49 protein-coding genes and 1 pseudogene (1 of these 50 cut by a window edge) are annotated in these 56,875 nt (G+C 73.7%); 24 read left to right on the plus strand and 26 right to left on the minus strand.

The window, feature by feature from the left end:
* Positions 1-466: 466 nt before the first annotated feature.
* From AQJ58_RS07390 to AQJ58_RS07410, 5 genes are all read right to left on the minus strand, one after another.
* Entirely contained in the window at positions 467-3,364 is a 2,898-nt protein-coding gene (locus AQJ58_RS07390; RefSeq protein ID WP_067246316.1) for a DEAD/DEAH box helicase, read from the minus strand.
* Between the two features lie 89 nt (positions 3,365-3,453).
* The gene (locus AQJ58_RS07395) at positions 3,454-4,047 is read right to left on the minus strand and encodes a sugar kinase (RefSeq protein WP_067246319.1); all 594 of its coding nucleotides are present in this window, start codon (positions 4,045-4,047) and stop codon (positions 3,454-3,456) included.
* Positions 4,044-4,238 (minus strand): hypothetical protein, encoded by a 195-nt coding sequence (locus AQJ58_RS43255; protein ID WP_067246322.1) that lies wholly within the window; start codon positions 4,236-4,238, stop codon positions 4,044-4,046. Before AQJ58_RS43255 ends, AQJ58_RS07395 begins: the two co-directional genes overlap by 4 nt.
* Positions 4,235-5,383: an ROK family glucokinase gene (locus tag AQJ58_RS07405; protein WP_067246325.1), complete on the minus strand. Its 1,149-nt coding sequence runs from the start codon at positions 5,381-5,383 to the stop codon at positions 4,235-4,237. Before AQJ58_RS07405 ends, AQJ58_RS43255 begins: the two co-directional genes overlap by 4 nt.
* A 155-nt stretch (positions 5,384-5,538) precedes the next feature.
* Positions 5,539-6,276, minus strand: a complete 738-nt coding sequence (locus tag AQJ58_RS07410; protein WP_199844557.1) for a GntR family transcriptional regulator — start codon at positions 6,274-6,276, stop codon at positions 5,539-5,541.
* Between the two features lie 129 nt (positions 6,277-6,405).
* On the opposite strand from AQJ58_RS07410, the gene AQJ58_RS07415 reads away from it, so the two are divergent.
* On the plus strand, positions 6,406-7,410 hold the full coding sequence (locus AQJ58_RS07415; protein ID WP_067246332.1) for a Gfo/Idh/MocA family protein: 1,005 nt from the start codon (positions 6,406-6,408) through the stop codon (positions 7,408-7,410).
* Positions 7,411-7,491: 81 nt separating this feature from the next.
* On the opposite strand, the gene AQJ58_RS07420 is transcribed toward AQJ58_RS07415, so the two are convergent.
* Entirely contained in the window at positions 7,492-8,175 is a 684-nt protein-coding gene (locus tag AQJ58_RS07420) for a response regulator (RefSeq protein ID WP_067247679.1), read from the minus strand.
* An 88-nt stretch (positions 8,176-8,263) separates the two neighbouring features.
* Positions 8,264-9,547: a sensor histidine kinase gene (locus AQJ58_RS07425; protein WP_107121987.1), complete on the minus strand. Its 1,284-nt coding sequence runs from the start codon at positions 9,545-9,547 to the stop codon at positions 8,264-8,266.
* Between the two features lie 179 nt (positions 9,548-9,726).
* On the opposite strand from AQJ58_RS07425, the gene AQJ58_RS07430 reads away from it, so the two are divergent.
* Positions 9,727-9,927: a hypothetical protein gene (locus AQJ58_RS07430; RefSeq protein WP_067246335.1), complete on the plus strand. Its 201-nt coding sequence runs from the start codon at positions 9,727-9,729 to the stop codon at positions 9,925-9,927.
* Positions 9,928-9,978: 51 nt separating this feature from the next.
* Here AQJ58_RS07430 and AQJ58_RS07435 read toward each other — a convergent pair whose 3' ends face one another.
* The gene (locus AQJ58_RS07435; RefSeq protein WP_067246338.1) at positions 9,979-10,800 is read right to left on the minus strand and encodes an MHYT domain-containing protein; all 822 of its coding nucleotides are present in this window, start codon (positions 10,798-10,800) and stop codon (positions 9,979-9,981) included.
* Between the two features lie 585 nt (positions 10,801-11,385).
* Between AQJ58_RS07435 and lanKC the strand changes: the two genes are divergently transcribed.
* From lanKC to AQJ58_RS07450, 4 genes are all read left to right on the plus strand, one after another.
* Positions 11,386-13,941 (plus strand): class III lanthionine synthetase LanKC, encoded by a 2,556-nt coding sequence (lanKC, locus tag AQJ58_RS07440; RefSeq protein WP_234359984.1) that lies wholly within the window; start codon positions 11,386-11,388, stop codon positions 13,939-13,941.
* Between the two features lie 101 nt (positions 13,942-14,042).
* The gene (locus AQJ58_RS42360; RefSeq protein WP_107121988.1) at positions 14,043-14,168 is read left to right on the plus strand and encodes a SapB/AmfS family lanthipeptide; all 126 of its coding nucleotides are present in this window, start codon (positions 14,043-14,045) and stop codon (positions 14,166-14,168) included.
* Positions 14,169-14,321: 153 nt separating this feature from the next.
* Positions 14,322-16,019 (plus strand): ABC transporter ATP-binding protein, encoded by a 1,698-nt coding sequence (locus AQJ58_RS07445; RefSeq protein ID WP_234359985.1) that lies wholly within the window; start codon positions 14,322-14,324, stop codon positions 16,017-16,019.
* 105 nt (positions 16,020-16,124) lie between these two features.
* Entirely contained in the window at positions 16,125-18,053 is a 1,929-nt protein-coding gene (locus AQJ58_RS07450; protein WP_067246340.1) for an ATP-binding cassette domain-containing protein, read from the plus strand.
* On the opposite strand, the gene AQJ58_RS07455 is transcribed toward AQJ58_RS07450, so the two are convergent.
* From AQJ58_RS07455 to allB, 4 genes are all read right to left on the minus strand, one after another.
* Positions 17,989-18,678 carry an SDR family oxidoreductase gene (locus tag AQJ58_RS07455; RefSeq protein ID WP_067246343.1) on the minus strand — a complete coding sequence of 230 codons (690 nt, stop codon included), beginning with the start codon at positions 18,676-18,678 and terminating at the stop codon, positions 17,989-17,991. The genes AQJ58_RS07450 and AQJ58_RS07455 overlap by 65 nt on opposite strands.
* A 447-nt stretch (positions 18,679-19,125) precedes the next feature.
* The gene (locus AQJ58_RS07460; RefSeq protein WP_199844543.1) at positions 19,126-19,944 is read right to left on the minus strand and encodes an AIM24 family protein; all 819 of its coding nucleotides are present in this window, start codon (positions 19,942-19,944) and stop codon (positions 19,126-19,128) included.
* 95 nt (positions 19,945-20,039) lie between these two features.
* A complete protein-coding gene (gene alc / locus AQJ58_RS07465; RefSeq protein ID WP_067246347.1) occupies positions 20,040-21,164 on the minus strand; it encodes an allantoicase in 1,125 nt (374 codons plus the stop codon).
* Between the two features lie 37 nt (positions 21,165-21,201).
* Positions 21,202-22,542 (minus strand): allantoinase AllB, encoded by a 1,341-nt coding sequence (gene allB / locus AQJ58_RS07470; RefSeq protein WP_067246350.1) that lies wholly within the window; start codon positions 22,540-22,542, stop codon positions 21,202-21,204.
* A 250-nt stretch (positions 22,543-22,792) separates the two neighbouring features.
* On the opposite strand from allB, the gene AQJ58_RS07475 reads away from it, so the two are divergent.
* Positions 22,793-23,590, plus strand: a complete 798-nt coding sequence (locus tag AQJ58_RS07475) for an IclR family transcriptional regulator (RefSeq protein WP_067246353.1) — start codon at positions 22,793-22,795, stop codon at positions 23,588-23,590.
* A gap of 39 nt (positions 23,591-23,629) precedes the next feature.
* Here the strand turns inward: AQJ58_RS07475 and AQJ58_RS07480 are convergent, their stop codons facing one another.
* Positions 23,630-23,917, minus strand: coding sequence for a DUF5955 family protein (locus AQJ58_RS07480; protein ID WP_067247688.1), 288 nt, complete (start codon positions 23,915-23,917; stop codon positions 23,630-23,632).
* A 207-nt stretch (positions 23,918-24,124) separates the two neighbouring features.
* On the opposite strand from AQJ58_RS07480, the gene AQJ58_RS07485 reads away from it, so the two are divergent.
* Positions 24,125-24,772, plus strand: coding sequence for a nucleotidyltransferase family protein (locus AQJ58_RS07485; RefSeq protein WP_067246356.1), 648 nt, complete (start codon positions 24,125-24,127; stop codon positions 24,770-24,772).
* Between the two features lie 63 nt (positions 24,773-24,835).
* Positions 24,836-26,461: a malate synthase A gene (gene aceB, locus AQJ58_RS07490; RefSeq protein WP_067246359.1), complete on the plus strand. Its 1,626-nt coding sequence runs from the start codon at positions 24,836-24,838 to the stop codon at positions 26,459-26,461.
* Positions 26,462-26,464: 3 nt separating this feature from the next.
* On the opposite strand, the gene AQJ58_RS07495 is transcribed toward aceB, so the two are convergent.
* From AQJ58_RS07495 to AQJ58_RS07505, 3 genes are read right to left on the minus strand one after another with little or no spacing between them, the layout of a single operon-like run.
* A complete protein-coding gene (locus AQJ58_RS07495) occupies positions 26,465-26,746 on the minus strand; it encodes an Rdx family protein (RefSeq protein ID WP_067246362.1) in 282 nt (93 codons plus the stop codon).
* Positions 26,743-27,657 carry a HipA family kinase gene (locus AQJ58_RS07500; protein WP_067246365.1) on the minus strand — a complete coding sequence of 305 codons (915 nt, stop codon included), beginning with the start codon at positions 27,655-27,657 and terminating at the stop codon, positions 26,743-26,745. The genes AQJ58_RS07495 and AQJ58_RS07500 overlap by 4 nt, the downstream gene beginning before the upstream one ends.
* 21 nt (positions 27,658-27,678) lie before the next feature.
* Entirely contained in the window at positions 27,679-29,208 is a 1,530-nt protein-coding gene (locus AQJ58_RS07505; RefSeq protein ID WP_079078754.1) for an IucA/IucC family protein, read from the minus strand.
* Between the two features lie 103 nt (positions 29,209-29,311).
* Between AQJ58_RS07505 and AQJ58_RS07510 the strand changes: the two genes are divergently transcribed.
* The 3 genes from AQJ58_RS07510 (at position 29,312) to AQJ58_RS07520 (ending at position 33,007) form a co-directional block, all read left to right on the plus strand.
* Positions 29,312-30,841, plus strand: a complete 1,530-nt coding sequence (locus AQJ58_RS07510) for an IucA/IucC family protein (RefSeq protein WP_067246368.1) — start codon at positions 29,312-29,314, stop codon at positions 30,839-30,841.
* Between the two features lie 79 nt (positions 30,842-30,920).
* A complete protein-coding gene (locus tag AQJ58_RS07515; RefSeq protein ID WP_067246370.1) occupies positions 30,921-32,183 on the plus strand; it encodes a VWA domain-containing protein in 1,263 nt (420 codons plus the stop codon).
* A 14-nt stretch (positions 32,184-32,197) separates the two neighbouring features.
* On the plus strand, positions 32,198-33,007 hold the full coding sequence (locus AQJ58_RS07520; RefSeq protein WP_067247694.1) for a hypothetical protein: 810 nt from the start codon (positions 32,198-32,200) through the stop codon (positions 33,005-33,007).
* Positions 33,008-33,106: 99 nt separating this feature from the next.
* On the opposite strand, the gene AQJ58_RS07525 is transcribed toward AQJ58_RS07520, so the two are convergent.
* A complete protein-coding gene (locus AQJ58_RS07525) occupies positions 33,107-33,748 on the minus strand; it encodes a winged helix-turn-helix transcriptional regulator (RefSeq protein WP_067246373.1) in 642 nt (213 codons plus the stop codon).
* A gap of 87 nt (positions 33,749-33,835) precedes the next feature.
* Here AQJ58_RS07525 and AQJ58_RS07530 point away from each other — a divergent pair, with 87 nt between their 5' ends.
* The 3 genes from AQJ58_RS07530 (at position 33,836) to AQJ58_RS07540 (ending at position 36,415) form a co-directional block, all read left to right on the plus strand.
* Entirely contained in the window at positions 33,836-35,044 is a 1,209-nt protein-coding gene (locus AQJ58_RS07530) for a pyridoxal phosphate-dependent aminotransferase (protein WP_067246376.1), read from the plus strand.
* Between the two features lie 76 nt (positions 35,045-35,120).
* Complete coding sequence (locus AQJ58_RS07535) at positions 35,121-35,714, plus strand: histidine phosphatase family protein (RefSeq protein ID WP_067246378.1); 594 nt, start codon at positions 35,121-35,123, stop codon at positions 35,712-35,714.
* 50 nt (positions 35,715-35,764) lie between these two features.
* Positions 35,765-36,415 carry a hypothetical protein gene (locus AQJ58_RS07540; RefSeq protein ID WP_067246381.1) on the plus strand — a complete coding sequence of 217 codons (651 nt, stop codon included), beginning with the start codon at positions 35,765-35,767 and terminating at the stop codon, positions 36,413-36,415.
* A gap of 81 nt (positions 36,416-36,496) precedes the next feature.
* Here AQJ58_RS07540 and AQJ58_RS07545 read toward each other — a convergent pair whose 3' ends face one another.
* The 6 genes from AQJ58_RS07545 to AQJ58_RS07570 all read right to left on the minus strand — a co-directional run bounded on the left by AQJ58_RS07545 (position 36,497) and on the right by AQJ58_RS07570 (position 40,435).
* The gene (locus AQJ58_RS07545; protein ID WP_067246383.1) at positions 36,497-37,879 is read right to left on the minus strand and encodes an 8-oxoguanine deaminase; all 1,383 of its coding nucleotides are present in this window, start codon (positions 37,877-37,879) and stop codon (positions 36,497-36,499) included.
* 11 nt (positions 37,880-37,890) lie between these two features.
* Positions 37,891-38,784 carry a factor-independent urate hydroxylase gene (gene pucL, locus AQJ58_RS07550; RefSeq protein WP_067246386.1) on the minus strand — a complete coding sequence of 298 codons (894 nt, stop codon included), beginning with the start codon at positions 38,782-38,784 and terminating at the stop codon, positions 37,891-37,893.
* Positions 38,785-38,788: 4 nt separating this feature from the next.
* Entirely contained in the window at positions 38,789-39,190 is a 402-nt protein-coding gene (gene uraH / locus AQJ58_RS07555; RefSeq protein WP_067246389.1) for a hydroxyisourate hydrolase, read from the minus strand.
* 6 nt (positions 39,191-39,196) lie between these two features.
* Positions 39,197-39,706, minus strand: coding sequence for a 2-oxo-4-hydroxy-4-carboxy-5-ureidoimidazoline decarboxylase (uraD, locus tag AQJ58_RS07560; protein WP_067246391.1), 510 nt, complete (start codon positions 39,704-39,706; stop codon positions 39,197-39,199).
* Between the two features lie 100 nt (positions 39,707-39,806).
* Positions 39,807-40,175, minus strand: coding sequence for a helix-turn-helix domain-containing protein (locus tag AQJ58_RS07565; RefSeq protein ID WP_067246393.1), 369 nt, complete (start codon positions 40,173-40,175; stop codon positions 39,807-39,809).
* Positions 40,172-40,435: a hypothetical protein gene (locus AQJ58_RS07570; RefSeq protein WP_079078755.1), complete on the minus strand. Its 264-nt coding sequence runs from the start codon at positions 40,433-40,435 to the stop codon at positions 40,172-40,174. The genes AQJ58_RS07565 and AQJ58_RS07570 overlap by 4 nt, the downstream gene beginning before the upstream one ends.
* A gap of 107 nt (positions 40,436-40,542) precedes the next feature.
* On the opposite strand from AQJ58_RS07570, the pseudogene AQJ58_RS44285 reads away from it, so the two are divergent.
* From AQJ58_RS44285 to AQJ58_RS07585, 3 genes and pseudogenes are all read left to right on the plus strand, one after another.
* Positions 40,543-41,074: pseudogene (locus AQJ58_RS44285) on the plus strand (hydroxypyruvate isomerase); the annotation flags it as partial.
* Between the two features lie 59 nt (positions 41,075-41,133).
* Entirely contained in the window at positions 41,134-41,373 is a 240-nt protein-coding gene (locus AQJ58_RS07580; RefSeq protein WP_067246401.1) for a hypothetical protein, read from the plus strand.
* 88 nt (positions 41,374-41,461) lie between these two features.
* Positions 41,462-42,208: a hypothetical protein gene (locus AQJ58_RS07585; RefSeq protein ID WP_079078756.1), complete on the plus strand. Its 747-nt coding sequence runs from the start codon at positions 41,462-41,464 to the stop codon at positions 42,206-42,208.
* A gap of 19 nt (positions 42,209-42,227) precedes the next feature.
* Here the strand turns inward: AQJ58_RS07585 and AQJ58_RS07590 are convergent, their stop codons facing one another.
* Together AQJ58_RS07590 and AQJ58_RS07595 are read right to left on the minus strand one after the other, a co-directional pair.
* Entirely contained in the window at positions 42,228-43,814 is a 1,587-nt protein-coding gene (locus AQJ58_RS07590) for an AMP-binding protein (protein WP_067246405.1), read from the minus strand.
* On the minus strand, positions 43,811-45,481 hold the full coding sequence (locus AQJ58_RS07595) for an AMP-binding protein (protein WP_067246408.1): 1,671 nt from the start codon (positions 45,479-45,481) through the stop codon (positions 43,811-43,813). Before AQJ58_RS07595 ends, AQJ58_RS07590 begins: the two co-directional genes overlap by 4 nt.
* A 150-nt stretch (positions 45,482-45,631) precedes the next feature.
* On the opposite strand from AQJ58_RS07595, the gene AQJ58_RS07600 reads away from it, so the two are divergent.
* The 3 genes from AQJ58_RS07600 to AQJ58_RS07610 all read left to right on the plus strand — a co-directional run bounded on the left by AQJ58_RS07600 (position 45,632) and on the right by AQJ58_RS07610 (position 50,602).
* A complete protein-coding gene (locus AQJ58_RS07600; RefSeq protein WP_067246411.1) occupies positions 45,632-46,471 on the plus strand; it encodes a helix-turn-helix transcriptional regulator in 840 nt (279 codons plus the stop codon).
* A gap of 274 nt (positions 46,472-46,745) precedes the next feature.
* Entirely contained in the window at positions 46,746-49,565 is a 2,820-nt protein-coding gene (locus AQJ58_RS07605; protein ID WP_067246415.1) for an ATP-binding protein, read from the plus strand.
* Between the two features lie 245 nt (positions 49,566-49,810).
* Complete coding sequence (locus tag AQJ58_RS07610; protein WP_067246418.1) at positions 49,811-50,602, plus strand: S1 family peptidase; 792 nt, start codon at positions 49,811-49,813, stop codon at positions 50,600-50,602.
* A 131-nt stretch (positions 50,603-50,733) separates the two neighbouring features.
* Here the strand turns inward: AQJ58_RS07610 and AQJ58_RS07615 are convergent, their stop codons facing one another.
* The gene (locus AQJ58_RS07615; RefSeq protein ID WP_067246421.1) at positions 50,734-51,831 is read right to left on the minus strand and encodes a winged helix DNA-binding domain-containing protein; all 1,098 of its coding nucleotides are present in this window, start codon (positions 51,829-51,831) and stop codon (positions 50,734-50,736) included.
* 1,863 nt (positions 51,832-53,694) lie between these two features.
* Here AQJ58_RS07615 and AQJ58_RS07620 point away from each other — a divergent pair.
* The 3 genes from AQJ58_RS07620 to AQJ58_RS07630 all read left to right on the plus strand — a co-directional run.
* Positions 53,695-55,173, plus strand: a complete 1,479-nt coding sequence (locus tag AQJ58_RS07620; protein WP_067246424.1) for a sugar transferase — start codon at positions 53,695-53,697, stop codon at positions 55,171-55,173.
* Between the two features lie 73 nt (positions 55,174-55,246).
* Entirely contained in the window at positions 55,247-56,563 is a 1,317-nt protein-coding gene (locus AQJ58_RS07625; RefSeq protein WP_067246426.1) for a nucleotide sugar dehydrogenase, read from the plus strand.
* Positions 56,553-56,875: the beginning of a glycosyltransferase family 4 protein gene (locus AQJ58_RS07630; RefSeq protein ID WP_067246429.1), read on the plus strand. It continues 949 nt past the right edge of the window; only the first 323 of its 1,272 coding nucleotides appear in the window; the start codon lies at positions 56,553-56,555; its stop codon lies beyond the right edge, outside the window. Before AQJ58_RS07625 ends, AQJ58_RS07630 begins: the two co-directional genes overlap by 11 nt.

Below are 56,875 nucleotides of genomic sequence, written 5' to 3' on the forward strand. Positions count from 1 at the left end.
CCACCCGGGGCAGCACCACCACCCGGGGCAGCACCACCACCCGGGGCAGCACCACCACCCGGGGCAGTGCCGCCTACGGAGGAGTCCGTAGCCGAGGCAGGGCCACCGCCCGAGGCGGGACCACCCACGAGGGGGTCGGTGACCGGGACGGGATTGCCGCCGGGGGCACGAGTGCCTACGGAGGAGTCGGCGCCCGGGGCAAGACCGGCGCCCGGGCCAGAGCCGCCCACGACGGAGTCCGCAGCCGAGACACGACCGCCGCCCGACTGGGGACCGCCCGCGACGGAATCGGCCTCCACGGCAGGGCCACCGCCGAGGACACGACCGCCCACGGAGGGATCGGAGCCCCGGTCCCGTTCCCGCGCCGCCCGCAGGGCGCGCCGTGCGGCGTCGGCCGGGCGTTCGGCCGCCGTGTCGTCCGCTCCGGACGCCGCCGCCGGCTCCCCGTGCTCCTCCCGCTCACTCATCACGCCTCCCTCCGCAGTCGCACCAGGTCGGTCAGTTCGCTGTGGGTCAGTTCGGTGAGGGCGGCCTCGCCGGAGCCGAGGACGGCGTCGGCCAGGGCGCGCTTGGAGGCGAGCATCTCGGCGATACGGTCCTCGACCGTGCCCTCGGTGATGAGGCGGTGGACCTGGACCGGCTGCGTCTGGCCGATGCGGTACGCGCGGTCGGTGGCCTGTTCCTCCACCGCGGGGTTCCACCAGCGGTCGAAGTGCACGACATGGCCCGCGCGCGTGAGGTTCAGGCCGGTGCCCGCGGCCTTGAGGGAGAGGACGAGGACGGGGGTGGCGCCGGCCTGGAAGCGGTCCACCATGTGCTCGCGCTCCGGGACCGGTGTGCCGCCGTGGAGCAGCTCCACCGGGATCGCCCGGTCGGCGAGGTGGGCGGTGATCAGCCGGGCCATGCCCACGTACTGCGTGAAGACCAGCACCGAGCCGTCCTCGGCGAGGACCGTGTCCAGCAGCTCGTCGAGGAGGGCGAGCTTGCCGGAGCGGGCGGCGAGCCGTTCACCGACGGAGGCGGTCTCCTCCTTCAGGTACAGCGCGGGGTGGTCGCAGATCTGCTTGAGCGCGCCCAGCAGCTTGAGCACCAGGCCCCGGCGCGCGATCCCCTGCGCGGTCTCGATGGCGAGCAACGACTCGCGCACCACCGCCTCGTACAGGGAGGCCTGTTCACGGGTGAGCGGCACCGGGCGGTCGGTCTCGGTCTTGGGCGGCAGCTCGGGGACGATCCCGGGGTCGGACTTCTTGCGGCGCAGGAGGAACGGGCGGACCAGGCGGGCCAGGCGCTCCACCGCCTGCGCGTCCTCGCCGTTCTCCACGGCGCGCGCGTGCCGGGCGCGGAAGGACTTCAGGGGTCCGAGCAGGCCGGGCGTCGTCCAGTCCAGCAGGGCCCACAGCTCGGAGAGGTTGTTCTCGACGGGGGTGCCGGTGAGGGCGACGCGCGCGGGGGACGGGATCGTGCGCAGGGCCTTCGCCGTCGCCGAGTAGGGGTTCTTCACGTGCTGGGCCTCGTCCGCGACGACCATGCCCCACGGCTGGGCGGCCAGTGTGGCGGCGGTGGAGCGCATGGTGCCGTACGTGGTGAGGACGAAACCGCCCGTCAGGCCGGCGAGGGAGCGGCCCTGGCCGTGGAAGCGGCGGACGGGAACGCCCGGGGCGAAGCGGGTGATCTCGCGCTGCCAGTTGCCCAGGAGGGAGGCGGGACAGACCACGAGGGTGGGCTCGGCGCGGTCCCGCTTGAGGTGCAGGGCGATCAGGGTGATCGTCTTGCCGAGGCCCATGTCGTCGGCGAGGCAGCCGCCGAGGCCGAGGGAGGTCATGAGGTCCAGCCAGGCCAGGCCGCGGAGCTGGTAGTCGCGGAGGGTGGCGTGCAGTCCGGGGGGCGGGTCCGCCGGGTGCACCCCGGCGGTGAGGCGGTCGCGCAGGGCCGCTAGGGCGCCCACCGGGACCGCCTCGACGCTCTCGCCGTCGACCTCGGCGGTGCCGGTGAGGGCGGCGGACAGGGCGTCCACCGGGTCCAGCAGGCCCAGTTCGCGTCGGCGGGCCTTGCGGACCAGCGCCGGGTCGACCAGTACCCACTGGTCGCGCAGCCGCACCACCGGGCGGTGCGCCTCGGCCAGCGCGTCCATCTCGGCCTCGCTGAGCGGGTCGCCGCCGAGCGCCAGCTGCCAGCGGAACTGGAGCAGTTCCTCGCTGTCGAAGAAGCCGGTGCCGTCGGTCGCCGAGCCCGGCGCGGGCCGGACCACCGCGGTGGCGCTGAGGTCCTGCGCCAGGTCGCGTGGCCAGTGCACGGCCACCCCGGCCGCCGCGAGCCGGGTCGCCGCCACGCCGAGCAGATCGCTCAACTCGTCCTCGGACAGGGCCAGTACGTCCGGCGTGTCCTGTTCGGCGAGCCGGGCCAGCGGCGGCCACACCCGCGCCGCGCGCCGCACGGCGAGGGCCGCGTCCACGCGCGCGCGGGGTCCGAAGGACGGGTCCGCCTCGCCCGCCCACAGGGCCGCCGCGTCGGTCACCAGGGTGGGGTCGGCGAGGCTGTGCACCTGGACGATCGCGGCGCCGGCGGCGCGCCCCCGGCGGCCGTCCTCCGACGTGTCGAACATGTCGTACGCGGACAGGTCGAGGCGGAGCGAGACGCGCACGCCCGCGTCCATGCCGGCGGCGACCTCGGCCGCCCAGTCGTGCGCTCCGGGCAGCCGCTGGGGGCGGCGGTCGGCGAAGGCTCTCCCGGCGGCGGCCGGCGCGGCCGGGGTGCGGGGCAGGGTGTCGGCGACGGCGTCCAGGAAGGCGCGCAGCAGCGCTTCCGGCTGCGGCAGCCGGAGCGGTCCGGGGCCGGGCAGGGGGACGGCGTGTCCCTCGTGGGGCAGGGCGGCGGCGATCGCGCGCAGATGCGCGACGTCCTCCGGGTCGAGCGGGCCGGCCCGCCAGGCGTCATGGCCGCCGGGGGTCAGACCGGGGAGCAGCCGGCCCCGGGCGGTGAGCCGCAGCGCGTGCAGCGCGGCCGCGCCCCAGCAGGCGGTGGCGGGGTGGGCGGCGGGGTCGCGGCGGGCGTGCACCAGCAGCGGGAGCGCCCGGTCCAGGGGCAGGGTCAGGGCGGGGACCTGTGTGCGGCGGACGGTGGAGCCGTGCGGGCGGACGACGGTCAGCTCGGTCCTCTCGGCCACCTCGGCCGTCCCGGCCCCCTCGGCCGACCCGGCCGTCTCGCCCCCTGCCCCGCCGCCCGGGCCGTCCGGGCCGTCCGTGGGTGGCGTGGGGTCCCAGAAGACCACGCGGCCCTCGCGCGGCAGCGGGGCGGGCAGGAAGACCGCGGCGAGGCGCACCGGGACGCCCGCCCGGTCCGCCGGAGACCTGTCGCCCCTACCCATGTGTCCACCTCCCGCCCGCGTCCCGGATCACTCGTCTTCGACTCTACGGGCGGGGTCTGACAATCGGTCCCGGCGACCGGCCCCGGGGCCTAAGGGACCGTGCGCGAGACGACGTACACGAAGGGGTAGACGGGGTTGCCGTAGTTCACGACGACGTCCAGGGTGGGCGTGGGGTTCTTCTTCTGGACGACCATGCCGTAGAACTGGCCCGTGCGGGCGCCCGGTCCCTTGAACCGCCAGCCCGTGATGCCCTGGTCGCGGGCGCTGATGGTGATGGCGCCCCGCTCGAGGGCGGTCCGGTCGGCGCCGATCTGGCGGAGGAACTGGTCGAGACCGGCGTGCGTGGTCTGGAACTGCACATAGAGCCGGCTGGTCTTCCAGTTGTTCGTCTCGTAGTAGGCGACCTGGTTGGACGGGTGCGGGACCGGCACCTGGTAGAGGCGGCGCTGGACCTTGGAGGGCCAGCCGGCGGTCAGGCCGGTCGCCGAGTACTTCGCCTCCTTGTCCTTGCCGCTGTCCCGGCTCTGGTTGGCGGAGATCACCAGGTACCCGGCCGGGACGCCGATGAGCAGCACGATGATCAGCAGGGTGAGCGCCCGGCGCCGGATCACATGGCGGCGGTCCTCCGGCGGCCGGGGCGGCTCGTCGGGAGGCGCCGCCTGGCGCGGCAGCGAGGCGGTCATGCGGTGTCCCTGGTGGTGCGGGTGGTGCCGGTGGCGCGACCACTACGGGCGGTGCCGGTGGTGCCGGCAGTACCGGTGGCGCGGGCGGTACGGGTGGTGCCGGCGGTACGGGTGGTGCCGGCGGTACGGGTGGTGCGGGCCCCGCGGCCGGGTCCGGCCGCGGGGGTCGTACAGGGTGGTGCCTCGGTCATGCCGTGTCCCGGGTGCGGCGGGCGGCGTCCGTGAACCGTTCGAAGCGCTCGTAGCGCTCGACGCGGCGCCGCTTGGCGCGCCGGAAGCGGCGGGCGACCAGGCGCGCGAGGTCCGCGGCGCCGACCATGCCGGCCTCGGGGCCGAGCTGGGCGCGGACGATCCGGGCCTCGGGGCGGTAGCCGCGCCCGGTGAGCTGGCGCTTGAAGGCGTCGCGCGCGGGGCCGATGAGCAGCTCGTCGGCGGCCGACACACCGCCGCCGATCACGAAGCAGGAGGGGTCGAGCGCGGCGGCCAGGTTGGCGATGCCGACGCCGAGCCACTGGCCGATGTCCTGGAGCAGCTCGATGCACATCGCGTCGCCCTCGCGGGCCAGCTCCGTGATCATGGGGCCGCTGATGTCGCCGATCTGCCCCTTGACGTGCTCGATGATCCCGTACGCCACCGGGGAGTCGGCGGCGGCCAGCTCCTTGGCCTCCCTGACCAGGGCGTTCCCGGAGCTGTACTGCTCCCAGCAGCCGCGGTTGCCGCACGGGCAGCGGTGGCCGCCGGGCACGACCTGCATATGCCCGAACTCCCCCGCGACGCCGTACTTGCCCCGCTTGACCTGGCCGTCCTCCAGGATCGCGCCGCCGATGCCGGTGCCCAGCGTGATCATGACGAGGTGGTCCTCGCCGCGGCCCGCGCCGAAGCGCCACTCCGCCCAGGCGGCGGTGTTGGCGTCGTTGTCGACGAGGACGGGGACCGAGAGGCGGCCGGAGAGGCGGTCGCGCAGCGGCTCGTTGCGCCAGGACAGGTGGGGGGCGAACAGGACGCGGTTGCGGTCGGCGTCGACCCAGCCGGCCGCGCCGATGCCGACGGCGTGCACGTCGTGCCGGTCGGAGAGGTCGAGGACCAGTTCGACGATGGTGTCCTCGACGACCTTGGGGCTCTTCGACTTGTCCGGGGTCTCGGTGCGGACCTTCTCCAGGATGTTGCCGTCGGCGTCGACGACGCCCGCCATCACCTTGGTGCCGCCGATGTCGATGCCCACCGTGGGCACGCGGGGCGCCGTCAGGTGCGAGCGGCGCTCCCTGGTGCCCACTGTCCGCAGTGCGGGGGCACGCCTGGAGCCGATGGGGGCGCTGAAGTTGCCGTAGGTGCTCATCGTCGCCGATTCTGCCTCACCCTCCGGGAGAGTGCCGAGCCGGGCGGAAAGGGGGCTGGTGTGCGTCGCGGGGTGCGGGTACGTCGTGGCCGGTCGCGCCGTTGTCCGCCCCTGCGGCTCGACCGTGCGGCCCGGTGCCGCCGGGACGAGCGGACTCAGGAGCGTACGAGCAGCTGGAACTCGAAGGAGTAGCGGCTCGGGCGGTAGATGTGGTCGCCGAACTCGACCGCGCGGCCCGTGTCGTCGAACGTGGTGCGCTGCATGGTGAGGAGGGGGGCGCCGGGCTCCTCGGCGAGGCGTTCGGCCTCGGCGGGGGTGGCGGCGCGGGCGCCGATGGACTGGCGGGCGCTGTGCAGGGTGATCCCGGCGGCCCGCATCAGGCGGTAGAGGCCGGTGGCCTCCAGCTGGCCGGTGTCCAGGTCGAGCAGGCCGCCGGGGATGTGGTTGCAGAGGTACGCCATCGGCTCGCCGTGCGCGAGCCGTAGCCGTTCCACCCGGTGCACCTCGCTGCCCTCGCCGACCGCGAGCGCGGCGGCCACCTCGGCGGAGGCGGGCACGACGGTGTTGACCAGGACGGACGTGGCGGGGCGCTGGCCGGCCGCCTCCAGGTCGTCGTAGAGGCTGCTGAGTTCCAGGGGGCGCTTGACCTGGCTGTGCACGACCTGGGTGCCGACGCCGCGGCGGCGCACCAGCAGGCCCTTGTCGACGAGCGACTGGATGGCCTGGCGCACGGTCGGGCGGGACAGGCCGAGGCGCGCGGCGAGCTCGATCTCGTTGCCCAGGAGACTGCCGGGGGTGAGCGATCCGTGCTCGATCGCGGCCTCCAGCTGCTGGGACAGCTGGAAGTACAACGGCACCGGAGAGCTTCGGTCCACTCGGAGTTCGAGCTGCACGGTCGGGTCCACTTCTGGTTTCGGCACCCGCCGAGCGTAGCCCCGGGCGCTGATGACGGGAAGTTGTGTAGTTCGGTTGTCCGGACATACGGATTGACATCGTGTGGCCTGCGAGGTCACTTTGTTTTCATGCGCATCGGGGTCATCGGGACGGGCCGCATCGGCACGATTCATGCGAACACACTCAGCCGTCACCGCGAGGTCGGATCCCTGATCCTGACGGACGCGGACCCCGCGCGGGCGCAGGAGCTCGCGCTGCGGCTGGGCGAGACGGCCGCCCCCGGGGTGGACGAGATCTTCCGCTGGGGCGTGGACGCGGTCGTGATCACGACGGCCACCTCGGCGCACGCCGAACTGATCGGCCGGGCGGCACGCTCCGGGCTCCCGGTCTTCTGCGAGAAGCCCATCGCGCTGGACCTGGCCGGGACCTTACAGGCGATCGGCGAGGTCGAGGCCGCGGGAACGGTCCTCCAGATGGGGTTCCAGCGCCGCTTCGACACGGGCTACGCGGGCGCCCGGGAGGCCGTGCGGTCCGGTCGGCTCGGGCGGCTGCACACCGTGCGGGCGCTGACCTCGGACCAGGCGCCGCCGCCCGCGGAGTGGCTGCCGCTGTCCGGCGGGATCTACCGGGACGCCCTGATCCACGACTTCGACTGTCTGCGCTGGGTGACCGGGCGCGAGGTGCGCGAGGTGTACGCCACCGGGTCCGACGCCGGTCCCGCGATGTTCCGGGCGGCGGGAGACGTCGACACTGCCGCGGCACTGCTCACCCTCGACGACGGCACGCTCGCCACCGCCACGGCGACCCGGCTGAACGGCGCCGGCTACGACGTCCGGATGGAGCTCGCCGGGGAGCGCGACCAGATCGTGGTCGGTCTGGACGACCGTACGCCGATCGCCTCCACCGAACCCACCGGTCCCCCGGCCGCGGACAAGCCCTGGGGCGGTTTCCTGGAGCGCTTCGCGCCCGCGTACGAGGCGGAGCTCATCGCCTTCGTGGAGGTGCTGCGCGGCGGGCGGGCCAACCCGTGCGACGGGCGGGAGGCGTTGCAGGCGTTCCGGATCGCGGAGGCCTGTGACGTCTCGCGCCGGGAGCGCCGAGCGGTGTCCCTGGCGGAGATCCCGGGAGCCTGACCCGGACCACGGAGCCTGACCCGGACCACGGAGCCTGATCCGGACCACGGAGCCTGATCCCGACGACAGGAACGCCCGTGCTCACTGCACCTGGTGTCCGTCCTCGCCGTCCAGGAGGCCCGCGTCGTACGCCAGGAGGGCGATCTGCACGCGGTTGTTGAGGCCGAGCCGGGCCAGGATGCGGGAGACGTGGGCCTTGACGGTGGCCACGCTCATGAAGAGCGCCGCGGCGATCTCGGCGTTGGACAGACCCCGGCCGACCGCCACGGCGACCTCCCGCTCGCGCTCGGCGAGGGCGGTGAGCCGCTCCCGCGCGCGGGTGCGCCGGGTGTCGGCGGTGGAGCCGGCCGCGTGATCCATGAGCTGGCGGGTGACGGTCGGCGAGAGCACCGGATCGCCGCCCGCGACCCGGCGCACCGCGTCCAGGATCTCGGCGGGCGGGGTGTCCTTGAGGACGAAACCGGCGGCTCCCGCGCGCAGGGCGCGCAGCACCTGCTCGTCGGCGTGGAAGGTGGTGAGGACCACGACCTGCGGGGCGTCCGGGCGGCGGCGCAGCCGTTCCGTGGCGGTCAGGCCGTCCACGGCGGGCATGCGGATGTCCATCAGGACGACGTCGGGGCGGACACGGTCGACCAGCGTCTCGGCCTGTCCGCCGTCGGCGGCCTCGCCGACGATCTCGATGTCGTCGGCGCCGCCCAGCATGAGGCGCAGACCGGCGCGCACCAGGGGATCGTCGTCGACGAGGAGCAGTCGGATCGCAGTCATGGCCTTACACAACCACGGTTCGCGAGGGGGACGACGACGCGTGCGGTCGCGGGGTTCGCCCGGCCGGCGCGTGCGGTCGCGGGGGCCGTCACCGGACCGCCTGCGGCCACGGCAGCCAGCCGCGCACCTCGAAGCCGCCGTCGTCGCGGGGCCCGTGCGCCAGCCGTCCGCCGGCCAGGGTCGCGCGTTCGGTCAGCCCGATCAGGCCCTGGCCGGATCCGGGGACGGGCGGGACGTCGCCGTCGGGAGCGGCGTTGCGTACGAGGACGGTGAGGCCTTCGCCCGGGCCGCCCTCGACGGTGACCTCGGTCTCCGCGCCCGGCGCGTGCTTGCGGGCGTTGGTGAGGCACTCCTGGGCGATGCGGTAGGCGGTGCGGCCGACGGAGGCGGGTACGGCGGCGGGCTCGGTGACGCGCTGGTCGAGGGTGACCTTCAGACCGGCCTCGCGGGACTCGGCGACGAGGGCGTCCAGGGCGGCCAGCGTGGGTTGGGGGCGTCCGCCGTCGTCGGACTCCCCGGCCCGCAGGACGCCGATGATCTCGCGCAGGTCCTGGAGGGCCTCGTGGGCGCTCTCCCGGATGACGCCGGCGGCCCGCGCGATCTCCTCGCGGGGCGCGTCCGGGCGGAACTCCAGCGCGCCGGCGTGGACGCTCAGCAGGGTCAGCCGGTGGGCGAGCACGTCGTGCATCTCGCGGGCGATGGCCTCACGCGCCAGCCGCTGCGCCTGCTCGGCCCGCAGCCGTGCCTCCGTCTCGGCGCGCCGGGCCCGGTCGCGCAGGCTCAGCATGAGCTGTCGTTTGGACCGGACGAACATGCCCCAGCCGATGACCGCGCCGGTGAGGATGCCGGTGAACACCACGGCCCCCGGGTAGGGCAGGTCGGGGTCGGGGCGCAGCCAGAAGAACAGCGGGACCAGTGCGAGGTCGGCGCCGCCGACGAAGGCCACGTACCGGAAGGGGCGGTGCACCGCGAGGGTGAACAGGGCGACCATGCAGGCGCCGCCCGCGGTGTTGGAGAGGAAGCCGACGGGGACCATCGCCACGGCGAGGCCGAGCGGCCGGCGGCGGCGGATCCAGAGCGCGGCGCAGGACAGCACACCGAGGAGCTGGTCGGTGACGAGCAGGGCGCGCGGCATGTCCTCCTCGCTGCCGAGGCTCTGAGCGGCGAGCACGCCGACGACGACCGCCAGCAGGAAGCAGGTGAAGTCCACGACCCAGTCGCGCGCGGTGCGCCGGGGCGGCCGTCCGGACCGCTCGGCGTCCGGGTCGAGCTCGGCGACCAGCGCGGAGGGCAGCAGCCAGGGGCGGCGTACGAGCCGCGGCGCGGTGTGGAGCGCGTCGGGTGTCCGTGCCGCGCCGTCCTGTCCCCTCATGGCCGACCAATCTACGCAGCGAGGAGGGCCGATACCTCCCTCTCGGCGCGGACTTGGACGAAGGTCGCGCCCTCGTCTACTTTCGGCCCGCGCCGCCCGGCCGCCGCGCGCCTTCCGCCCCGGCCGCCCCGCCCCACGGCCGATGCGCACGACGGCCCCGCGCGGTGAGGCTCGTCGCCATGAAGGAGTTCCTGGAGGTACTCGGTTTTCTCGCCCTGGTGCAGGGGGTCCTGGGCCTGGTGCACGAGTTCACCCACTGGCGGGTGGGACTCGTGCAGCGGGTCGGCTTCCTGGACGGGTACGAGGTGTACGTGAGCGGGGCGCTGGTGGTGCTGGCGGTCACGCTGTTCGCGGCCGCGGAGAGCCGGGGGCGGGACTGACCGGCCGCAGGGGCGGGACCGACCGGCCGCGCGGGCCGGTCAGCCGCGCGCCTACCAGGAGCCGTACTGCCGCGACGGCTGCGCGGAGTGGTCGCCGGCTGCCTGGTACGGGGCCGCGGGCGTCGCGGGGTGGAAGTCGTCGTCGCCGAGCATCATGTCGGGGTCGAACATGACGATGACCGCGGCGATCAGCAGGACCGCGAGGGGGCCGGCGAGCATGACGAGGAGGAAGGACAGGAGGCTGGTGGAGGACTGGGCGACGGCGGACGTGCCAGTGAGGTGGACGGAGACCGCGGCCATGCCGGTGTAGTGCATGCCCGTCACGGCCACGCCCATGACCAGGGCCGCGCCCAGGCTGGACCAGAGCTTGTGGATGGAGACCGCCGCCCAGAGGGCCGCGGTGGCGGCGCCGATGGCGATCGCCACGGACAGTCCCACCGTCACGGCGTCGTAGTGCAGGGTGCCGTTGGTGTGGATGGCGCCCATGCCGAGGTAGTGCATGGCGGCGACGCCGAGGCCGGTGACCGTGCCCGCCGTCGCCAGGTTCAGCGGGGAGCCGCCCCGGTAGCCGACGAGGAACACGCCGAGGGCGACGACGACGATCGCGACGACGAGGCTGAGGAGCGTCTTCGTCGTGTCGTAGCCGACCAGGGCACCCTGGACGCTGAAGCCGATCATGGCGATGAAGTGCATGGTCCAGATGCCGCAGCCGATGGCGACGGCGCCCAGCGCCAGCCAGGCGGCCCGGCGGTCCGGGCGGCGCAGCGACCTCGTGGTGCACCGCAGCCCGAGCGCCGCGCCCAGACAGGCCATCAGATACGCGGAGACCGGGGTCACCGCGCCGTAGTAGAAGTTGGAGACGGTCGCGGTCATCGAGGATCCCTTCACGTGCGTTTCGGCTCGGCCGGCGGCCCTGACCCGGGCGCACGGCAGTCCTGATAGGGGATGCAGGACACGGGGGATCCGGTCGATCAGATCAAGCCACCTGGCCGAGTTGTGCATGATTCAACCACACAAAGCACACACGTCCTCCACATTGCGCATCTGTTCGCCGAATCGATACTTCGGCTTCTGTCACCCGAAACGATGCCCAAATCGCCCATTCAGGACGGATGGACGGGCCGAGGGTGGGCGACCGGGTGAGGCACCGGCGGACGCGCACCCACGAGGCACGCACCCACCTTCGCTCACCCGACCACATTTCTGGAAACCCGGATATCTGGTTTTATTCACGCGCCACAAGGTCGAACTGATATGCGGGTGCAATTGGTCGCGCTTTTCCGGGGGCGGGTGGGCCTCGCGCGCTCGACGAGAGCGCTGTATGCGCCCTGCCTGCGCGAGCCGGCCTTACGTTACCTTCACTTCGTGGACGCAAACCGGCCACAGTATCACCGCCCTCGGGAGGTGAAACGGTCCGGCGTTGCCACTGCATCCGTCCGGGAATGTCGAATCACTGCGATGGGGGGCCTTATGGACATGCGCTACGAGGCGTTTTCGTATGCCGATCCGGTGTTCTACGACTCACCTGTCCGCTGGGCGACGGTGGAGGAGTTCGACGCCGTCGGGGAGCCGTTACCGGCCGGCTGGGCCGGCCACGCACGGGACGTGTGGGTGGGGCGGCAGCTCGCGGACGCCGAACTCCCCGACCAGGGCTGGAAGATCCATGTCTCGGCATGCATGGACAACGCGGAGCACATCCTGTCCGTGGTCTCCGCCTACTGCTTCGAGAACCGCGTGGCGTTCAAGTTCCTGCGCAGCCCGGCGCTGGTGCAGACCCAGAACGCGAAGTACGCCTCCCGGGGTTCGAGCGGGAAGTTCATGACGCTGTACCCGGTCGACGAACCGGCGCTGGAGCGATGTCTTCACGACCTCGACGCGGCCCTCGCGGGACAGCGGGGACCGTACATCCTGAGCGATCTGCGCTGGCGCGAGGGACCCCTGTACCTGCGCTACGGCGGGTTCACCGAGCAGTTCTGCCGCTCGGAGACCGGCGAGCTGGTCCTGGCGCTGCGCGAACCCTCGGGCCGGCTGCGGCCGGACGTGCGGCGCGCCGTGTTCGAGGTGCCCGACTGGGCTCCCGTGCCGGGTGTCCTGGCCGAGGCGCTGGCCGACCGGGCGAGAGCGAGCACGGCCGAGTTCGGCTACTCGGTGGAACGGGCCCTGCACTTCTCCAACGGCGGGGGCATCTACATCGCCCGGCCCGCCGGCGGGGGCGAGGAGGTGGTCCTCAAGGAGGCCCGCCCGCACGCCGGGCTCGACCAGCGCGGGGACGACGCCGTGCTCCGGCTCGGCAGGGAACGGGACATCCTCCACCGGCTGGACGGGGTGTCCGCCGTACCCGCCGCCCTCGACTACTTCACCGCCTGGGAACACCACTTCCTGGTCCAGGAGTACGTGGAGGGCGAGCCGCTGAACCGGTGGTTCGGGCGACGCTATCCCCTGGTCCACCCCGATCCCGACCAGACGGACGTCGACCGCTACAGAGCGGAGGCGCTCCAGGTCCTGGAGGGCATCGAGGAAGGCCTGCGCGCCATCCACGACCGCGGGGTCGTCTTCGGGGACCTCCATCCGCGCAACCTGATCGTCCGTCCCGACGGACGGGTCTGCTTCATCGACTTCGAACTCGCCTCCCCCGTCGACGCGTTCGTCAGACCCGGACTCGGCGCCGCCGGCTTCGCCGCCCCCGCCGACCTGCACGGGTTCGCGATCGACCGCCACGCCCTCGACGCCCTGCGGCTGTGGATCTTCATGCCGCTGATGCAGCTGACGTCGCTGGACACGGGCAAACGGGCGCAGCTGGCCGCCGCCGCGGCGGACCGCTTCGGACTGCCCGCCCCCGCCCCGGCCCCACCGCCCTCCGGGCCACCCCCTTCCCCCTGCGGGCCACCGGAGCGCGAGGCGCTCACCGCCCTCTTCAGCGGCGACCGCACCTCATGGCCCGCCCTGCGCGACTCGATGGCGGCGGCCATCACGGCCAGCGCCACCCCGGAACGCACCGACCGGCTCTTCCCGGGCGACCCGAACCAGTTCACCCACGACGGTCTCGGGCTCGCGTACGGCGCCTCGGGCGTGCTGTGGGCCCTGCACTGCACCGGCGCTCCCGTCGCCGGCGACCACGTCCAGTGGCTCCTGGACGCCGTCGCCCGCGAACCCTGCCGCCCCGGTCTCTACACCGGCTCGCACGGTGTCGCCCTGGCGCTCGACCGCCTCGGCCACGCCCGGCAGGCGCACAACCTCCTCGACCGGCTGCTGAAGGACCCGCCGGACGGCCAGGGCAGCGATCTCGCCGGCGGACTGCCCGGCATCGGACTCACCCTGCTGCACTTCGCCGGCACCACCGGGGACGCCTCCCTGCACGCCGCCGCGGCCGACACCGCCGCACGCCTCGCCGACCGCCTGCGGGCACCCTCCGGCGAGGGCGGACCACCGACCGCCGCGCGCAGCGGGCTGATGCACGGCAGCACCGGAGCCGCCCTGCTCTTCCTGCGCCTGTACGACACCACCGGCGACCGTGACCTGCTCGACCTCGCGGAGCTGGCGCTCGGCCGCGACCTGGACCGCTGTGTCCTCGGCGAGGACGGCACCCTCCAGGTCGACGACGGCAGCAGGGTGCTGCCGTACCTGGAATCGGGCAGCGCGGGTATCGCCGCCGTCCTCCACGACCAACTGCGCCACCGCCCGGATCCGGCCCTGCGGCAGAGCCTGGAACGCATCCGCGGCGCGGCCGAGCCCGAGTTCATCGTCCAGCCCGGACTGTTCAACGGGCGGGCCGGACTGATCTGGCTGCTGTGCCTGCTCCAGGACGACAGCGGGGTCCACGACCGGGTGATCCAGCGTCACATCCGACGCCTGGTGTGGCATCTGATCCCCTATCAGGGACATGTGGCCTTCCCCGGCGAGCAGCTCCTGCGGCTGTCGATGGACCTGGCCACCGGCTCCGCCGGCATCCTGCTCGCCCTCGGATCGGCCCTCGCCGACACCCCGGCGCTGCCCTTCTGGCAGCGGGCGGCCTGACACCCCTGCGGTGTCCCCCTCTGCGAACCACCGTTCGCAGCCCAGAGTTTCCGGCGACCGCCGGGAAGCAGAAGCACCACCCGAAGTGACAGGAGTACACCATGTCCATCCTCAGCCTGCAGGCCCTGGAGACCACCGAAGAGACCACCGAGTACATGTCGGTGATCAGCTCCCTCTCCGCGGTGAACTGCACCAACAGCACCGTCAGCACCCTGCTGTGCCTGTAGTCGGCACCCCCGGGGCCGGTGCGCCCCACCACCGGACGGCCGGGTGACCGGACGGCCGGATGAACAGAGCCGGCCCGGGCTGAGCTAGAGCCCGGGCCGGCGCTCATGTGCCACCCGTTCGGACCGTCCGTCCCTCTCCCGCAGGAGCCTTGTATGCGGCACGGCCTCACCACCACCGTACTCCGACTGTGGTGGCCCACCGCGCTCGCGCTGTCCGTGGCGGCCGGCTCGCTGGCCGCGCTGCTCCTGCCCGCCGCCGTGTCACGGGCCGTGGACCGGGCCCTCGCCGGTGGCGGCGGCGCGGGGGTCGTCCCGCTGGCCTCGGTCGTCGGACTCCTGACGGTGGCGGAGGCCGTCGCGCAGTACGCGGGACCGCGCGCCACCGCCGAGACGACGGCCCGGCTGCGCACCGCCCTGGTGCGGCACGTCATGGCCGGCGGTCCCCACCCCGCACGGCAGACGGCGACCGGCGACCTGGTGGCCCGGCTCACCGCCGGCACCGCGGAGGCCGGGCTCGCCGGTCAGGCGATCGTCTACGCGGTCGCCCAGCTCGCCATGGCGACCGGTGCCGTGGTGGCCCTCGGACTGCTCGCCCCCGAACTGGCCGCCGCCTTCCTGGTGACCGCTCCGGCCGGCTGGCTGCTGCTGCGCCGGCAGCTGCGGCGCACCGTGCGGCGCGGTACGGGCTATCAGAGCGCGCAGGCCGCCGTGGCCGCCCGGCTGCTGGACGCCCTCGCGGGCAGCCGCACCATCGCCGCCGCCGGAACCGTCGAGCAGGAGATCGAGCGCGTGCTGCGACCGGTGGCCGAACTCTCGCGGCACGGCCGGGCGTTGTGGGACAGCCAGCGCCGGGTCGCCTGGTCCACCGGTCTGCTCGCGCCCGCGACCCAGATCACCGTCCTCGCCGTCGCCGGGCACGAACTGTCCACCGGGGCGCTCAGCACGGGCGAGTTGATCGCCGCGCTCGGCTACACCGCCCTGGGTCTCGGCGGGTTCGGCACGGCACAGAGCCTGCTGGACCTCGCCCGCGCCCGGGCGGGACAGGCCCGGGTGTCCGAGGTGCTCGACACCCCCCGGGGGCCGGTGGGGCTGCGCGCCCTGCCGCCGGGTCCGGGACGGGTGGAGATCCGCGAGGTCACGGTACGGCGGTCCGGGCGGGCGGTCCTGGACCGGCTGGAGCTGGTCCTCCCGGCGGGCACCTGCACCGCGCTGGTGGGGAGTTCGGGGTCGGGCCGCTCGCTGCTGGCCGCGGTCGCCGGCGGACTGCTGGTCCCGGACGGGGGCCTGGTGCTGCTGGACGGCGTACCGCTGGACGAGATCCGTCCCGCGGACCTGCGGGCCGCCGTCTCGTACGCCTTCGGCGACCCCGCGCTGACCGGGGTCACCGTCCTCGACGCCCTGACGGCCGCGGCGGAGCCGGTCGGTGCCGCCGACGCCCGCCGGGCCGCGCGCGCGGCGCAGGCGGACACCTTCGTGCGCCGGCTGCCCGCCGGTTACGACACCCCTCTCGCCGACGCGCCCCTGTCCGGGGGACAACGGCAGCGGGTGGGGCTCGCGCGCGCCCTGGCCCGCGACTGCCGGCTGCTCGTCCTCGACGACGCCACATCCAGCCTCGACACCGCCACCGAGGCCGCGGTGCTGCACGCCGTGGACGCCTCCCACGGGGACCGCACCCGGCTGATCGTGACCCACCGGACGTCCACGGCGGCCCGGGCGGACGCGGTGGCCTGGCTGGACGCAGGACGTATCCGGGCCCTCGCCCCCCACCACGTGCTGTGGCGGACACCGGCCTACCGCCGCATCTTCACCGGCACGGGGGACTCCGACGGGCCGGGGGACTCCGGCGACTGAGGCCCGTACGGCCGGCCGCCGACCGGACCCGACCGACCGGACCGGACCCGTCCGGACCGCAGCGGACCGGGCCCGACCGGACCACGGACGAAAGGACAGCGACGCATGATCCACGGCACCGCCGGCGGCGCCCCCCGCCCGCACCCTCACCCGCGCCCGGGCCCCGACGGGGACCCGGGCTCTCGTACGACGGTCCCGGCGACGCCCACCGCCGGCGCCGCCGCGCTGCACCTGGTGCGCACCACCCTCGCCCACAGCCGGGCCGCGGCGCTCCGGCTGGCCTGGTGGACGCTGGTCTCGGCGACGCCCGCCCTCGTCTCCGGCAAGGCGCTCGCCCTCGCCGTCGACGAGGGCTTCCTCGCCCACCGCCCCCGCACGGCGGCCCTGGGCCTGGCGGTGTTCGCCCTGTGCACGGTGGGCGGGGCCTGGGCGAGCCGGCAGACCTACCCCTGGCTGGCCGAGATCGTCGAGCCGCTGCGGGACCGGCTGCTCGGCGAGGTCGTCACCGGCACGCTGCGCCGCGCGGTGGGGCGCGGCGCCCGGCGGGACGGCGCCGACGCCGTCGCGGTGGCGCAGCTGACCCGGCAGGTGGAGGCGGTCCGTGACGCGCTCGCCGGACAGCTCATGCTGGTCTGGCAGTTCGTGCTGACGGTCGGGGCCGTGGTGGTGGGCACCGCCTTCATCGCCCCGGCCGCCGTACCGCTCGTGGCCGTGCCGCTGGTGCTGGCGCTGGGCGTGTTCGCCGTCCTGGCCCCGGCGACCGTCCGGCGCCAGCACGCGGCGTTCCAGTCCGAGGAGGCGCTCGCACGGGAGACCGTCGCCACGGTCGGGGCGCTGCGCGACATCGTCGCGACCGGCACCCACGACCGGGCGGAGCAGGAGGTGCTGGACGCGGTGCGGGCCCAGTTGCGCGCCTCCCGGAAGCTCGCGACCGTGGCGGCGGTGCGCCGGGTGATCGTGGCGCTGGGGGCGCACAGCCCGCTGCTGCTGGTGGTGCTCGCCGCGCCGGGCCTGGTGGAGCGCGGTACGACCCCGGGCGATGTGGTGGGCGTGCTCAGCTATGTCCTGTCCACGCTCGAACCCGCCGTCCGGCTGCTGGTGCAGGGCGTCGGCGCCTCCTGGCTGCGGCTGTCGGTGGCGGCGGAGCGGCTCGCGGGGGCGGCGCGCCATCCCGCACCCCCCGAGGACCCCGACCCCGCGCTGCGGCCCGCCGACGGATCGGTCGTGCTGTCGGACGTCACCTTCGCCTACGGCCCGGACGCCGATCCGGTGGTCGACGGCCTCGACCTGTCCCTCGCGCACGGCGACCACCTGGCCGTGGTCGGGCCCTCCGGCGTGGGGAAGTCCACCACGGCCGACCTCCTCACCGGGATCCTCCCGCCCGACCGGGGGCGGGTCGTCCTCGGGGGCGTGCCGCTCGACCGGGTCGCCCGGGCCGACCTGAGCAGGGCCCGGGCGCTGCTCCCGCAGAACCCCTATGTCTTCGCGGGGACGTTGCGCGAGAACCTCTGCCAACTGGCCCCCGGCGCCCCGGAGGAGGCCGTCGCCCGCACCGTGGAGGAACTCGGCCTGGACCGGGTCGTGCGGCGGCTGGGCGGGCTCGACGGCCGGCTGGACCCGGCCGGGCTGTCCTCGGGCGAGCGGCAGCTCGTCGCGCTGGCGCGGGTCCATCTCTCGCCCGCCGCGCTGGTGGTGCTCGACGAGGCGACACGGCACCTGGACGCCGGGGCGGAGCGGCGGGTGGAGGAGGCGTTCCGGCGGCGGCCCGGCACGGTCGTCACCCTCGCGCACCGGCTGGCCCTCGCCCGCCGCGCGGACAAGGTGCTCCTGCTGGACGGGCGGCGGGCCTGGGTCGGCACGCATGACGCGCTGCTGGCCCAAGTCCCTTTCTACGCCGATCTGGTGGGCATCTGGAACACCGGTACGGCCGGACCCGGCGACGACGGGCCCGGCACGGGCGGGAACCGGCTCAGCAGCCCGGACGCAGCATCAGATCGCTCATCGTCGCGTCCTTCGGCAGACCGAGCGCCGTGACGACGGCGGCGGCCACGGACGCCGGGCGCATATGGGCCTGCGGTTGGTAGGGCAGTCCGAACTGCTGGTGCAGCCGGACCTGCATCGGGGTGTCGGTCTCGCCCGGGTAGACGGTGGTGACCCGGACGCCGTGCTCGTGCTCCTCCGCTCTCAGGGTCTCGGCCAGCGCCTTCAGGCCGAACTTGGACGCCGCGTAGGCGCCGAGGCGCGGGGGCGCGTGCACGCCCGCTCCCGAGTTCATGAAGACGACCTGCCCGCGGGCCGCCCGCAGCGCGGGCAGCAGCAGCCGGGTGAGCTCCGCCGGAGCGACGAGGTTGACGGCGAGCGTGCGCTCCCAGACCTCCGCGCCGACCTCACCGACCCGCCCCGACTCGGCCACACCGGCCACGTGCAGCAGCCCGTCCAGCCGGGGCGGCAGCTCTTGCTTCTCCAGCCGGGTGGGCAGCGCACCCGGCTCGGCCAGGTCCGCCACCACGGTCCGGCTGCGGGGAAACCGCGCCCGCAGCGTCCCGGCCCTCGTCTCGTCCCGGGCCAGCAGCCACAACTCGTGGCCGCGCTCGGCGACATGGGCGGCCAGGGCCGCTCCGATGCCGGAACCGGCACCTGTGATCAGAAACACTCCCATAACCTGATACTTACCCAATATGGCGTTCTTTTCCCCTACGGGGAGGGCGAGTTCGGGCAGAGCGGGGGCACGGTGCGGGCGGACATGCCTCGCCCCGCGGCCGTGGTGCGTGGGGGGCCGCGGGGCGAAGGGGGACGGGATCAGCGTCGGGTCGGGACCCGGCTGCCCGGCTGCTCGGCTGCTCGGCTGTTCCTCGCGCCGTTCCTCGGGCCGGTCCGTGGGGGGACTCGGCAGTCGTGGTCGATCAGGTCGAGCGTGGCGGGTGATGCGTGGGGGGAATCCCTTGGCTTCATGATGACGCGCGTAGACGCTGACATGTCAATGACAACGCTGCGGAATCTCCCGTCCCGTCCCATGAGTTTTCCGCGAATTAACGGCCGCCGCCGTGCGCGGAGCCGTCCCGGGGCGGGGCGCGGCGTCCGCACTCGGCTCGCGTGCGTCCCGCGCTCAGCCCGCGTTCGTCGAGAAGAGCCCGCCCGTCGGACCCTGCTTGTCGCCGCCCTGGGCCTTCTTCAGGGCGTTGGCGAGGCTCTCGATGGTGAGGGACTGCAGGATGACGCGGCCGTTGCCCTCCAGGGTGGCCAGGGAGAGGCCCTCGCCGCCGAAGACCGCGTTCATGAGGCCCTGGCGGTTGAGGCCGCCGACGCGCTGGACGCCGTACTGGATTCCCTCCTCGAAGGCGACCACACAGCCGGTGTCGACCTCGATGCGGCCGCCGAAATCGGCCGGGTTCAGGTCGATGAAGTTGCCCGCGCCGGCGATGATCACCGTGCCGTGTCCGGTGAACTTCTCCAGGACGAAGCCCTCGCCGCCCTTCGTGCCGGTGCGGCCGCCCTGGAAGGCGATGCCGAACTCGACGGTGGACTCCGCGGCGACGAAGGCGTCCTTCTCGGCGAACCACGCGCGCGTGCCGTTCAGCTCCAGGGCGCGCATCTCGCCCGGGAGGACGCCCGCGAAACCGACCGTGCCCTCGCCGCCCTGGGCGGTGAAGTACTGGAACGCCAGGGACTCCCCCGCGAGGGCGCGCTGGCCGACCTGCATGGCGGTGCCCATGGCCTGGCGGAGCATGCCGCCCATGCCGCCGCCGCTGCCGCCGTTCTGCGGCGGCGCGCCGCTCCCGGAGGGGCCGCCCAGGCGGGTCTCCATGGTCACGTTCGTGGTCTTGAACAGGAACTTTCCGGCTTCGCAGTAGACGGTCTGGCCGGGAGCGAGGTTGACGACCGCCATCTGCATGGCGTTGCCGACGATGTCTTGCTGAAGGGTCACGGAGAGAGAACGTGGGAGGCGGAGGGAAGAGTTCCGCTCCGCAGGTACGAGGTGAGGTCGGCGCGGCGTCCGGGCGGTCGCGGCTGCGCGGGACGTCAGCCGTTCAGTTCGCGGTGGCGGGCCTCCAGGCGGCTGGCGCCCTTCTGCGTGAGGGTGCCGTGGAGGCGGAGGCGGGAGATGCCCCCGTCGGGGTAGATGTCCACGCGCGCGTGGGTGGCGACGGTGGGGGCGGGGAGGGGGAAGCGGTGGTTCGTGTCGGGCTGGAGTCGGGTGCGGGGGAGGATCTCGGTCCAGTCGCCGTCGTCGCCGTCGGCACCGTCGCGCACGGAGACCGACGCCCAGCCGGCGCTGTTGCCCTTCAGATACGCCGTGTCGATCTCCACGGCGCGGATCACGGACTGGGCGACCAGCCGGTAGCGGATCCAGTCGTTGCCCTGGTCGCGCCGTCGGCGGGTCTCCCAGCCGTCGTCCATCTGGCGGGAGCGGCCGGGGCGGATGGTGTTCGAGGGGGGTGAGTAGAAGCGGTTCGAGGCGTCCTCGGCCCGGCCGCCGTTCTCCAGGGCGACGACGTCGAAGGTGCCGAGCAGCGCGAGCCACGCGGGGTCCGGGACGACCTCGCCGTACACCCGCAGGCGCGCGATGCCGCCGTCGGGGTGCTGGTTGACGCGCAGGTGGGTGAAGCGCTGTTCGACGGAGACGGCGAAGCCGTTCGCCGCGTGGCCGCCGACGGGGGTGCGCGGGACCAGGGGCGTCCATTTCACGTCGTCGCCGAGGAGGTCCTGCGGGGACGGGGTGCCGGGGAGGGACGTGCCCTCGACGGAGACGGCCTGCGGGTAGTTGCCGCGGAAGTGGGCGGTGTCGACGACGATCCCGCGGATCACCCCGGGCGCGCCGAGGCGGACCAGCGCCCAGTCGTGGTCGTCGGCCGCGGGCCAGGGGTGGGCGGCGGACACCCCGCGCCGGCGCCGGGTCTCCCAGCCGTCCATGATCTTGCCCTTGTGGCCGAAGCGCTCGGGGTCGAACTCGGCGCGGTGGGGCAGCAGCAGGTTCTCGCGCTCCGCGAAGAACTCGTCGTTCGCGGCGACGACGGCGGCGCCGAGCTGCCGGTCGGCGAGGTCGGCGAGGTGGGTGAAGGGGAAGTCGGCGGTGCGGTAGTCCGCGTACGGGTCGCCGCCGCCGTAGGGGTGCGCGTCGCCGGTGAAGGTCGGTATCGCTGCCACGGGGTGTGCCTTTCGGGATCGGCCGGTGCGGATGCGCTCAGGGGGTGCGGGTGAGCAGGGTGCCCTTCGGCGCGGTGAACTCGCCGTCGGCGACGATGCGTTCACCCCGCAGCCAGGTCGAGCGCACGACGCCGTACAGGGTCCGGCCGGCGTACGCGGTGACACGGTTGCGGTGCTGGAGGGCGGCCGGGTCGACGGTGAAGCTCGCGTCGGGGGCGAGGACGGCGAAGTCGGCGTCACGGCCCGCCTCGATGGCCCCCTTGCGGGCGTCCAGGCCGACGAGCCGCGCGGTGTTCGCCGACATCCAGCGGACGACGTCCTCCAGGCCGTGCCCGCGTCGGCGGGCTTCGGTCCAGACCGCCGCGAGGCTGAGCTGGAGGCCGGAGATGCCGCCCCAGGCCGTCGCGAAGTCGCCGGTCTTCAGGTCGGCCGTCGACGGGGAGTGGTCCGTGACCACGCAGTCGACGGTCCCGTCGGCGAGGGCCTGCCAGAGCAGGTCCTGGTTGGCGGCCTCGCGGATGGGCGGGCAGCACTTGAACTCGCTGGCGCCGTCCGGGACCTCCTCGGCGGTGAGGGTGAGGTAGTGGGGGCAGGTCTCGGCCGTGATGCGGACCCCCTCCGCCTTGGCGGCCGCGATCAGCGGCAGCGCGTCGCTGGAGGACAGGTGCAGCACGTGCACACGTGCGTGGAGGCGTTTCGCCCGGTCGATCAGCGCGGCGACGGCGGTGTCCTCGGCGGCGCGGGGGCGGCTGGCCAGGAAGTCGGCGTAGCGCGGGCCGCCCTGCTGCGGGGCGGCGTCGAGGTGGTGCGGGTCCTCGGCGTGGACGATGAGCAGGCCGCCGAAGCCGGCGATCTCGGTCAGGGAGCGGGTCAGTGCGTCCAGGTCCAGGTGGGGGAACTCGTCCACGCCGGACGGGGACAGGAACGCCTTGAAGCCGAAGACACCGGCGTCGTGCAGGGGGCGCAGGTCCTTGACGTTGTCGGGCAGGGCGCCGCCCCAGAAGCCGATGTCGATGTGCGCCTTGTCGGCGGCGACCTCCCGCTTGACGCGCAGGTGGTCGACGGTCGTGGTGGGCGGCAGGGAGTTGAGGGGCATGTCGACGAGGGTGGTGATGCCGCCGGCCGCCGCCGCGCGGGTGGCGGTCCAGAAGCCCTCCCAGTGCGTACGGCCGGGGTCGTTGACGTGCACATGGGTGTCGACCAGGCCGGGCAGCAGGACGTCGTCGCCGAGGTCCTCCAGGCGGGCCCCCGCGGGGAGCGGGGCGTCGTACGGCAGCACGGCCGTGATCGTCCCGCCGGAGACGGCGACCGAGGCGGCGCGCGTCCCTTCGGGGGTGATGACGCGCGTCGAGCGCAGCACCAGTTCAGCGTCGGACACCCGGACCCCTCTCTGCCGCCGTTTACTTCCGCGTAACGGAATTCAACGTTCTGTTGAAGGAGTCTTCCCCGCCGCCTCGCGAGCGTCAAGGGCGCCCCACCTCCAGGGTGCCCCCACCGCCGCCACTCCGGATGTTTCCATGAAGCGGAAAGAGAATTCCAACGATCAGAACGTAGCTATGCACGACCGGGGAGTCAACCGACCGCCGGGTAGGCTTCAGCTCCTCCCGCCAGTGTCGAAAGGACGCGCCGTGCCGACGTCGAGCGCCAGCACCTCCGATTCCGCCCGGTCCGCCGGCGGCGGGGTCCAGTCCCTCGAGCGCGCCTTCGACCTGCTGGAGCGGATGGCGGACGCGGGCGGCGAGGTCGGGCTGAGCGAGCTGTCGGTGAGCAGCGGGCTGCCGCTGCCCACCATCCACCGGCTGATGCGCACGCTCGTCGCCTGCGGGTACGTCCGTCAGCAGCCCAACCGCCGGTACGCGCTCGGCCCGCGGCTGATCCGGCTCGGCGAGTCGGCGTCGCGGCTGCTCGGCACCTGGGCGCGCCCCTATCTGGCCCGTCTGGTCGAGGAGACCGGGGAGACGGCGAACATGGCGCTGCTCGACGGGGACGAGATCGTGTACGTGGCCCAGGTGCCGTCGAAGCACTCGATGCGGATGTTCACCGAGGTGGGGCGGCGGGTGCTGCCGCACTCCACGGGGGTGGGCAAGGCCCTGCTCGCGGGGTTCCCGGACGCCGAGGTGCGCGCGCTGCTCGCCCGGACAGGCATGCCGGCCGCGACCGAGAAGACGATCACCACACCGGAGGCCTTCCTCGCGGCCCTGGCGGACGTGCGCCGGGCGGGCTACGCGGTCGACGACAACGAGCAGGAGATCGGCGTCCGCTGTCTCGCGGTGTCCGTGCCCGACTCCCCCACCGCGGCGGCCGTCTCCATCTCCGGCCCTGCGGGCCGCGTCACGGACGCGGCGACGCAGCACATCGTCCCGGTGCTCCAGCAGGTGGCCGCGGACCTCTCGCACGCCCTGACGAACCCTGGCCCGGCGGTCTAGAACTGCGGCTCCCCGGGTGTCCGTCCCGCCGGGAGACGCTCAGCCGCGCGGCGGCTCGGCGAACAGGTCGACCGCCCTGCGGACCTGGGTGAGGCCCTGGCGGAGGGCGCTGACCGAGCCGATGGCACCGGCGATCAGCAGCAGGGAGCGGCGCAGGCGCGGTATCTCGGGGGTGCCGCCGGCGGCCATGGCGGCCAGGGCGGCGAGCTCCTCCTCCGCGATGTCCCGGTCCCGGAAGTCCGCCGGGTGCGCGGCGAGCTCCCGGCGCAGCCGGGACACGGCGGAGCGCAGCTCCCCCACCCGCGGATCCTTGTCGCTGCCCGTCACAGGCTTCTGCTCCACGCTCCGCAACGCTGTCCTCCCCCTCGCACCCCGTTGTACGTGTGCACGTCCGGCGCCGGGTGCCGATCGGGCCCCGGACGCCGCGGGCGCCCAGTTAACGCCACCTCGGGCCATGGGCGCCAGTCCGCTGCGTCACCGATGTGCTGCGCAGCGTGATCCGCGCGCCCCGGCCGCGTGCGGTATGCAGGAGCCATGACGTACGACGTGGAAGAGGTCGCCGGGCTGGTGCTGGCGGCGGGGGGCGGGCGGCGGCTCGGCGGGCGCCCGAAGGCACTGCTGTCGCACCGGGGACGGCCGCTGGTGGAGCACGCGGCGGAGGTGCTGCGGGCGGCCGGCTGCACGCGGGTGCACGTGGTCCTCGGGGCCGCCGCCGCGGCCGTACGGGAGCGGGCGCGGCTGGCGGGGTGCGTGCTGGTGGAGAACCTGCGGTGGGAGGAGGGCATGGGCACGTCGCTGCGGGCCGGCCTGGACTCGCTCGCGGGGACGGGGGCGCGGGCGGCGCTGGTGTCCCTCGTCGACCAGCCCGGCATCGGGGTGGAGGCGACGGCCCGGGTGCTCGCCGCGTACGAGGGAGAGGGGTCGCTGGCCGCGGCGGCCTACGACGGCGTACGCGGTCATCCCGTGCTGTTCGGGGCGGCGCACTGGGCGGGCGTGACACGGGGCGCGCGGGGCGACCAGGGGGCGCGCGCGTATCTGACCGCGCACGCGGCCGAGGTGGTCCTCGTCGAGTGCGGTGACACAGGACTGCCGTACGACATCGACACCCCCGGGGATCTGGCCCGGCTGGGCCCCGATCCGGAGGCGCCCCGAGATCAACAAACCATTGAACTTCCACGATGAGGAAACTAGTATCCACTTTTACCAGGGCACCCGGTGCCACGCTCGCTGAAGGAAGTGACCTCCATGTCCGCACCAGCGCCGTCCCCGCTGGCCATCGTTGACGCCGAGCCCCTGCCGCGGCAGGAGGAGGTCCTCACCCGGGCCGCCCTCGCCTTCGTGGCCGAGCTGCACCGGCGGTTCACCCCGCGCCGCGACGAACTCCTCGCAAGCCGCGCGGAGCGCCGCGCCGAGATCGCCCGCACCTCCACGCTCGACTTCCTGCCGGAGACCGCAGCGATCCGCGCCGACGACTCCTGGCGCGTGGCGCCCTGCCCGCCGGCCCTGGAGGACCGCCGGGTCGAGATCACCGGCCCCACCGACCGCAAGATGACCGTCAACGCCCTCAACTCGGGGGCGCGGATCTGGCTCGCGGACTTCGAGGACGCCTCCGCGCCCACCTGGGAGAACGTGATCCTGGGCCAGGTCAACATGGCCGACGCCTACACCCGTGCCATCGAGTTCACGGACCCCGCGAGCGGCAAGTCGTACGCCCTGCGGCCGGCCGAGGAGCTGGCGACGGTCGTCATGCGCCCCCGCGGCTGGCACCTCGACGAGCGCCATCTGGTCGACGCGGACGGCACCCCGGTCCCCGGCGCCCTCGTCGACTTCGGGCTGTACTTCTTCCACAACGCGCAGCGGCTGCTCGACCTCGGCAAGGGCCCGTACTTCTACCTCCCGAAGACGGAGTCGCACCTGGAAGCCCGCCTGTGGAACGAGGTGTTCGTCTTCGCGCAGGAGTACGTCGGCATCCCGCAGGGCACCATCCGCGCCACCGTCCTGATCGAGACGATCACCGCCGCCTACGAGATGGAGGAGATCCTCTACGAACTCCGCGACCACGCCTCGGGGTTGAACGCGGGCCGCTGGGACTACCTGTTCTCCATCGTGAAGAACTTCCGGGACGGCGGGCCGAAGTTCGTCCTCCCGGACCGCAACCAGGTCACGATGACCGCCCCGTTCATGCGGGCGTACACCGAACTCCTCGTGCGCACCTGCCACAAGCGCGGCGCGCACGCCATCGGCGGCATGGCGGCCTTCATCCCCTCCCGCCGGGACCCCGAGGTCAACAAGGTGGCCTTCGAGAAGGTCCGCGCCGACAAGGACCGGGAGGCCGGGGACGGCTTCGACGGCTCCTGGGTCGCCCACCCCGACCTGGTGCCGATCGCGATGGAGTCCTTCGACAAGGTCCTCGGCGACCGGCCGAACCAGAAGGACCGCCTCCGTGAGGACGTCCGGGTCGAGGCCGCCGAACTGATCGCGGTCGACTCGCTGGACGCCCGGCCGAGCTACCCGGGTCTGGTCAACGCCGTGCAGGTGGGCATCCGGTACATCGAGGCCTGGCTGCGCGGCCTGGGCGCCGTCGCCATCTTCAACCTCATGGAGGACGCGGCCACGGCCGAGATCTCCCGCTCGCAGGTCTGGCAGTGGATCAACGCGGGCGTGGAGTTCGAGAACGGCGAGAAGGCGACCCCGGAGCTGGCCCGGAAGGTCGCCGCCGAGGAGCTCGCCGGCCTCCGCGCCGAGCTGGGCGAGGAGGCCTTCGCCGCCGGTCACTGGCAGCAGGCGCACGACCTGTTCCTGGAGGTCGCCCTCGACCAGGACTACGTCGACTTCCTCACCCTGCCCGCGTACCGGCAGCTCAGGGGCTGACGCTCACTCCGGCCCGTCCGAGTGGCCCAGGGACCTCCCCGGGGCCACTCGGTCACGGACGAGACGCTTGACCGCCGTCGGCTCCGGGAAGCCCTGCTCACGGCGGTCCCACACGACCTCGTCGTTCACCCGGACCACGAACACCCCGCCCGTGCCGGGCTTCAGTGCCAGCTCGGTGAGCTCGGCCTCGAACGTCGTGAGCAGCTCCTGCGCCAGCCAGGCCGCACGCGGCAGCCAGCGGCACCGGGTGCAGTACTCGATCTCCACGCGGCGGACGTCGCTCATCCCAGGTGCACCGACCAATCCTGTTCCGCCGCCGGCTTGCCGTGCAGGTCGGGGACCCGCTTGAGCCAGCCCGGTCGGCCCTGCTGGGTACGTGCCGCCCTGAGGGCCTCCTCGGCGGCGAGTTCCTCCCGCGAGGGGAAGTCGGTGGGGAGCCAGGCCGCGGAGGCCTCCACGCGCGCGTGGAGGTAGTCCACGTAGGCCGTCCTGATGTCGTCCGGCGTCGCGAAGCCCTCCTCACCGAGCAGCCAGGCGTCCGGGACCTCGGCGACGATCTCCCGCAGCAGCTCCCGGGTCACCCGCGGCGCGAGTTCCGCGTCCGCGGCGCGCACGTCGGGGGCGTAGTGGCCGAGGGCGTGATGGCGGAAGTCGTAGGCCTTGGCGGGGTCGGACGCGTCCCAGCGGTGGTGGAAGACGAGCGCGGCGCCGTGGTCGATCAGCCACAGGCGCGGCGGGACGGTGCCGAGGGTGGGCCAGACCATCAGGTTGGAGCTGTGGACCGTGCGGTCCACGTTGACCGTGAGGGCGTCCAGCCAGACGATCCTCCCGGCCTCCGGCGGATCCACGGGGAAGTCCTTCGCCACCTCGGGGGTGAAGTCCTGCGCGCCCGGCAGGAAGTCCATGCCCAGGTTGAGACCCGCGCTCGCGCCGTGCAGGTCGCGGACCTCCTGGTGGGGCTCGTCGTCGGCGATCGCGGGGTCGAAGTGCACCAGGACCAGCTCGGGGAAGCGCAGCCCCAGCGCCCGGGCCAGCTCGCCCACGATCACCTCGGCGACCAGCGCCTTGCGGCCCTGCGCGGAGCCGGTGAACTTCACGACGTAGGTCCCGAGGTCGTCGGCCTCGACGACTCCGGGCACGGAGCCGCCGGACCGCAGCGGGGTCACGTATCGGACGGCAGTCACTTCGCGCAGCACACGCCCCACCTTAATTCAAGATCATGTACAGGCCAGCGGGTTCGGCAGGGGCAGGTAGCGGGCGTCCGCGCCGTCCGCGCCGGTCCAGCGCAGCAGCAGGTTCGTCTTGCCGGGCAGGGTGGGGGCGGTGAGCAGGGCGCGCGCCTCGGGCAGGGGGTGGCGGGCCAGCTCGCGGCGGACGGCGGGCCAGGGGTCGAGGCCGGGGTGCCGCTCGGCGAGGGCGGCGGCGATCTCGGTGAGGTGGTTGACGAGAAGGCAGTACACCAGACGCTCCCAGCCGGCCGCCCGCTCCACGTCGGTGAGGAGCTTGACCCCCTCGGCGTCCCGGAACAGCGCCTGCACCGGCAGGCCGGCCGCGTCGACGGCGACCAGGGTGTTCTGCAGGTGCGCCTCCAGGACGACGCCGTGCTCGGCGAAGACCGTGAGGGCGGGCGGCACGACGGCCCGCAGATACGCCTCCCACCAGGTGGCCGGGTCCGTCGCGGTGTCGAGCGGGCTGCCCGTGAACCCTTCGGTGAGGCCCGCCGCGAGCAGCGGGGTGGCGCCGGGGAGCACGGGGCCGTCGAGGCCGTCGCGGACCAGGACGGCGAGTTCCTCGAAGGCGAAGGACGCGGTGCGGTAGCCGCGGTCGCTGAGCCAGGCCGCCGGGCCGCCCAGGGCGGCGAAGGCGCGGGTGACGGCCGCGTCGGTGCGGCGCAGCTTCAGCAGGTCGTGCCGCCACAGCCGGCGGACGTCGTTGGTGATGCGCACGTCGAGGCTGAATTTCAGGAACAGGTCGCGTCCGGGCGCGTACACGGTGCGCACGGCGGCCGTCGGCCAGGTCTCGAAGGAGGTCGTGCCGAGCCGCAGCAGGCGGCCGTCGGCGAACGCGGGGGCCAGTTCCCGGCTCGTGAGGTCGAGCTGCCAGGGGTGGGCGGGCAGCAGCCGGTAGCCGGCCGGGGCCTCGCCGAGGGCGTCGAGCGCGCGGGTGTCGCCCTCCTCGACGACCAGGTCCTCGCGGACGGCCAGGAGGACCAGCGGGAAACGGGCGTGGGCCTCCGGGGCGTACGGCAGCCAGCCGGCCACCGGGCCGCCGCCGCGCGCCTTGGGGGCGGGGTGGTGGGGGTGGCCGGTGACGAGGGACTGCTCGGAGAGCAGATAGCGGTCGGCGGGCGGGGTGGCACGCGTGCGTGCGGCGAGCAGCGCGGCGACCGCGTCCCGGCTGTCGATCATCTCGGCGGGCAGTTCGTCGTTGGTGAGGCCGGTGTGGCGGCGCAGCTCCTCGGCGACGAGCTTGACGAGTTCGGTGTGGCCGAGGGGCTGCCAGGTGTCCGCCGCGTGCAGCTCGGGTCCGGCGGGGCGGCGGGTGCCGCGCACCCGCAGCAGCCGGCCGGTGCCGGGCAGCCGGTAGACGCGGCCGCCGTCCGCCCCGGGGGGTTCGGGCAGCGGCTCGGCCACCTCCCGCAGGAGGCAGTTGAGCAGCGGCGCGACCGCGCAGGCGTCGGCCCGGCCCTCCTCCACGGCGGGGTCGGCGGGCCCGGCGGCCTCGGCGGGCGGGGGGATGACGTCCACGCGTGTACTCGTTCCCTACGGTTCTGCTGGGCGGAGACGATCAGTATCGCTGTCGTCGCGGCCCCTCCGTGACTCACGTACCCGCACTCCGAGGAGCCCACCCGTGGACCGACCGCACACCGCCGAGGCCGAGGTGGCCGCCGAACTCACCGCGCTGCGTCCGGACCTCGTCCCCCGGTACGCCGCCGCGCTGCCGGGCGCCCGGGCGGCCGTGCTGACCCGGCTGTGGCGGGCCCTGGCGCACGAGCCGCTGCCGTGGATCACCGGCCGGGAGCCCGGCGGGGACGCGCTCCTGCTGCGGCTGGCGGACGGGCGCCGGCTGCACGGCCCGCGCGCCGACCCGTACGCGACCTCCGGGTATGTGACCGAGGTACGGCTGGGCGCGGAGGCGTACGACGATCCGGCGCGCCTGATGACGGCGCTGGCGGTGCCCCACGGCGGGGTTTTCGCCGCCGAGCTGGGGCACAGCGCGGCCTCGCTCGCGCTGTCGCGGGCCGCGCAGGGGCCCGTGACGTCCTCGTGGCCGGTGCACGACTGGGAGTGGGAGCAGCGGGTGGCCGACGGGCATCCTTACCACCCCAACTGCCGTTCCCGGCCGGGCTTTTCGGTCGCCGAGCAGCTGGCGTACGGTCCGGAGCACCGGCCGGTGGTGCGGCTCGGGCTGGTGCCGGTGCCGGCCGGGGAGTGCCTCGTGTCGGGTGGGTGGCCCGAGGAGCTGCGGGACGGGGAGCGGCTGCTGATCCCGGTGCATCCGTGGCAGGCGGCGCATGTCCTGAAGCGGTCCGGGTCCGCGGGGCCGGAGTTGCCGGCGCATCCGCTGATGTCGCTGCGGACGCTGGCGCTGCCGGGTGGGCCGCAGCGGAAGGCGCCGCATGTGAAGACCTCGCTGAGCGCCCGGCTGACGTCCTCGGTGCGGGACATCTCCGTGGGGTCGGTGGCCGCCTCGGCGGCCCTGTCGGCGTTCGGGGAGACGCTCGCCGCGCGCACGGACGGCCTGCTGCACGTCACGCGCACACTCGGCGCGGCCACCCCCGACTCCGCCGAACTCGCCGCCGTGCTGCGGGAGTCGCCGGCGGTGTACGCCGGTCCGGGCGAGCACGTCGTCCCAGTCGCCGCGCTCGCCGGCACGGGGCTGCCCGCGTCGCCGGCCTGGACGGCACGGTTCGCCCGGCTGGCGCTCACCGTGGGGCTGCGGCTGCTGGAGCTGGGGGTGGCACTGGAGGCGCACGGCCAGAATCTGCTGGTCGTGGTGTCGGCGTCGGGGGCCCCGCTGCGGCTGGTCTACCGCGATCTCGCCGACATCCGCGTCGGCCCGGCCCGGCTGGCCCGGCACGGCGTGGCGCTGCCCGACGGGCTGCCCGCGCGGATCCTCACCGACGACGAGTCGGCGCTGCGGCGCAAGCTGTTCGGCTCGCTGGTGGCGGGGTCGCTGGCGCAGACGGCGGGCAGCGGCACGGCCCTGGGGGCGGCGCTCGGCGCGGCCGTACGGGATCTGCCGCGCACCCCCGATCTGGTGGCGCTGTGCGAGCGGCCGCTGCCGGCGAAGGCACTGACGCTGATGCGGCTCTCGCCCGGCACTCCCGGCGACCAGTGGGCCGAGCTGCCCAACCCGCTTGCAGCGATCCATAACTGACGGTATGTCCGGTCGTCGTTCGGACGCCGGCACCGGCTCCGTTTTGTGGCGGGACACCCCTGATCAATAAGATCCGCCGATGATCAGAACACAACGGCTGGCGGCGGGCGTGTGCGCCCTGCTCGCCGCGCTCTCGGCCGGGCTCGCGTTCCCGGCCGGGGCGGCCGCCGACGAGACCACCGCCCTCGCGCCCAAGGTCGACCTGGTCCTCGACGTCAGCGGCTCGATGCGGACGAAGGACATCGACGGCGGGACGCGCATGGCCGCGGCCAAGCAGGCGTTCAACGAGGTGCTGGACGCGACCCCGGAGACTGTCCTCCTCGGCATCCGCACCCTCGGTGCCAACTACCCGGGCGACGACCAGAAGACGGGCTGCAAGGACACCGCGCAGCTCTACCCGGTCGGCCAGGTGGACCGCACCGAGGCCAAGGCGGCGGTGGCGACCCTGTCCCCCACCGGCTGGACGCCGATCGGCCCCGCACTGCTGAAGGCGGCCGACGACCTCGACGGCGGCACCGGCTCCAAGCGGATCGTGCTGATCAGCGACGGCGAGGACACCTGTGCGCCGCTCGACCCGTGCGAGGTGGCCCGCGAGATCGCGGCCAAGGGCATCGGGCTGACCATCGACACCCTGGGCCTGGTGCCCAACACGAAGATGCGCCAGCAGCTCAGCTGCATCGCCGAGGCCACCGGCGGCACGTACACCTCGGTCGAACACACCGAGGAACTCACCGACAAGGTGAACCAGTTGGTGGACCGGGCGGCCGACCCGGTGGTGACGCCGGTCGCCGTCGAGGGCAAGGACTCCTGCTCGGCCGCGCCCGCCCTGAAGTCGGGTCTGTACACCGACCGCGAGGAGTTCGGCCAGGAGCGCTGGTACCGGGTGGACGTCGAGCCGGGCCAGGAGCTGCGGGCCTCGGTGAGCGTGGCCTCCGACCGGGCGATGAACCCGGACTACGGGGTGCTGCTGCGGGCGGTCACGGTGCACGGCCGGGAGATCGTGCGCGGCGAGGCGGCGGGCAACGGCCGTACCGACGTGGTCTCGACCGGTCTGCGCTACCCGAAGGCGGAGAGCGACGACGAGGACGCCCCGGCCGAGACGGTCTGCCTCCAGGTGACGAACTCCTTCTCGGCGGGCGCCGGGGTGAAGACCACCCCCGGTATGCCGGTGGAGCTGACCGTGGACGTCGTCGACGCGCCGTCGCAGGCGAGCGACGTGGCGTCCTTCGGTCTCGGGCGCGGCTGGTGGCTGCTCGGCCTGCTGGTGCTGACCGGCTTCCTCGCGGGTCTGATCTGGGGCTGGCTGTCGCGCTGGCGTGTCGCGGTCTGGAGGACCAACTGATGCGGATCACACCGATGCGGATGACACGCGTGCTGGGCGGCGCGCTGCTGGCGCTGGGCCTTGCGGCCGGACCGGCCGCCGCCGACTCCTCGCCCTCCGCGAGCCCGTCCGGGGAGAGCGCCGCGCCGACCTCGGCGGGCACCTCCTTCCGTACGGCGGCGGAGGTCGACCAGGGGCAGACGGCCACCGCGAGCGCCTCCACGGGGGACTACCTGTACTGGTCGTTCCCGGCGGACTGGGGCCAGCGGCCCACCGTGAAGGCGACGGTGAAGCTGCCCGAGTCGCACCTCGCGCAGACCTGGCAGATCGATGTGTACGACGGTCTGCGGCGCCGTCAGGCCTGCCAGTACGGCGCCCAGACGCGCACCGCCGCCCAGGACGCGGCGAGCGTGGAACTGGCGTGCGTGCTGCGCACGGTGCGCGCCTGGTCGGAGCCGTGGGCGAACGACCCGCTGCCGGGCACCTACTACGTCCGGCTGACGGCCGTCGGTCTGAAGGCGGCCGACCTGGGCCAGCCGGTGAGCGCCGAACTGCGCGTCGATTCCAAGGACGTCGGCGGCTCGGCGGCCGTGGACGGCTCGCTGGCCAAGCCGCTCGTCCCGGGCATCGCCGTCAAGTCCGCCAAGGAGGAGAAGGATTCGTCGGCGACGGCCGTGCTCTCCAGCATCGAGCCGGACGACGGCTGGGCCTCCGGCTGGTGGTCCGACCGCTGGGTGTGGACGGCGATCGGCGCGATCCTGGCCGCGCTGGCCGGTATCGGCGGCTACACGCTGACGCGCGGCTCGGGGCGGCCGCGGCAGGTAACGCCGCCCCCGGGCGCCTGACCTCGTCCCGACGCCCGACCCAGAAGGCCCATCACCGTGCGGTGGTGGGCCTTTCGGCACGCCCGGCTGCGCACCGGGCCCGCGGCGCCGACTCCCGGGTCACGCCTCGCGCAACGCCTTGGCGAGGGTCCCCTCCCCGCTGACGGCGATCCGTCCGGCGCGCACCGCCTCCAGCACCCCCGACTGCCCCCGGGCCACGGCCGCGCAGGTGGCGGCGTCCAGTGCCAGGCGGGCGTCGGGCTCCCGGGGGGCGGGCCCCTCGCCGTGGACCGGGCCGTCCTGGGCGCCGACGTGGAGGTGGAAGTCCCCTTCCTCCAGGTGGACTTCGACGAGCTGGACGTCCCGGAACCCCTCATCGTCCAGCGCCCGCAGCAAGGGCAGGGCGAACCAGTGGGCGCGGACCGCGTCGGTGGGGCGGCGCTCACCGAGGTCACCCTCGCCCCAGCGGCCCAGCGCCTGAAGAACGGGCAACAACTCCCGTCCGCGTGGGGTGAGTTCGTAGACGTAGGCAGCGCCCGGCGGGGGCAGCCGGCGGCGGGTGGCCAGGCCGTCGCGTTCCATGTCCCTCAGCCGGCCGGCGAGCACGTCCGTGCTGACGCCCGGCAGGTCGGCGTGCAGGTCCGTGTACCGGCGCGGGCCCGCGAGCAGCTCCCGGACGATCAGCAGGGTCCAGCGGTCCCCGACGGCGTCGAGCGCGCGGGCGGCGGAACAGTACTGGTCGTAGCTTCGACGAGGTGACATGCGACGCAGTCTAGACATGTCGTTGGACTTTCCAAGCTGGAACTTGGTAAAACCAAGCAACACACGAAACCGGAGGGGCGAGCGCGCATGGAGTTCCGGCAGTCGAACAAGCTCAGCGAGGTCTGCTACGAGATCCGCGGCCCGGTGGTCGAGCACGCCAACGCGCTGGAGGAGGCGGGCCACAGCGTGCTCCGCCTGAACACCGGCAACCCCGCGCTGTTCGGTTTCGAGGCGCCGGAGGAGATCCTCCAGGACATGATCCGGATGCTGCCGAAGGCGCACGGCTACACCGACTCGCGCGGCGTCCTCTCCGCCCGCCGCGCCGTGGCCCAGCGCTACCAGACCCTCGGCCTGGACGTCGGCGTCGACGACGTGTTCCTCGGCAACGGCATCTCCGAGCTGATCGCGATGGCCGTACAGGCGCTGGTCGAGGACGGCGACGAGATCCTCATCCCCGCCCCCGACTTCCCCCTGTGGACGGCGGTGACCACCCTCGCGGGCGGCAAGGCGGTCCACTACCTCTGCGACGAGCAGGCCGAGTGGTACCCCGATCTGGACGACATGGCGTCGAAGATCACGGACCGCACCAAGGCCGTGGTCATCATCAACCCCAACAACCCCACCGGCGCGGTCTACCCGAAGGAGATCGTCGAGGGCATCCTCGACCTCGCCCGCCGGCACGGCCTGATGGTCTTCGCCGACGAGATCTACGACCAGATCCTGTACGACGACGCCGTGCACCACTCGGCCGCGGCGCTCGCCCCGGACCTGGTCGTGCTGACCTTCTGCGGGCTGTCGAAGACGTACCGGGTGGCGGGCTTCCGCTCGGGCTGGCTGGTGGTGACGGGCCCCAGGCAGCACGCGCGCGACTACCTGGAGGGCCTGACCATGCTGGCCTCGATGCGGCTGTGCGCCAACGCGCCCGCCCAGTACGCCATCCAGGCCGCGCTCGGCGGCCGGCAGTCCATCCGCGACCTCACCACGGCGGGCGGCAGGCTGTACGAACAGCGCAACGTGGCCTGGGAGAAGCTCAACGAGATCCCGGGCGTGTCCTGTGTGAAGCCGAAGGGCGCGCTGTACGCGTTCCCGCGCATCGACCCCAAGGTGCACCCGATCCACGACGACGAGAAGTTCGTCCTGGACCTGCTGCTCCAGGAGAAGATCCAGGTCGTCCAGGGCACGGGCTTCAACTGGCCCACGCCCGACCACTTCCGCATCCTCACCCTCCCGCACGCGGAGGACCTGGAGACGGCGATCGGGCGGATCGGACGCTTCCTCAGCGGCTACCGGCAGTAGGGGCGTCCCCTCCCTTCCCGACCGGCGCCGCGGGCAGCACAGGCGGCCCGGACCCCACCGTCGTACGCTGACAGACGTGGCCGATCTCCTCCTCGTCCGGCACGGTGAGACCGAGTGGTCGCGGTCCGGGCGGCACACGGGCTGGACGGACGTTCCGCTGACCGAGCACGGGCGGGACGAGGCACGGCGGCTGACGGCGCTCATCGGGTCGCTGCGGATCGGCGCCGCGTACGTCAGCCCGCTGGGGCGGGCCCGTGAGACGGCGGAACTGGCCGGACTGTACGGCGCCCACGTCGACCCCGATCTGCGGGAGTGGGACTACGGCGGCTACGAGGGCGTCACGACCGTCGAGATCCAGCGGGGCCGGCCCGGCTGGTTCCTGTTCGACGACGGGGTGGCACCCGGCCCGCCCGAGCATCCCGGGGAGACACCCGAGGAGGTCGGCGAGCGGGCCGACCGCGTGCTCGCACGGGTGCGGGCGGCCGGTGCCGACGGGGATGTGGCGCTGGTGGCGCACGGGCACTTCCTGCGGGTGCTGACCGCCCGCTACCTGGGACTCGCCCCCTCGGCCGGGGCGCTGTTCCGGCTCACCACCGGCACCCTGGGCCGGCTGGGCACCGAGCACGAGCGGCCCGTGATCGCCGCCTGGAATGTCAGACCCGGGCCGTAGCCTTCGAGTGGGCCCGCCGCAGGCCGGGCCCGAAGGGGGGAGCAGAGACCGTGACCCGACCGCCGACCGCCGCGCAACGACGGCTGATCGACACCGCCGAACCGGTCACGGGCCGGCTCAGGGGTACCGAGGCCCAGCTCGCGGCGCTGGTGCGGCGGGGGCTCGCCTTCCGGCATCCGCGCCCGCCGCACGACCACTTCCTGACCCCGGCGGGCCACCGGATACGGGAATCCGGGACGCAGACCGGCACGGCGACCGAGACGGCCGGGGCCGCGCCGCCCCGGCAGGAGACCGGCACCGGGGTGTTCGCCGCGCGGGTCGGCGGCGAGGAGGACACCGGCGCGGACGGCCCGGCCAGGGCGCGCGAGGTGCGCAGCGCCTGGGAGGGCCTGCTGGAGCTGCGCCGGATGACCCACCGGGACGGATCGGTGGACCGCCCCTGCGGCTGGGAGCGCACCCATCTGGTGCAGGCCGCCGCCCTCGCCCTGGAGGCCGGCGGACACCGCCCCGCGGGGCCGGACACCGACGGCTACCGGGTCAGCGCGACCCCCCAGCCGGAGGCCGTCGCCGTGCGCGGCCCGGACGAGGCGACGCTGAGCGCCTGCGCGGCGACCCTGGAGAAGGCGGGCTGGCAGGTCGGCCGGCACACCGATCCCCGCACCAGGGCGCGCTATCTGCTGGCTTCGCCGCGCCGGGTGTGAGGGAGGCGTGTCCGGGCGATGCGGCAGGAACCGGCCCACCGTGAGGTGAGCCGGGTGGGGAGCGCCCAGCGGGTGGTCCGGTCAGTCCCGCCCGGTGATCCGTGCCAGCCGCCGTGCCTCCTCGCGGGTGGTGCGGGCGATCGCGTCCTCGTCGGCGGTGAGCAGCCGGCCGTTCTCGACGATCTGACGGCCGTTCACGAAGGACGCGGTGACCGGGGCGGCGGCACCGAGCACCAGCGCGGCGACCGGGTCGGCGATGGAGGCGTGGGCGACGGTGTCCAGCCGCCACAGCACCAGGTCGGCGAGCTTGCCCGGCTCCAGGGAGCCGATCTCGCGGTCCCGGCCCAGTACCCGGGCGCCGCCGTGGGTGCCGAGCCGCAGGGCCTGACGGGTGTTCAGGGCGGCCTCGCGATGGGCGCCGAGGCGGTTGACCAGCAGGGCGTTGCGCAGTTCGGTGTGGAGTTCGCCGGACTCGTTCGACGCGGTGCCGTCCACGCCGAGGCCGACCGGGACACCGGCGGCGAGCATGTCGGGGACGCGCGCGATGCCGGCGGCCAGCCGGGCGTTGGACGACGGGCAGTGGGCGACCCCCGTCCGCGTGCGGGCGAAGGCGTCGATGTCGGAGTCGTTCATGTGGACGCAGTGCGCCATCCACACGTCCTCGCCGAGCCACCCGGTGGACTCGAAGTAGTCGGTGGGGCCCAGGCCGAACAGCTCCTGGCAGAACTTCTCCTCCTCGACCGTCTCCGAGCCGTGGGTGTGCAGCCGCACCCCGAGCCGGCGGCCCAGCTCGGCGCCCTGCCGCAGGAGTTCGGTGGAGACGGAGAAGGGCGAGCAGGGCGCGACGGCGACCTGGGTCATCGCGTCGAAGGAGGCGTCGTGGTGCTCGGCGACGGTCTCCTCGGTGGCGGCGAGGGCCCCGTCGAGGGTCTCGACGGCGAAGTCCGGGGGCAGTCCGCCGTCCTTCTCGCTGCGGTCCATCGAGCCGCGGGCCAGGGTGAAGCGGACGCCCATGTCCCGGGCGGCGCCGATGATCGCGCCGGAGAGGTCGCCGGAGCCCCGGGGGAAGACGTAGTGGTGGTCCATGGCGGTCGTGACCCCGCCCCGGGCCAGCATCGCCAGCGATCCCTGGGCCGCCGCCCGGACCATCGGCTCGTCGATGCGCGCCCAGGTCGGGTACAGGGCGACCAGCCAGTCGAAGAGGTTGTGGTCCGTGGCCAGGCCCCGGGTGATCCACTGGTAGAAGTGGTGATGGGTGTTGACCAGGCCGGGGGTGGCCAGATGGCCGGTGGCGTCGATACGGCGTACGACGTTCTCCAGGCCGTCGGGGGCGGGGCCCGCGCCGACCGCCTCGATGCGGTTGCCGGCCAGGACGAGGTGTCCGTCCGCGTACTCGGTGTCGTCGGCGTCGACGGTCGCGATCGAGCAGTTCTCGATGACGACGCGCTGGAGGGCTGCTGCCATGGATCCGTCCTTCAGAGGTGGGTGAGGTCCGCCGGGATCCTCGCCTCCTGGCCGTCCCTGAGGACGGTGGCCTCGATCAGGCCGTAGGGGCGGTCGGCGGCGAGGTACACCTCGTTGTCGTTCTTCAGCCCGAACGGCGCCAGGTCCACCAGGAAGTGGTGCTTGTTCGGGAGGGAGAAGCGGACCTCGTCGATCTCCTCGCGGTGGTCGATGATGCGCGCGCCCATCGCGTAGAGGGTCTGCTGGAGCGAACGCGAGTACGTCTCGGCGAAGGACCGCAGCAGATGCCCCTTCACCTGAGCGTACGACGCATCCCAGTCCGGCGCGTCGTCGGCGTCGTCGCTCCAGCCGAAGCGCCAGCGGGCCGAGACGTCGGTGGCGAGGATCCGGTCGGAGGCCTCGGGGAGGGTCGTGTACGCGTCCCTGACGTAGCCCCGGAACTCGGAGTCGGTCGAGTTCATCACGGTCAGGTCCTTGAGGCCGGAGACGACCTCCCAGGACGAGCCGTCGTGGGTGACCTGGGTGAGCCGGGTCTCCTGCCCCTTGCGCACGAAGGAGTGGGCGCCCCTGCCGGAGTGCTCGATGCGCTCCCAGGCGTACTCCTCGACGCGGACGCGGGCGCGGTGGATGGCGTCCTGGCCGGCCACGAAGTGCCGGGCGAGGTGGATGCCGAACTGCTCCGGGGAGTCGATGCCGTGTTCCTTGGCGAACGCGTACACCGTGTTCTTGGTGGTGTCGGTCGGCAGAACGTGGGCGTTGGATCCGGAGTAGTGGACCTCGTCCATGTCGCCGCTCAGCGACACGGACACGTTGAGGTCCCTGATGTGGTGGGTGGCGCCGTCCCGCGTGATCTTGACGACCCGGTTCTCGGCCTTGCCGTACTGGTTCGGTCCCAGGATGGGCATCTAGCTAGCTCCCTCGGTAAACGGAGTAGCCGAACGGGCTGAGCAGCAGCGGTACGTGGTAGTGCTCGCCGGGCTCCACCGCGAAGGTGACGACGACCTCGGGGAAGAACACGGCACCGCTGTCCCCGTTCGCGGGGGCGTCCTGCTGCGCATCGGCTTGCTTGGGGGCGAGGTACGGCTCCACCAGGAAGTCGAGCCGTACCCGGGTGACTCCCTCCGGCAGCGCCGGGAGGTCCTTGCACCGGCCGTCCGCGTCGGTCGCGGAGCCGCCGAGCTCCTGCCACGTCTCCGCCCCGCCCGTCCGGGCGGAGAGGGCGGAGAGGCGGACGGCGACGCCCGGGGCGGGACGGCCGACGCTGGTGTCCAGGATGTGCGTGGACACGGAGGCCGTGGTGCTGGTGCTCATCCTCGGTCAGTCCTCTTCGGCGAGTCGGGCCAGACGGATGCGGTTGATCCTGCCCAGTTCGGTGCGGACGATCTCGCGTTCCCGCTCCGGCGTGTTGCCGAGGCGCTCGCGGGCGGCGTCGCGCATCTCGGTGCCGGTGCGGCCGGTGGCGCAGATCAGGAACACCTGCCCGAACTTCTCCTGGTAGGCCAGGTTGAGGGCGAGCATCTCCGCCTTGAGGTCCGCGGAGGCCCCGGCCATGCCGCGCTGCTCGCGGGCGGAGGCCGGATCGCCCGGCGCGGGGCGTCCGATCGGCGGATGCCCCGCCATCGCCTCCGCCAGGTCGGCCTCGGTCAGCTCCGCCATGGCGGCGTCGTTCGCGGCGTACAGGGCGTCGACGTCGGCGTAGGGGCGGCCGGCGAGCAGGCGCCGTCCCCAGGCGGCGGACGCGCACGCCTCGTGGAGGGCGGCGGCGGCCGCGCGCTCCTCCAGGCCGTTGAACCGGGCCAGGCCCGGGGGCGTCGAAGTCGAAGTCACAGGGTCAGCTAACGCCTGCCCAGGAGGCCACGTCAACACTTTGTTGAAAATTCCGGGTTACGGGAGCCGCTTGCGAGCGGCCGGCGGCGCCGTCCGCGCCTCAGACCCCTTTTTCCCGGTTGAGGTAGTTGTAGACGGTGAAGCGGCTCACGCCGAGGGCGCTCGCCACGGTCTCCACGCCGTGCCGCACGGAGAAGGCGCCGCGCGCCTCGAGCATCCGGACGACCTCCTGCTTGGCCTTGCGGTCCAGGTCGGCGAGGGGCTTGCCCTTCCTGCGCTCCAGGGCGGCCAGGATGTGGTCGAGGGAGTCGGCGAGCTGCGGCAGCCGCACGGCGACCACCTCGGCGCCCTCCCAGGCGAGGACCACGTCGTCGGGGCCGGCCTCGTCGGGCGGGAGCATCTCGCCGCCCATCGCGTCGACCAGCGGCTTCACGGCCGCGATGAAGGGCTCGTCGCCCGCGCCGGTCACGCGCCCTCCCCCTCGGCGGCCGTGTCCACGACGTTGACCTGGAGGGTGATCCGGGTGGCGCCCGCACCGAGCGAGCGGCGCAGCAGGGCGTCGACGGCGGCGATCACGGCCTCGGTGCCGCCCTCCGCGGTGTTGCCGAACGGCCCGACGTCGACGCCGTCCAGGCCGGCGGCCTCGATCACCTCGCGGGCGACCAGCGCGTGCGCGGGCGCCTCGTCGAGGTCGAAGGGCTCGGTGGTGAACTCCACTTTCAGTCGCATCGCGCCCCCACACCTTCTCCGACCGGCCTCACCAGGTTCCCGACCTTAACGGACCGGGGCGGGCGCTTCGACGTCAACCTGTCGATCCTCTTCTCCACGCGCTCCACGCGCTCCACGCGCTCCACGGCAACCGCTACACCGGCGCGACCCTGCCGAGCAGGACGCGCACGCGCCGCGGAACCTCGCGCTCGCCGCCCGCGGGCCGCCGACGGGATCGGCGCGGTGCCGCTGGCCGAGGCCCTGAACCGGCCCGAGTCGCCGCTCGGTCCGCCGGTGAGCGCCGCGGTCGAGGTCGAGGTCGAGGCCGCGGTCGCGGTCGCGGTCGCGGTCGCGGATCGGGTGAGCGAGGCGACGGGCCTCGGCGACGCGATGTTCCTGCTGGACCTCCACCACCTGGCCATGAACGGCGCGACCTGCCCCGGGTGACCGAGACCCACGCGGGCGCGGACCGGCCACGTCCGGATCGCCGGCGCCCCCGGCGGCGGCGCGCCCGGTACCGGTGCGCTGCCGTCGGCGGACCTCGTCGACCGACCGGCGAAGGCCGGCCACGACGGCTGGACCGGCCGGGAGCGCGGCCCGGGCGACCGTCCGAGCGCCGCGGCCTTCGACCGGCTCCCCCGCGAGGCCCGCGCGGCCCGCCGACCCCGCGCGGGAGCCCTCCGCGTGCGGATGCGCCCCACCGGCAGGACGCTGAAGGCATGGCACATCCAACGGAGCATCCGCATGTCGTGGTGCATCCACCGGCCCTCGACGGTTCCCGGCGGGTGACCGAGGGCGAGGAGACCCTCGGGATCGCCACGCACGCGGACGACGTGAGCGAGATCCTGCGCCTGGCCGATCTGTATGTGACCGACCTGGAGCAGAGCGACTTCATCGAGTGGCAGGGCGGTGGGCCCGACGACTGGCCGGGGCTGTCGGAGCACCACGGACGGCGATAGCACCGTCGGAGCGTCGGCGGCCCGATCGGTGGGGAAAGGGGGCCCGAAGGTCGTCAAGACACGGACAGGAGTGGGCGCGAGGAGGACGATGGGGGTCATGTCCGAGAGCGTGCCGGTGCGCTGCCCGGCCTGCCGGCGGGAGCGCCGCTACACCGTGCCGACCTATCTGTGCGCGTGCGGTGCCCCCGTCGCCCCGGCGCTCGATCCGGGGGCGGCGCCGACAGCCGTCGTGCACCGCGCCTGGGACGAGGACTGGGTCACCCTGCGCTGCGGCTCCTGCGGCCGCGAGGGCCAGTGGCCGCACCCGGAACTGGGCTGCCCGTGCGGCACCGCGCTGCGGCTGCCGGTGACCGGCGGGACCCGGCCCGCGGACCCCGACAGCGCGGAACCGGACCCGGAGACAGGGATGGTGCCGGAGCCGGTGCCCGAGCCGGGGGTGCCGCGTCGGCCCGCCTTCCGGTCCGTCGCCATCCGGACCGCCCTCGACGCGGTCACCGCGGCCGCCCTCTATCTGCGCTGGCTGGGCCACGGCGAGGTCCGGCGGGCCGATCAGCGGCCCACCTCGGGGATCGGTCTCGCCGCGCCGGGACTGCTGGCCCAGGTGGACCCGAGCGTGCGCCCGGCCGCGCTGCGGGACGTGGAGTGCCTGTGGCTGACGGCGATGACCGAGTCCGCGGACTGTGTGTACTTCTCCCTCGCCGGGTACGCCGACGAGGCCCGCACCGGCGCCGACCGGCTGCGGGTCCCGCTGTTCCTGCTGGACCGCACGGGCACCCCGCAGCCCGTGAACGCGGCGGCCGCCGCCCTCGACGCCCGGGGCTCCCGGGGTGCCTGAGGCGACGGCCGCCGGGACCTCAGGAGCCGTACGTCTGCCGCAGCTCGATCTTGCGGACCTTGCCGGAGACGGTCATCGGGAAGGCCTGGAGCACCTGGAGCCTGCTGGGCACCTTGTAGTGCGCGAGCCGCCCCTCGCAGTGGTCGCGCAGCTCCTGAAGGGTCGGCGGGTCGGCCGGGTCGGCCGGGATGACGCAGGCGAGGACCTCCTCGCCGTAGCGCTCGTCCGGGACGCCGACCACCTGGACGTCCTGGATCTTCGGATGGCCGTGCAGGAACTCCTCGATCTCGCGCGGGTAGATGTTCTCGCCGCCCCGGATGATCATGTCCTTGATCCGGCCGACGATCTCCACATAGCCGTCCTCGCGCATCACCGCCAGGTCCCCGGTGTGCATCCAGCGGCCCGCGTCGATCGCCTCCGCGGTCCTGCCGGGCTCCTCCCAGTAGCCGAGCATCACGCTGTAGCCGCGGGTGCACAGCTCGCCCGCCGTGCCGCGCGGCTGCGTGACCCCGGTCGCCGGGTCGACGACCTTCACCTCGATGTGCGGGAGGACGCGGCCGACCGTGGCGGTGCGGTGGCCCAGGTCGTCGTCGCGGCGGGTCTGGGTGGAGACGGGCGAGGTCTCGGTCATGCCGTAACAGATCGACACCTCGGCCATGTTCATCTCCGACACGACCCGCTTCATCACCTCCACCGGGCAGGGCGAGCCCGCCATGATGCCGGTGCGCAGGGAGGAGAGGTCGTAGGTCGCGAAGTCGGGGAGGTTGAGCTCCGCGATGAACATGGTCGGCACGCCGTACAGGGAGGTGCAGCGCTCTCGCTGGACCGCCTCCAGGGTGGCCCGCGGTTCGAAGGAGGGGGCGGGGATGACCACGCAGGCGCCGTGCGAGGTGGCCGCGAGGTTGCCCATGACCATGCCGAAGCAGTGGTAGAAGGGCACCGGGACGCAGATCCGGTCCTGCTCGGTGTAGGCGATCATCTCGCCCACGAAGTGACCGTTGTTGAGGATGTTGTGGTGGGAGAGGGTGGCCCCCTTGGGGAAGCCCGTGGTCCCCGAGGTGTACTGGATGTTGATGGGGTCGTCGCAGGACAGGTCCGGGAAGGGCACCGGGGCGGCCCGCGCGATCAGGGCCTGCCAGCTCGGATCGCCGATGAAGACGGTCTCCGCCAGCTCCGGGCACCTGCCCCGCACCTGCTCGACCATCGCCCGGTAGTCGCTGCCCTTGTGCCGCGGCGAGGCGAAGAGCAGGCGGACCCCGGCCTGGTTGAGGACGTACTCCACCTCGTGCGTGCGATAGGCGGGGTTGATGTTCACCATGATCGCCCCGATGCGGGCGGTGGCGTACTGGACCAGGACCCACTCCGGGCAGTTGACCGCCCAGATGCCCACCCGGTCGCCCTTGGCGATCCCGCTCGCGAGCAGGGCGTACGCCAGCTCGTCGACGTCGGCGGCGAACCGGGCGTAGGTCCAGCGCCGTCCGGAGACCACGTCGACCAGCGCCTCACGGTCCGGCCAGGCGGCCACCGCCCGGTCCAGGTTCGCGCCGATCGTGTCGCCGAGCAGGGCGGTGTCGCCGGTGCCGTGGGCGTAGGAGAGCGCCGTCACCGGAAGTCCTCCTCGCGGTACTCCTCGGCCGAGCCGACGGCCGTCGCCTCGCGCAGCTCGATCCGGCGGATCTTGCCGGAGACGGTCTTGGGCAGCGGGGCGAACTCCAGGCGGCGGATGCGCTTGTAGGGGGCGAGGACCTCACGGGAGTGCTCGAACAGCACCTTCGCCGTGTCCGGACCGGGCTGCCAGCCCTCCGCGAGGACCACGTACGCCTTCGGCACGGCGAGGCGCAGCGCGTCCGGCGCGGGCACGACGGCCGCCTCGGCGACCGCCTCGTGCTCCAGCAGCGCGCTCTCCAGCTCGAACGGGCTGATCTTGTAGTCGGAGGCCTTGAACACGTCGTCGGCGCGGCCCACGTAGGTGATGTAGCCGTCGGCGTCGCGGGCGCCGATGTCGCCGGTGCGGTAGTAGCCGCCGGCCATCGCCTCCGCCGTACGGTCCGCGTCGCCGTGGTAGCCGGTCATCAGGCCCACCGGCCGGGCCGCGAGGTCGAGCGCGATCTCGCCCTCCGTCGCGCCGGGCGCGCCCGAGACGGGGTCCAGCAGTTCCACCCGGTAGCCGGGGCTCGGCCGGCCCATCGACCCCGTCTTCAGTTCCTGCCCGGGGCTGTTGGCGACCTGCACGGCCGTCTCCGTCTGCCCGAAGCCGTCGCGGATCGTCGTCCCCCACGCCCGCCGCACCTGCTCGATCACCTCGGGGTTGAGCGGCTCGCCGGCCGCCACCACCTCCCTGGGCGGGGTGGCGAGCTGGGTCAGGTCGGCCTGGATGAGCATGCGCCATACGGTGGGCGGGGCGCAGAAGGTGGTGACGCCGGCCCGGTCCATCTCCGCCATCAGCCGGGCCGGGTCGAAGCGCGTGTAGTTGTGGATGAAGACCGTCGCCTCCGCGTTCCACGGGGCGAAGAGGTTCGACCAGGCGTGCTTGGCCCAGCCCGGCGAGGAGATGTTCAGATGCACGTCGCCGGGCTTCAGCCCGATCCAGTACATGGTCGCCAGGTGCCCGACGGGGTACGAGGTGTGGGTGTGCTCGACCAGCTTGGGGCGGGCGGTCGTACCGGAGGTGAAGTACAGCATCAGGGGGTCGTCGGCGAGCGTGGGGCCGTCGGGGGTGAAGCCGGCGGGCGCGGCGTACGCGTCCTCGTACGCCTGCCAGCCCTCGGGCGCGCCGCCGACGGCGATCCGGGTGTACCCGCCGGGCGCCTCGTCGAACTTGCCGGTGTCCTCGGCGCGCACGACGACGTGCGCGACCCGGCCGCGCTCCACGCGGTCGCGCAGGTCGGCGGGGCCGAGCAGCGGGGTGGCGGGGATGACGACGGCGCGCAGCTTCATCGCGGCCAGCGCGGTCTCCCACAGTTCGACCTGGTTGCCGAGCATGACGAGGATCCGGTCCTCGGCGGCGACCCCGCGCCCGCGCAGCCAGCCGGCGACCCGGTCGGAGCGGTCGGACAGCTCGGCGAAGGTCAGCCGGGTCTCGGTGCCGTCCTCCTCGACGATGTGCAGGGCGGTGCGGTCGTTGCCGCGCGCGATGACATCGAACCAGTCGAGGGCCCAGTTGAAGTGCTCGGGGCGGGGCCAGTCGAAGCCCTCGTAGGCGGCGGTGTAGTCCTCACGGTGTTCCAGCAGGAAGTCCCGTGCCCTGCGGAACTGCTCGGTGGCCGTCGTCATCGATGTCCTCCTAGGTGCCGGGCCATTGCCGGGCGGCTCCCTGCCATCGTGTAATCCGTGATGCAGCTCTCACTACCCCCGAACGGGGGGAGTGCGGCGCGCAGGGGTGACATGTGGGATCATCCCCAGCCACGCGGAAAGGGCGAGGACGTGGCAGCAGACCCAGCCGGTACGGCGGAGATCCGCGGGGCGCTGGCGCGCCTGCGGCGCACGACGGGGCTGCCGGTCGCCTTCGGCGGCCTGGTGGAGCCGGGGCGTGCCCGGATGCGGATCAGCGAGTTCAGCGGCGCGACCACGTTCGCGCTCAGCGGCCTCCATGTGATCTCGGGCAACGGCCTGGGCGGCAAGGCGGTCGCGCGGGCCCGTCCGTGTGCGGTGACCGACTACTCGCTCTCCCCGCAGATCAGCCACGAGTACGACGCGGCGGTGGCCGAGGAGGGGCTGCGCTCGGTGCTGGCGATCCCGGTGGTGGTGCGGCGCCGGGTGCGCGGGGTGCTGTACGGCGCCCTGCGCACCGCCCAGCCGCTCGGCGACCGCACGCTGAGCGCGGCCGTGGACGTGGCGCGGGACGTGGAGCAGGCGCTGGTCGTCGAGGACGAGGCGCGCGGGCTGCTGGCCGAGGCCCGGCCGGGGTTCGCTCCGCACCCCGCGTCGGGGCCGGGGCCCGGCTGGGAGCAGGTGCGCGAGGCGCATGCCGCGCTGCGGGCGCTGGCCCCGCGGATCGGTGACCCGGCGCTGCGGGCGGAGCTGCTGCAGGCGTGCGGTCTGCTGACGCCGGGCGAGGCCGCTGAGCAGGTCGCGCTGGCCCCGCGCGAGCTGGACGTCCTCGCGTGTGTGGCGGCGGGGGCGACGAACGCGTCCGCGGCCGAGCGGCTCGGCCTGCGCCCGGAGACGGTCAAGGCGTATCTGCGCTCGGCGATGCGCCGCCTGGGCGCTCACACCCGTGGCGAGGCGGTGGCGGCGGCCCGCCGGTCGGGGCTCCTGCCCTAGAGATCGCGTCCGTCTTGCCCGACACGGGTGGTTCCCGTCGGTAACAAAGGCATGGAAGAGTGCTCCCACACCTGTCGCGGCACCCGGGGCGCGGGAGGTGCGGACCGCTCGGTTCAAGCCAGGGAGGGACTGCCACGACGACTACTCATTCATTCGTCGCAGCAGTGAATTTACTTATGCGTAACGTTGTTATCTCCCTCACCCGGCCGTCCCTCCGAATTTCAAAGAGACGTTGCCTAGAATTTGGCCCGGACACGACACTCGGAAGGGAGCGGTGACCGTGCGACGGGACTTCAAGGAGCCTGCCAGGTGCCGCCCCGACCTGGTCATAGGCAGGGACGAACTGTTCGGCTCCGCCCGTGACCAGCTCGCGCGCGGCGGCAGTGTGCTGCTCCACGGCCCCGCCGGAATAGGAAAGTCGACCGTGCTGCGGGCATTGGCCGCGGATTACGGCGACGCCGCGCACACCGTGTTGCGCTGCTCGGCGACCGAGTCCGAATCCCACCTCCCCTTCCTGGCCCTGGCCGACCTGTTCGGCCTGGTCCTCGACCAGATCTCGGACAAGCTGCCGACGGCGCAGCGCACGGCGCTGGAATCGGCCCTGACCGGCCGCGGCGAGTCCACCCTGCAACGCGACGGCCTCGCCCTGCGTCTCGCCGTGCTCTCCGCCCTGCGGGCCCTCGCGGCCTCCGGCCCGGTCCTGCTCGTCGCCGACGACCTCCAGTGGCTGGACTCGGCCAGTGCCGAACTCCTCGGCTTCGCCGCCCGCCGCCTCGGCGACACCCCGGTGCAGCTGCTCTGCGCGGTCCGCACCGAGGGCCAGGAGTACGACCGCCATCTACGCGCGTCCCCGCCCGACACCCTCGCCGTCCGCCTCAACCCGCTCTCCCTCGCCCAGGTCTCCGCCCTGCTCGACCACCGCGGCTACACCGATCTGCCCCGCTCCACGGTCCGCGAGATCCACCGCACCAGCGGCGGCAACCCCCTGTTCGCGCTGGAACTCGGCCGGGCGCTCGGCGAGAACCCCACCCCGCCGCGGCCCGGCGAACCGCTCCCCGTGCCGACCTCGCTGCGCGCCCTGGTGCTCAGCCGCCTCGACATGCTCTCCGACGGGGCCCGCCGCACCCTGCTGGTGGCCAGCGCCGGCGCCCGCCCGACCCTGGCCCTGCTGCACGCGGCCGGCCGGGAGAACGCCGAGGCCGAGACCGCGCAGGCCGCCGAACTCGGTCTGCTGGCCACCGAGCCCGAGGGCCCCGGCGTACGGTTCGCGCACCCGCTGATCTCGGCGGCGCTGTACGCGGAGGCGCCCGTCCAGGAGCGCCGGGCCGCGCACGCCGCGCTGTCCACCGCCGCCTCCGACCCGATCGAGCGGGCCCGCAACCTCGCCCTCGCCGCCACCGGCACCGACCCGGAGGTGGCCGCCCGGCTCGCCGAGGCCGCGGCCCTCGCCCGTGACCGCGGCGCCCCGTCCGTCGCCGCCTCCCTCGGGCTGCTCGCCGCCCGGCACACCCCGCCGGACGGCACCCCCGCCCCGGACGAGCACCGGCTGAAGGCGGCCGAGGACGCGATCACCGCCGGCGAGGTGGACCTGGCGCGGGACATCGCCCGCGAGGTGCTGACCCGGGCCACCGTGCCCGCCGACCGGATCCGCGCCTGGGAGGTGGTGATCGAGTCCGCCGGGCAGGCCCTCGGCGACGTCGACGCCGTCTTCCCGCAGGCCCTCGCCGACGCGGGCGAGGACCCCCGGCTGCTGGCGCTGGTCCACTACCACCTGGCCTGGCGCAAGCTGATCGTGGAGGGGGACTTCTCCGAGGCCCGCCAGGAGGCCGCGCACGCGGCGGAGCTGGCCGCGCGCGGCGGCGACCGGCGCACCGAGCTGATGTCGCTGTCCTTCCAGGCCCACACCGAGACCCTGATGGGCCATCCGAACGCGCCCGCCACCATCAAACGGGCGCTGAGGGAGCCTCAGGACCCGTACGTGGCGTGCCATCACAACGGCGTCGGCGCCGCCCGGTTCCGCTGGCTGCTGATGAGCGACCAGCTGCCCGAGGCCCGCGCCACCATCACCGCGCTGCTGCGCGAGGTGCGCCGACGCGGCATGGTGGAGAGCGAGGTGCACTTCCAGCGCTTCCTCGCCGAGACCGAACTGCGCTCCGGGCACTGCGGACGCGCCCTCGACCTGTCCCGCGAGAGCCTGCGGCTGGCCCGCGACTCCGGCATCGGCCTGGGCGCGTCCGCGATGCTCGCCTCGCTCGCCGAGGCCTCCGGCGGCGATCTGGACCGGGCGCTGGTCCTCGCCCGCGAGGCCGCGGGCCGCGCCGAGGAGGACGGCGACCAGATGTACCTCTCGCGCGCCCTGGCCGCGCTGGGCCACGCCCAGCTCGTGGCCGGCGACGCGGCGGCCGCGGTCGGCTCGCTGCGCCGGGTGCGGGAGCTGGAGACGGGACTGCGCATCACCGACCCGGCCCGCGGCCGCTGGCACGGCGACCTCGCCGAGGCCCTGGTCCGCGTCGGCGAGCCGGGCGAGGCGCAGGACGTCATCGACGTCGCCCGCGAGCAGGCGCTGCGGCTCGGCCGGGAGAGCGTCCTCGCGGTCCTCGACCGGGCGGAGGCCCTGGTCCGGGCCGCGCACGGCGACCACGAGGGGGCGGTGGCCCGGCTGACGTCCGTTCAGGACCGGCTGGCCAAGCTGGGATACGGCCTGGAGGAGGCGCGGGCCGCGTTCGCCCTGGCCCGGCTGCGCGCGCCACGGCCCGGTCCGACGTCGTACGACGAGGCGGCACGGCTGTTCCGGCGGTGCCGGGCGCTGCCCTGGCTGCGGCAGGTCGACGCGGCCGCGGCGGCGGGGGCGGGCGAGCCGGCGGCGGTTCCCCCGCAGGGGCCGCCGCCCTCCGACGCCCTCGAAGGCCTGGCCTCGATGGAGCGTCAGGTGGCGGCGCTGGTCATGGAGGGGGCGACGAACCGGGAGATCGCGGCACGCCTGTTCATCAGCGTCAAGACGGTCGAGGCGACCCTCACCCGGGTCTACCGCAAGCTCGGGATCCGCTCCCGGGTGGACATCGTCCGGCTGGCGGCGGGGCGTCACGCGAAGTGAGCCACACGGGGGTTAACTGCCGTACGCGGGGTGACGAGGGGTGCCCGCGGACCGACCGAGGGTTTTCCCTGCCCCAACGCCCCTAGGGGGTTCCCTCATTGGGAGGAGGCTGCTGCGGCGCCTAGCGTTGGGGATGTGCCGCCGGCCCGGGGCACACGGGAGTCGGTCCCGCGACCCCCGTGCACGACAACCCCCCACACCACACCCGCGCGATCCCCCACCGGCAAATCCCCACAAGGAGACGCATGTTCGCGCTCAACCGTGCCAAGAAGGCCGCGGCGCTCGTCGCGGCCACCGCCGCCGCGGCGGCGACGGCTCTGCTCAGCGCCCCCACCGCTGCCGCAGCGCCGCAGCCGATCGTCGGCGGCACGACCACCACGACGACGGCGTACCCGTTCATGATGCAGATCACGGACGCCTCGCAGAACCAGTTCTGCGGCGGCACCCTGGTCTCGGCCACCAAGGTGGTCACGGCGGCCCACTGCATGGTCGGCGAGACCACCGGCAGTGTGCGGGTCGTCGGCGGCCGGACCTATCTGAACGGCACCAACGGCACGGTCAGCCGCGTGAGCAAGATCTGGATCAACCCGGACTACACGGACGCCACCAACGGTGACGACGTGGCCGTCCTGACCCTGGCGACCTCGATGTCGTACACCCCGGCGTCGTACGTCTCCTCGTCCCAGACCGGCGTGTACGCGGCCGGCACCACGGCCCGCATCCTGGGCTGGGGCACCACCTCGGAGAACGGCGGCTCCTCCAACCAGCTGCGGACCGCGACCGTCCCGGTCGTGTCCGACTCCAGCTGCCGCTCCTCCTACGGTTCCGACTTCGTCGCGACCGACATGGTTTGCGCCGGATACACATCCGGCGGTGTAGACACCTGCCAGGGCGACAGCGGCGGTCCCCTGCTCATCGGGGGCGTCCTGGCAGGGATCACTTCGTGGGGCGAGGGCTGCGCGGAGGCCGGTTACCCGGGTGTGTACACCCGGCTGACCACCTTCTCCAGCCTCGTCACCGCGCAGGTCAACTCGTAGGCGACGAGCCGGCGGACGAGTGACCCGCACGAAGTCCTGAGCACCCCTCAGGTGACCGACCAGGGGGCGCTGCGAGCCTCCACGAGCGGCCCGCAGCGCCCCCTATCCATGCCCCGCCCCGGCCGGCGGGCCTACCGGGGTACGACGGTGCCGAACCGGATGTCGCACGGCGTCCCCGGGTGCAGCACCCGCAGCACGCGCTCCGCCTCCGCGGTCACCGCAGCCCGCTCGTCCCGGGTGAGCCGGCCGAACGGCTCGACGACGAGGGCGTCCTCCGTCTGCTTCCACAGGCCCGCGAGGAAGCCGTCGACGAGGAGGGTGCGATACGCCTGGTTGCCCTGCCAGGCGCGGCCGTGCAGGGCGGGCGGGACCACCCGGGTGCGGTCCGCGTGCGAGAGCAGCAGGTTGTCGAACTCGGGGAGGAAGCGGGGCGGGGCCGGGGTGTCCGGGTCGGGGCGCGGGGCGTCCGGGAGGTCGAAGAGTTCGGTGCCGCGCTCGTCCCGGAAGGTGAGGAGTGCGGGCCGCAGGCGTTCGAAGGCCGGGCGCAGCCGGGTGAGTCCGGCCCAGGTCTGCATGTCCTTGACGGAGGCGGGGCCGAAGGCGGCGAGGTAGCGCCGGACGACGGTCTCCGGGGCGGGCGCCGCCTGCGCGCGCCGGCCGAGCCAGTGCTCGGCGGTGGTGAGGGCGACCTGTCCGCTCCTGCCCCACAGTCCGCGCGGGGTGACCTGGACGAGCGGCAGCCGGCAGCGGGCGGCGACGGCCAGGGACTGCGCGTCGGCGTCCGGCCACTCGGCGGAGAGGGCCTCGCGCAGCTGCTTCATGGTGCGCGGCTCGGCCTCGACGAGCTCCCGGGCGAGGTCGGCGAGCCGGTCGAGGTCGACGCCGGCGAGCCCGGCGCGGAAGTGGGTCAGCTCGCGGTCCCGGGCGGGCTGGACGAACGGCCGCAGGGTGAGGCAGTCCTCGGCGGTGTGGGTGTGGATGGTCGAGCGCAGGGTGACGATGCGGACCACCTCACGGTCCGCCATCAGCGCCGACAGCTGTTCGGGGGCGAAGCCCTCCAGCCGGGCGGCGAGGGCCTGGTACGGCGGCCGCACGTTCTGCGCCTGGAGCCCCAGCAGGTGCTCGACGGCCGCCTCCACCGGCAGCGCGGCGGGCCGCAGGAGGAGCTGCCGGTCGAGGGTCGCGCGGTTGAGGGCGCGGGCGGAGAGCACGGGGCCGGTGTTCGTCATGGGGGGCAAGCTAGCCCGGAAAGAGGACCGTTCCTGTCCTCACCACCCCGCCGACCCGCCACCCGGTGCACCCGGGACGGGGTCCAGGCCCGTCGCTCCGGGCGGGCGTCGTGGGTCCCGTATGTCCTGCGCAGTGATCACGCGGACGCGGACGTAGGCTCGGCCCCAGCGACCGAGAGGCAGCCGCGCTGCCCGAGCGCCCCGTACCCGCAGGTCCGTCTGGCCCCGCAGCGCGCCGCCGCCCGAGCCTCCGCGCCCGGGTCCGCCGGACCCCGCGCCCCCGCGCCCCCCGAGCCGCCCGCGCTCCCGGCCGGGTCCGCCGACCCACGCCGCCCGAGCCGCCCGCGCCTCCCCGCCCGGGTCCGCCGGACCCCGCGCCCTCCGCGCCCCCCGCGCTCCCGTCCGGGTCCGCCGACCCCGCGCCGCCCGCGCCTCCCCGCCCGGATCCGCCGGACCCCGCGCCCTCCGCGCCCCCCGCGCTCCCGTCCGGGTCCGCCGACCCCGCGCCGCCCGCGCCTCCCCGCCCGGATCCGCCGGACCCCGCGCCCCCGCCCAGCCCGAGCCTCCCCGCCCGGGTCCGCCGACCCCGCGCCCTCCGCGCCCCCCCCCCCGAGCCTCCCCGGCCGGGTTCGCCGGACCCCGCCCGAACCCGCCCGAACCCACCGCCCGAGCCGCCGGAGCCGCCCGAGAGCGGCGAGGTCGCCGGTGTGGTGCAGGCGGTGCTGTACCGCGACGGCGTCCGGGTGTACGCCCCGGCCGGGGCGGCGGAGAGCCGCCGGGCGCTGCGCGGGCGGCCGGCCCGCATCGCGTGGATCGGGCCGGCCGCCCCGCCGAGGGCGAACCGCGCTCGCCGACGGCCGAGTTCGGCCTGCATCCCTTGGCGGTGGACGACGCCGAGGAGGCAACACCAGCGGCCGAAACGCAGCGCTACGGCGACACCCTCCGCGTCGTGCTGCACGTCGTCGTCAGCACGGGCCCGAGGTGGCCCTGTACGCCAGACGGAGCCTTGCGGGGTGATCCGGAGATGTCCTGCCGGATCTGCCAACTCTCTTGCGGGATCGGCGAGTTCCGGCGCGCGGGCCGTCCGCCGGTCGGCATGCTGCACGGCCTGACACCAGCGAGCGCGTCGACCGCTTCCGCCAGGCCCTCGCCGAGATCCTCACCGTCAACGCCGCGTCGCCACCCGGCAGCAGAACGCCAGGCGCAGGGGCTGGCTCCGAGCGGCGCGGGCAGGCCGAAAAGGCTTCCCCGGAAGGGTGTTTTGAGCCTTTTTGTACATGATCTTCAGGCGCCTTGATCCACACTCAGTGATCACGCCGGAACCCAACGCCACCCCCGGTGACCGGCCACGGAGCACCCGGCCCTGCCGCGACATCGGGAAAGCGATCAAGTCTCAAAGGTTGAGCACAAAATACACACATCCTCTCTTCATACCGGCCTTCATGGTCTAGATTGACCGTGCTTCAGCTGTTCGGAGACGAGGCGACCAGTAATGATCAATAGGTCCTGCGCTACGGAAAACCAGCAGTCGCGTCCCCGTCGTCAGGCGTGGGGATGATCAATCAGTGAGCCCGGCAAGGGACTTGGGATGCGGGGAGCATCCGGGGTTCCGACGGGTTCCACACACCCCGAGCGTCCGGCGGGACCTGCGAGTCCTCTGCCACCGGGGTGAGTCCAAGCAGCTCTGATACAGCCGCGATGTCATGCGCGGGAGGCGGGGGCCTCTCACCGGGATCGACGGCACGGCGCTGGGGCGGGGGCCCCGGAGGGGAGACGCGGGAGGCGGGGGCCTCCTGTGGGGGGAGCAACGGGAGCAACAGTGTTGGACGAACACGTCGAACCACTGGGGACCTGGGGGGTTCTGTGCGGCAAGGGGGACTTGTCAGCCCGTTCACGTCCGCGCGCGGACGTCTGGCGAACGGAGCAATCAGCCGGCCCGCGGTCGACTGGGAGCAGCGGTACCGCCGTACCGTGATCACCAGTGACACGGTGGCCACCGCCTGTGTGGTGGCGGCGATCGGCAACTTCTTCGGGGCTCGTGACGCGGCCAACTGGCACGAGAAATGGGGGATTCTCGCCTTCGGCACCGAACTGCTGGTGCTGGGGTCGCTCGCCGTGAGCCGTGCGTGGGCGCCGGCCGTGCTCGGCCAGGGTGCCGAGGAGTTCCGCCGGCTCGGGCGCTCGCTGTTCGGGGCGACCGTCGTGCTGGCGCTCGGCGGGATCGCCCTGACCTCGCGCAACATCAAACTCTGGATCTTCGTCGCGATCCCCGCGATCGCGCTGGTCACCATGACCGTGCGGTACCTCCTGCGCCTCTCGCTGCACAAGCAGCGCAAGGACGGGCAGTGTCTGCGCCCGGTGCTCGCCGCCGGGAGCCCGGACACCGTGCACGACCTGATCACCCGGACCCGCAAGTTCCCGCACCTCGGCTGGCGGGTGGACGCGGTGTGCACGACGGAGGGTCCCGGGGTCGACGGTGACCTGCTGGACGGCGTGCCGATCGTCGGCCGGCTGGCGGACGTCGCCAAGCACGTCCACGGCGACGGCTACCGGGTCGTCGCGGTCACCCCGGACCCGCACTGGTCACCGCGGCGGCTCCAGCGGCTGGCCTGGAACCTCGAGGGCACCGACGCCGAGATGGTCGTGGCGCCCGTGCTGATGGAGGTGGCCGGACCGCGGCTGCACGTCGACGCGGTGCTCGGGATACCGCTGCTGCGGGTCAGCATGCCGACCTTCACGGGAGGCCGCCGGGCCGTGAAGATGGTCGTCGACCGGATGGGCGCGGCGATCCTGCTGCTGCTGTTCGCGCCGCTGATGGTGTGCGTCGGGCTGCTCGTGCTGATGGACAGCCGGGGCGGGGCGTTCTACCGCCAGCGCCGGGTCGGCAAGGACGGCCGCGAGTTCACCATCCTCAAGTTCCGCACCATGGTGGCCGGGGCGGACGGGGCGCGGGCCCAGCTCGCCGACCTGAACGAGGGCGCGGGCCCCTTGTTCAAGCTCCGCCGGGACCCACGGGTGACCCGGGTGGGAGCGGTGCTGCGCCGGTACTCGATCGACGAGCTCCCGCAGCTGTTCAACGTCCTGACCGGATCGATGTCGCTCGTCGGTCCGCGGCCTCCGCTGCCGGAGGAGTCCGCCGCGTACGGCCCGGACATCCGGCGGCGGCTGCTGGTCAAACCCGGACTCACCGGCCTGTGGCAGATCAGCGGACGCAGCGATCTGTCCTGGGAGGAGGCGGTCCGGCTGGACCTGCGGTACGTGGAGGACTGGTCGCTCGCCCTGGACACAGTGATCTTGTGGAAGACGCTGCGTGCGGTGCTCTACGGGCAGGGGGCCTACTGATGCGCGGGAATCGTCGTCCGGCCGGCAGGCCGGCGGCAGGCCCTGAGTGCCTGCCCTGGGGGAGGAACGAGTCATGAAGGTCAGCGTTTTCGGGCTGGGCTACGTGGGCTGCGTGTCGGCCGCGTGCCTGGCCAGCATGGGGCACGAGGTCATCGGGGTCGACGTCAACCAGGTGAAGGTCGACCTGGTCAACGACGGCAAGGCCCCGGTGGTCGAGGAGCGGATCGGCGAGCTCATCGCCGACGTCGTGCGGACCGGCGCGCTGCGCGCCACCGACGACGTGCGCGAGGCGGTCATGGACAGCGAGGTGTCGCTGGTCTGCGTCGGCACCCCGTCGGAGCCCAACGGCAGCCTGTGCACCACCTACTTGGAGCGGGTCACCGAGCAGATCGGCGCGGCACTGGCCGAGCGCGGTGGACGGCACACCGTCGTGTTCCGCAGCACCATGCTCCCGGGCACCTGTCTGAACCTGCTGGTGCCCATCCTGGAGAAGTACGTCGGCGGCACGGCGGGCGTGGACATCGGGGTGGCGGTCAACCCGGAGTTCCTGCGCGAGGGCACCAGCGTGCGGGACTTCTTCGACCCGCCCAAGACCGTCGTCGGCGAACTCGACACGGCCAGCGGCGACACCGTGCTGGCGCTGTACGACGGCCTGCCCGGCGAGGTGTTCCGGGTGCCGATCCCGACGGCCGAGGCGATCAAGTACGCGGACAACGCCTTCCACGGCCTGAAGATCGGCTTCGCGAACGAGCTGGGCGCGGTGTGCCAGGCGCTCGGCGTGGACTCGCACCAGGTGATGGACGTGTTCCTGGCCGACCGCAAGCTGAACATCAGCCCCGCCTATCTGCGGCCCGGCTTCGCCTTCGGCGGCTCCTGCCTGCCCAAGGACCTGCGCAGCCTGGTCCACGCGGCACAGCGGGCCGACGTCTCGGTGCCCATCCTGTCGCACGTGCTGCCCTCCAACTCCGACCATCTGCAACGCGCGGTGGAGCTGGTCGAGCGCACCGGCAAACGCCGGGCGGGCCTGTTCGGGCTGTCCTTCAAACCCGGCACCGACGATCTGCGCGAGAGCCCGCTCGTAGAACTCGCGGAGCGGCTCTTCGGCAAGGGGTACGACCTGAAGATCTACGACGCCAATGTGAGCCTCTCCCGGCTGCTCGGCGCCAACCGCGAGTACATCGAGACCCGTCTGCCGCACCTCGCGCAGCTCCTCGCCGACTCCGTCGAGGAGGTCCTCGACCACGCCGAGGTGTGCCTGGTCGGGACCAAGGACCCGGACGTGCTGGCGGCTCTGCCCCATGGTGAGAGCCCCGTGATCGTCGACCTCATCCGCCTTCCCGACGCCGACGTGCGCCGGGCCGAACCGGGATACATGGGCCTTGCCTGGTGACACGACCGGGGGCGAGCGGCCGGGCCGGCGCGCGCTGATCCTGGTGGAGAACCTGTCCGTGCCCTTCGACCGGCGCGTGTGGCAGGAGTGCACGACCCTGCGCGACGCGGGCTGGACGGTGGACGTCATCTGCCCCCGCGGGACCAGACGGGACACCGAGGCGGAGGCGGAGATCGACGGGGTGCGGATCCACCGCTACCCGCTGCGCGCCGCGACGGGAGGGCCCGCCGGGTATCTGCGGGAGTACGGCTCGGCGTTGTGGCACACGCTCCGGCTGGCCCGCACGGTCGGCCCGGTCGACGTGGTGCACGC

This window comes from Streptomyces sp. DSM 15324 (assembly GCF_001514285.1).
Classification (GTDB): Bacteria; Actinomycetota; Actinomycetes; order Streptomycetales; family Streptomycetaceae; genus Streptomyces.

Bases quoted from the DNA above. Each gene is read 5' to 3' on its own strand.
- AQJ58_RS07545 (WP_067246383.1), bottom strand. From the start codon at position 37,879: ATGGCAGCAGCCCTCCAGCGCGTCGTCATCGAGAACTGCTCGATCGCG.
- AQJ58_RS07615 (WP_067246421.1), bottom strand. From the start codon at position 51,831: ATGACGAACACCGGCCCCGTGCTCTCCGCCCGCGCCCTCAACCGCGCG.
- AQJ58_RS07625 (WP_067246426.1), top strand. From the start codon at position 55,247: ATGAAGGTCAGCGTTTTCGGGCTGGGCTACGTGGGCTGCGTGTCGGCC.
- AQJ58_RS07395 (WP_067246319.1), bottom strand. From the start codon at position 4,047: ATGACCGCCTCGCTGCCGCGCCAGGCGGCGCCTCCCGACGAGCCGCCC.
- AQJ58_RS07580 (WP_067246401.1), top strand. From the start codon at position 41,134: ATGGCACATCCAACGGAGCATCCGCATGTCGTGGTGCATCCACCGGCC.
- AQJ58_RS07520 (WP_067247694.1), top strand. From the start codon at position 32,198: ATGCGGATGACACGCGTGCTGGGCGGCGCGCTGCTGGCGCTGGGCCTT.
- AQJ58_RS07390 (WP_067246316.1), bottom strand. From the start codon at position 3,364: ATGGGTAGGGGCGACAGGTCTCCGGCGGACCGGGCGGGCGTCCCGGTG.
- AQJ58_RS07595 (WP_067246408.1), bottom strand. From the start codon at position 45,481: ATGACGACGGCCACCGAGCAGTTCCGCAGGGCACGGGACTTCCTGCTG.
- AQJ58_RS07445 (WP_234359985.1), top strand. From the start codon at position 14,322: ATGCGGCACGGCCTCACCACCACCGTACTCCGACTGTGGTGGCCCACC.
- AQJ58_RS07495 (WP_067246362.1), bottom strand. From the start codon at position 26,746: ATGAGCGACGTCCGCCGCGTGGAGATCGAGTACTGCACCCGGTGCCGC.
- AQJ58_RS07515 (WP_067246370.1), top strand. From the start codon at position 30,921: ATGATCAGAACACAACGGCTGGCGGCGGGCGTGTGCGCCCTGCTCGCC.
- AQJ58_RS42360 (WP_107121988.1), top strand. From the start codon at position 14,043: ATGTCCATCCTCAGCCTGCAGGCCCTGGAGACCACCGAAGAGACCACC.
- AQJ58_RS07435 (WP_067246338.1), bottom strand. From the start codon at position 10,800: ATGACCGCGACCGTCTCCAACTTCTACTACGGCGCGGTGACCCCGGTC.
- AQJ58_RS07455 (WP_067246343.1), bottom strand. From the start codon at position 18,678: ATGGGAGTGTTTCTGATCACAGGTGCCGGTTCCGGCATCGGAGCGGCC.
- aceB (WP_067246359.1), top strand. From the start codon at position 24,836: ATGTCCGCACCAGCGCCGTCCCCGCTGGCCATCGTTGACGCCGAGCCC.
- AQJ58_RS07585 (WP_079078756.1), top strand. From the start codon at position 41,462: ATGGGGGTCATGTCCGAGAGCGTGCCGGTGCGCTGCCCGGCCTGCCGG.
- uraH (WP_067246389.1), bottom strand. From the start codon at position 39,190: ATGAGCACCAGCACCACGGCCTCCGTGTCCACGCACATCCTGGACACC.
- lanKC (WP_234359984.1), top strand. From the start codon at position 11,386: ATGGGGGGCCTTATGGACATGCGCTACGAGGCGTTTTCGTATGCCGAT.
- AQJ58_RS07430 (WP_067246335.1), top strand. From the start codon at position 9,727: ATGAAGGAGTTCCTGGAGGTACTCGGTTTTCTCGCCCTGGTGCAGGGG.
- AQJ58_RS07570 (WP_079078755.1), bottom strand. From the start codon at position 40,435: ATGCGACTGAAAGTGGAGTTCACCACCGAGCCCTTCGACCTCGACGAG.
- AQJ58_RS07485 (WP_067246356.1), top strand. From the start codon at position 24,125: ATGACGTACGACGTGGAAGAGGTCGCCGGGCTGGTGCTGGCGGCGGGG.
- AQJ58_RS07525 (WP_067246373.1), bottom strand. From the start codon at position 33,748: ATGTCACCTCGTCGAAGCTACGACCAGTACTGTTCCGCCGCCCGCGCG.
- AQJ58_RS07420 (WP_067247679.1), bottom strand. From the start codon at position 8,175: ATGACTGCGATCCGACTGCTCCTCGTCGACGACGATCCCCTGGTGCGC.
- pucL (WP_067246386.1), bottom strand. From the start codon at position 38,784: ATGCCCATCCTGGGACCGAACCAGTACGGCAAGGCCGAGAACCGGGTC.
- AQJ58_RS07415 (WP_067246332.1), top strand. From the start codon at position 6,406: ATGCGCATCGGGGTCATCGGGACGGGCCGCATCGGCACGATTCATGCG.
- AQJ58_RS43255 (WP_067246322.1), bottom strand. From the start codon at position 4,238: ATGACCGAGGCACCACCCTGTACGACCCCCGCGGCCGGACCCGGCCGC.
- AQJ58_RS07530 (WP_067246376.1), top strand. From the start codon at position 33,836: ATGGAGTTCCGGCAGTCGAACAAGCTCAGCGAGGTCTGCTACGAGATC.
- AQJ58_RS07450 (WP_067246340.1), top strand. From the start codon at position 16,125: ATGATCCACGGCACCGCCGGCGGCGCCCCCCGCCCGCACCCTCACCCG.
- AQJ58_RS07405 (WP_067246325.1), bottom strand. From the start codon at position 5,383: ATGAGCACCTACGGCAACTTCAGCGCCCCCATCGGCTCCAGGCGTGCC.
- AQJ58_RS07425 (WP_107121987.1), bottom strand. From the start codon at position 9,547: ATGAGGGGACAGGACGGCGCGGCACGGACACCCGACGCGCTCCACACC.
- AQJ58_RS07610 (WP_067246418.1), top strand. From the start codon at position 49,811: ATGTTCGCGCTCAACCGTGCCAAGAAGGCCGCGGCGCTCGTCGCGGCC.